The sequence below is a fragment of the Estrella lausannensis genome, assembly GCF_900000175.1.
GTDB lineage: Bacteria > Chlamydiota > Chlamydiia > Chlamydiales > Criblamydiaceae > Estrella > Estrella lausannensis.
On the sequence record NZ_CWGJ01000012.1, the window covers coordinates 230,687 to 288,357 of the forward strand.

The 57,671-nt window shown below is 48.0% G+C and carries 49 protein-coding genes and 1 tRNA gene (2 of these 50 running past the window's edge); 28 read left to right on the forward strand and 22 right to left on the reverse strand.

Annotated elements, in window-relative coordinates:
• Positions 1–1,279, forward strand: partial view of a hypothetical protein gene (locus tag ELAC_RS06010; RefSeq protein ID WP_143406454.1) — the 3' portion only. It extends 800 nt beyond the left edge of the window; only the last 1,279 of its 2,079 coding nucleotides appear in the window; the start codon falls outside the window, past its left edge; its stop codon occupies positions 1,277–1,279.
• Here the strand turns inward: ELAC_RS06010 and ELAC_RS06015 are convergent.
• Positions 1,276–2,667: a sodium-dependent transporter gene (locus tag ELAC_RS06015; protein ID WP_098038381.1), complete on the reverse strand. Its 1,392-nt coding sequence runs from the start codon at positions 2,665–2,667 to the stop codon at positions 1,276–1,278. The two genes, ELAC_RS06010 and ELAC_RS06015, sit on opposite strands and share 4 nt — an antisense overlap.
• Positions 2,668–3,098: 431 nt before the next feature.
• Here ELAC_RS06015 and ELAC_RS06020 point away from each other — a divergent pair, with 431 nt between their 5' ends.
• Genes ELAC_RS06020 through ELAC_RS06025 form a run of 3 tightly spaced genes read left to right on the forward strand, consistent with a single transcriptional unit; the run spans position 3,099 to position 5,363 of the window.
• Positions 3,099–4,784 carry a SulP family inorganic anion transporter gene (locus ELAC_RS06020; RefSeq protein WP_098038382.1) on the forward strand — a complete coding sequence of 562 codons (1,686 nt, stop codon included), beginning with the start codon at positions 3,099–3,101 and terminating at the stop codon, positions 4,782–4,784.
• A gap of 13 nt (positions 4,785–4,797) precedes the next feature.
• Entirely contained in the window at positions 4,798–4,920 is a 123-nt protein-coding gene (locus tag ELAC_RS11995) for a hypothetical protein (RefSeq protein ID WP_275425085.1), read from the forward strand.
• Positions 4,917–5,363, forward strand: a complete 447-nt coding sequence (locus ELAC_RS06025; RefSeq protein WP_098038383.1) for a YkgJ family cysteine cluster protein — start codon at positions 4,917–4,919, stop codon at positions 5,361–5,363. The genes ELAC_RS11995 and ELAC_RS06025 overlap by 4 nt, the downstream gene beginning before the upstream one ends.
• A gap of 7 nt (positions 5,364–5,370) precedes the next feature.
• On the opposite strand, the gene ELAC_RS06030 is transcribed toward ELAC_RS06025, so the two are convergent.
• On the reverse strand, positions 5,371–6,174 hold the full coding sequence (locus tag ELAC_RS06030) for an F-box protein (RefSeq protein WP_098038384.1): 804 nt from the start codon (positions 6,172–6,174) through the stop codon (positions 5,371–5,373).
• A 282-nt stretch (positions 6,175–6,456) separates the two neighbouring features.
• Between ELAC_RS06030 and ELAC_RS06035 the strand changes: the two genes are divergently transcribed.
• On the forward strand, positions 6,457–7,245 hold the full coding sequence (locus ELAC_RS06035) for an Mrp/NBP35 family ATP-binding protein (protein WP_098038385.1): 789 nt from the start codon (positions 6,457–6,459) through the stop codon (positions 7,243–7,245).
• On the forward strand, positions 7,242–9,014 hold the full coding sequence (locus ELAC_RS06040) for a phospho-sugar mutase (RefSeq protein WP_098038386.1): 1,773 nt from the start codon (positions 7,242–7,244) through the stop codon (positions 9,012–9,014). The genes ELAC_RS06035 and ELAC_RS06040 overlap by 4 nt, the downstream gene beginning before the upstream one ends.
• Positions 9,015–9,237: 223 nt before the next feature.
• Here the strand turns inward: ELAC_RS06040 and ELAC_RS06045 are convergent, their stop codons facing one another.
• The 3 genes from ELAC_RS06045 to ELAC_RS06055 form a co-directional block, all read right to left on the reverse strand.
• Positions 9,238–9,825 (reverse strand): hypothetical protein, encoded by a 588-nt coding sequence (locus tag ELAC_RS06045; RefSeq protein WP_098038387.1) that lies wholly within the window; start codon positions 9,823–9,825, stop codon positions 9,238–9,240.
• A gap of 324 nt (positions 9,826–10,149) precedes the next feature.
• On the reverse strand, positions 10,150–10,959 hold the full coding sequence (locus ELAC_RS06050) for an SDR family NAD(P)-dependent oxidoreductase (protein WP_098038388.1): 810 nt from the start codon (positions 10,957–10,959) through the stop codon (positions 10,150–10,152).
• Entirely contained in the window at positions 10,956–13,118 is a 2,163-nt protein-coding gene (locus tag ELAC_RS06055; RefSeq protein ID WP_098038389.1) for an HD family phosphohydrolase, read from the reverse strand. The genes ELAC_RS06050 and ELAC_RS06055 overlap by 4 nt, the downstream gene beginning before the upstream one ends.
• Positions 13,119–13,512: 394 nt before the next feature.
• On the opposite strand from ELAC_RS06055, the gene galE reads away from it, so the two are divergent.
• Positions 13,513–14,490 carry a UDP-glucose 4-epimerase GalE gene (galE, locus tag ELAC_RS06060; protein ID WP_098038390.1) on the forward strand — a complete coding sequence of 326 codons (978 nt, stop codon included), beginning with the start codon at positions 13,513–13,515 and terminating at the stop codon, positions 14,488–14,490.
• Here galE and ELAC_RS06065 read toward each other — a convergent pair.
• Positions 14,487–15,581, reverse strand: coding sequence for a hypothetical protein (locus ELAC_RS06065; RefSeq protein WP_143406455.1), 1,095 nt, complete (start codon positions 15,579–15,581; stop codon positions 14,487–14,489). The genes galE and ELAC_RS06065 overlap by 4 nt on opposite strands.
• A 737-nt stretch (positions 15,582–16,318) precedes the next feature.
• On the opposite strand from ELAC_RS06065, the gene ELAC_RS06070 reads away from it, so the two are divergent.
• The 3 genes from ELAC_RS06070 to ELAC_RS06080 all read left to right on the forward strand — a co-directional run bounded on the left by ELAC_RS06070 (position 16,319) and on the right by ELAC_RS06080 (position 18,933).
• Positions 16,319–16,621, forward strand: coding sequence for a hypothetical protein (locus ELAC_RS06070; RefSeq protein WP_098038392.1), 303 nt, complete (start codon positions 16,319–16,321; stop codon positions 16,619–16,621).
• A 133-nt stretch (positions 16,622–16,754) separates the two neighbouring features.
• Complete coding sequence (gene dnaX / locus ELAC_RS06075) at positions 16,755–18,419, forward strand: DNA polymerase III subunit gamma/tau (RefSeq protein ID WP_098038393.1); 1,665 nt, start codon at positions 16,755–16,757, stop codon at positions 18,417–18,419.
• Positions 18,420–18,612: 193 nt separating this feature from the next.
• Positions 18,613–18,933 carry a YbaB/EbfC family nucleoid-associated protein gene (locus tag ELAC_RS06080; RefSeq protein WP_098038394.1) on the forward strand — a complete coding sequence of 107 codons (321 nt, stop codon included), beginning with the start codon at positions 18,613–18,615 and terminating at the stop codon, positions 18,931–18,933.
• A gap of 72 nt (positions 18,934–19,005) precedes the next feature.
• Here ELAC_RS06080 and ptsP read toward each other — a convergent pair whose 3' ends face one another.
• The 5 genes from ptsP to ELAC_RS06105 all read right to left on the reverse strand — a co-directional run bounded on the left by ptsP (position 19,006) and on the right by ELAC_RS06105 (position 24,365).
• Entirely contained in the window at positions 19,006–20,781 is a 1,776-nt protein-coding gene (ptsP, locus tag ELAC_RS06085; protein ID WP_098038395.1) for a phosphoenolpyruvate--protein phosphotransferase, read from the reverse strand.
• Positions 20,778–21,056 carry an HPr family phosphocarrier protein gene (locus ELAC_RS06090; protein WP_098038396.1) on the reverse strand — a complete coding sequence of 93 codons (279 nt, stop codon included), beginning with the start codon at positions 21,054–21,056 and terminating at the stop codon, positions 20,778–20,780. The genes ptsP and ELAC_RS06090 overlap by 4 nt, the downstream gene beginning before the upstream one ends.
• The gene (gene hprK, locus ELAC_RS06095) at positions 21,022–22,029 is read right to left on the reverse strand and encodes an HPr(Ser) kinase/phosphatase (protein ID WP_098038397.1); all 1,008 of its coding nucleotides are present in this window, start codon (positions 22,027–22,029) and stop codon (positions 21,022–21,024) included. The genes ELAC_RS06090 and hprK overlap by 35 nt, the downstream gene beginning before the upstream one ends.
• Positions 22,030–22,252: 223 nt before the next feature.
• Entirely contained in the window at positions 22,253–23,071 is an 819-nt protein-coding gene (locus ELAC_RS06100) for an SMI1/KNR4 family protein (RefSeq protein ID WP_143406457.1), read from the reverse strand.
• Positions 23,072–23,411: 340 nt separating this feature from the next.
• A complete protein-coding gene (locus ELAC_RS06105; protein WP_098038399.1) occupies positions 23,412–24,365 on the reverse strand; it encodes a hypothetical protein in 954 nt (317 codons plus the stop codon).
• A gap of 196 nt (positions 24,366–24,561) precedes the next feature.
• On the opposite strand from ELAC_RS06105, the gene ELAC_RS06110 reads away from it, so the two are divergent.
• The 7 genes from ELAC_RS06110 to ELAC_RS06140 all read left to right on the forward strand — a co-directional run bounded on the left by ELAC_RS06110 (position 24,562) and on the right by ELAC_RS06140 (position 32,472).
• A complete protein-coding gene (locus tag ELAC_RS06110) occupies positions 24,562–25,155 on the forward strand; it encodes a hypothetical protein (RefSeq protein ID WP_098038400.1) in 594 nt (197 codons plus the stop codon).
• 85 nt (positions 25,156–25,240) lie between these two features.
• Positions 25,241–26,827, forward strand: a complete 1,587-nt coding sequence (locus ELAC_RS06115) for a ComEC/Rec2 family competence protein (RefSeq protein ID WP_098038401.1) — start codon at positions 25,241–25,243, stop codon at positions 26,825–26,827.
• Positions 26,828–27,133: 306 nt separating this feature from the next.
• Positions 27,134–27,207 (forward strand) — tRNA-His (locus ELAC_RS06120).
• A gap of 24 nt (positions 27,208–27,231) precedes the next feature.
• Positions 27,232–28,017 carry an undecaprenyl-diphosphate phosphatase gene (locus tag ELAC_RS06125; protein ID WP_098038402.1) on the forward strand — a complete coding sequence of 262 codons (786 nt, stop codon included), beginning with the start codon at positions 27,232–27,234 and terminating at the stop codon, positions 28,015–28,017.
• 388 nt (positions 28,018–28,405) lie between these two features.
• Positions 28,406–29,506 (forward strand): biliverdin-producing heme oxygenase, encoded by a 1,101-nt coding sequence (locus ELAC_RS06130; RefSeq protein ID WP_158227820.1) that lies wholly within the window; start codon positions 28,406–28,408, stop codon positions 29,504–29,506.
• Between the two features lie 252 nt (positions 29,507–29,758).
• Positions 29,759–32,221, forward strand: coding sequence for an FtsK/SpoIIIE family DNA translocase (locus ELAC_RS06135; RefSeq protein ID WP_239414400.1), 2,463 nt, complete (start codon positions 29,759–29,761; stop codon positions 32,219–32,221).
• A 5-nt stretch (positions 32,222–32,226) separates the two neighbouring features.
• A complete protein-coding gene (locus ELAC_RS06140) occupies positions 32,227–32,472 on the forward strand; it encodes a hypothetical protein (RefSeq protein WP_098038404.1) in 246 nt (81 codons plus the stop codon).
• Positions 32,473–32,553: 81 nt separating this feature from the next.
• Here the strand turns inward: ELAC_RS06140 and ELAC_RS06145 are convergent, their stop codons facing one another.
• A complete protein-coding gene (locus tag ELAC_RS06145) occupies positions 32,554–32,880 on the reverse strand; it encodes a hypothetical protein (RefSeq protein WP_098038405.1) in 327 nt (108 codons plus the stop codon).
• Between the two features lie 479 nt (positions 32,881–33,359).
• Here ELAC_RS06145 and ELAC_RS06150 point away from each other — a divergent pair, with 479 nt between their 5' ends.
• Complete coding sequence (locus ELAC_RS06150) at positions 33,360–34,166, forward strand: MBL fold metallo-hydrolase (protein WP_098038406.1); 807 nt, start codon at positions 33,360–33,362, stop codon at positions 34,164–34,166.
• 211 nt (positions 34,167–34,377) lie between these two features.
• On the opposite strand, the gene dnaJ is transcribed toward ELAC_RS06150, so the two are convergent.
• On the reverse strand, positions 34,378–35,517 hold the full coding sequence (gene dnaJ, locus ELAC_RS06155; RefSeq protein WP_098038407.1) for a molecular chaperone DnaJ: 1,140 nt from the start codon (positions 35,515–35,517) through the stop codon (positions 34,378–34,380).
• A gap of 99 nt (positions 35,518–35,616) precedes the next feature.
• On the reverse strand, positions 35,617–35,796 hold the full coding sequence (gene rpsU, locus ELAC_RS06160; protein WP_098038408.1) for a 30S ribosomal protein S21: 180 nt from the start codon (positions 35,794–35,796) through the stop codon (positions 35,617–35,619).
• A gap of 616 nt (positions 35,797–36,412) precedes the next feature.
• Here rpsU and ELAC_RS06170 point away from each other — a divergent pair.
• Positions 36,413–37,618, forward strand: a complete 1,206-nt coding sequence (locus ELAC_RS06170) for a hypothetical protein (RefSeq protein WP_143406458.1) — start codon at positions 36,413–36,415, stop codon at positions 37,616–37,618.
• A gap of 193 nt (positions 37,619–37,811) precedes the next feature.
• On the opposite strand, the gene tsaB is transcribed toward ELAC_RS06170, so the two are convergent.
• From tsaB to ELAC_RS06185, 3 genes are all read right to left on the reverse strand, one after another.
• Positions 37,812–38,465 (reverse strand): tRNA (adenosine(37)-N6)-threonylcarbamoyltransferase complex dimerization subunit type 1 TsaB, encoded by a 654-nt coding sequence (gene tsaB / locus ELAC_RS06175; RefSeq protein ID WP_098038411.1) that lies wholly within the window; start codon positions 38,463–38,465, stop codon positions 37,812–37,814.
• A gap of 17 nt (positions 38,466–38,482) precedes the next feature.
• Complete coding sequence (locus ELAC_RS06180; protein ID WP_098038412.1) at positions 38,483–39,682, reverse strand: TIGR02452 family protein; 1,200 nt, start codon at positions 39,680–39,682, stop codon at positions 38,483–38,485.
• Between the two features lie 95 nt (positions 39,683–39,777).
• On the reverse strand, positions 39,778–43,083 hold the full coding sequence (locus ELAC_RS06185; RefSeq protein WP_098038413.1) for a hypothetical protein: 3,306 nt from the start codon (positions 43,081–43,083) through the stop codon (positions 39,778–39,780).
• A 1,116-nt stretch (positions 43,084–44,199) separates the two neighbouring features.
• On the opposite strand from ELAC_RS06185, the gene lon reads away from it, so the two are divergent.
• Genes lon through ELAC_RS06200 form a run of 3 tightly spaced genes read left to right on the forward strand, consistent with a single transcriptional unit; the run spans position 44,200 to position 48,349 of the window.
• A complete protein-coding gene (gene lon, locus ELAC_RS06190; RefSeq protein ID WP_420810328.1) occupies positions 44,200–46,635 on the forward strand; it encodes an endopeptidase La in 2,436 nt (811 codons plus the stop codon).
• Positions 46,635–47,174 (forward strand): adenylyltransferase/cytidyltransferase family protein, encoded by a 540-nt coding sequence (locus ELAC_RS06195; RefSeq protein WP_098038415.1) that lies wholly within the window; start codon positions 46,635–46,637, stop codon positions 47,172–47,174. Before lon ends, ELAC_RS06195 begins: the two co-directional genes overlap by 1 nt.
• An 11-nt stretch (positions 47,175–47,185) precedes the next feature.
• Positions 47,186–48,349: a rhomboid family intramembrane serine protease gene (locus ELAC_RS06200; protein ID WP_098038416.1), complete on the forward strand. Its 1,164-nt coding sequence runs from the start codon at positions 47,186–47,188 to the stop codon at positions 48,347–48,349.
• Here ELAC_RS06200 and ELAC_RS12060 read toward each other — a convergent pair.
• Positions 48,314–48,463 (reverse strand): NUDIX domain-containing protein, encoded by a 150-nt coding sequence (locus ELAC_RS12060; protein ID WP_420810327.1) that lies wholly within the window; start codon positions 48,461–48,463, stop codon positions 48,314–48,316. The two genes, ELAC_RS06200 and ELAC_RS12060, sit on opposite strands and share 36 nt — an antisense overlap.
• On the opposite strand from ELAC_RS12060, the gene ELAC_RS11875 reads away from it, so the two are divergent.
• Positions 48,425–48,604, forward strand: coding sequence for a hypothetical protein (locus ELAC_RS11875; RefSeq protein WP_239414406.1), 180 nt, complete (start codon positions 48,425–48,427; stop codon positions 48,602–48,604). The genes ELAC_RS12060 and ELAC_RS11875 overlap by 39 nt on opposite strands.
• On the opposite strand, the gene ELAC_RS06210 is transcribed toward ELAC_RS11875, so the two are convergent.
• The 4 genes from ELAC_RS06210 to ELAC_RS12000 form a co-directional block, all read right to left on the reverse strand.
• Positions 48,591–49,955 carry a sodium:solute symporter family protein gene (locus ELAC_RS06210; RefSeq protein ID WP_098038418.1) on the reverse strand — a complete coding sequence of 455 codons (1,365 nt, stop codon included), beginning with the start codon at positions 49,953–49,955 and terminating at the stop codon, positions 48,591–48,593. The two genes, ELAC_RS11875 and ELAC_RS06210, sit on opposite strands and share 14 nt — an antisense overlap.
• 1 nt (position 49,956) lies before the next feature.
• Positions 49,957–50,838 (reverse strand): hypothetical protein, encoded by an 882-nt coding sequence (locus ELAC_RS06215; RefSeq protein WP_098038419.1) that lies wholly within the window; start codon positions 50,836–50,838, stop codon positions 49,957–49,959.
• A gap of 1 nt (position 50,839) precedes the next feature.
• A complete protein-coding gene (locus ELAC_RS06220) occupies positions 50,840–51,514 on the reverse strand; it encodes an aspartate/glutamate racemase family protein (RefSeq protein WP_098038420.1) in 675 nt (224 codons plus the stop codon).
• Between the two features lie 150 nt (positions 51,515–51,664).
• Positions 51,665–51,787: a hypothetical protein gene (locus tag ELAC_RS12000; protein ID WP_275425086.1), complete on the reverse strand. Its 123-nt coding sequence runs from the start codon at positions 51,785–51,787 to the stop codon at positions 51,665–51,667.
• Between the two features lie 410 nt (positions 51,788–52,197).
• On the opposite strand from ELAC_RS12000, the gene ELAC_RS06225 reads away from it, so the two are divergent.
• The 5 genes from ELAC_RS06225 to ELAC_RS06245 form a co-directional block, all read left to right on the forward strand.
• Positions 52,198–53,130, forward strand: coding sequence for a ribonuclease Z (locus tag ELAC_RS06225; RefSeq protein WP_098038421.1), 933 nt, complete (start codon positions 52,198–52,200; stop codon positions 53,128–53,130).
• A 523-nt stretch (positions 53,131–53,653) separates the two neighbouring features.
• Positions 53,654–54,754 (forward strand): hypothetical protein, encoded by a 1,101-nt coding sequence (locus ELAC_RS06230; protein WP_098038422.1) that lies wholly within the window; start codon positions 53,654–53,656, stop codon positions 54,752–54,754.
• A gap of 203 nt (positions 54,755–54,957) precedes the next feature.
• A complete protein-coding gene (locus ELAC_RS06235; protein ID WP_098038423.1) occupies positions 54,958–56,058 on the forward strand; it encodes a hypothetical protein in 1,101 nt (366 codons plus the stop codon).
• Positions 56,059–56,161: 103 nt separating this feature from the next.
• Positions 56,162–57,151 (forward strand): tyrosine recombinase XerC, encoded by a 990-nt coding sequence (locus tag ELAC_RS06240; protein ID WP_420810329.1) that lies wholly within the window; start codon positions 56,162–56,164, stop codon positions 57,149–57,151.
• A gap of 112 nt (positions 57,152–57,263) precedes the next feature.
• On the forward strand, positions 57,264–57,671 hold the 5' portion of the coding sequence (locus tag ELAC_RS06245) for an ABC-F family ATP-binding cassette domain-containing protein (protein ID WP_098038425.1). It continues 1,185 nt past the right edge of the window; the window shows 408 of its 1,593 coding nt (coding positions 1–408); its start codon is at positions 57,264–57,266; the stop codon falls past the right edge of the window.

A 57,671-nucleotide genomic window follows, 5' to 3' on the forward strand; every position in this document is an offset into this window, starting at 1 on the left:
AGAAGAATTAATCCAGGAGTACAACGGGATCATCAACCAGGCGCTTATTGAAGCGGAGATCAAACTCAAGAGAAGGCATCGCGGCGGAGCCCTCGAAAGAGTAGTGCTTCAAAATCTGGGGTATCAGATCAGCGGTGATTACGACAATCTTGATATTGCCAAGGAAGCGATGACAACCATCTACCAAAGGCTGTCCAAAAAGGGGGAAATCACAAAGCCGACAGCGGAATTCCGCGACAACTTAACACATTTGGCGACAATGATGCGCTATCGGCTGGCAGGAGTCCCTGAAAACCTCTGCATGGCCGCGCACGGAGTTATAGAAAGAATTAAAGGTCTGGACTGCACCTTGGCCGATCTGATGGTCACCCCTTTTAAGGAGCTGAAAGACAACAGGAAAAATATTCTTGAGCGGCTGCAAAACAAACTCCCTAAGGCTTATGCAAGGACAGAGGTGAGAAAGCAGCTTCTGCTTACGCTGACAAAAAACAGCCGTCGCAATCAATTTATCAACGGATTGAAGCCCCTCTTCGATTCAAACCTGGATCCAGATCAATTGCAAAGAGAGCTGGAAAAAAGGTGTGAAGCCTTTGTCGAATCTGTGAAATTGCATCCAGACGTGGATGAAAATGCTATCGAATCCGCTCTCAGGCCTAACCTGGAATTCTACCGTCTCTTTCTTAAGCCAGGTGTTAATGTAGTGGAATACAGCCAAGGAGAAGACGGCCTGGGTACAGTTCTGGGAACGGGCGTTTGCATGATGATGTGCTACGAGCTTGACAAAGAGCTCATCAGGGCCCCTGAGACCCCATTCGAAACACTGCGATTGAATCAAATCGACCCGCAGGTGCGGTACAACCATGCCATGTACAAACTGCATTTTATTCAGCAGCCCATCAATTCTTCCGAAATCCCTGAGCCTGTCTTGAAGAAAAACAACTTACACCAAACACAATTTATGAGGCCTTGCGGTGCGACTTTAGAAGACATCGAACGGATGTTTTCAAAAATCGAGCAGCATGCGGAAGAGTTGCATAAATCCAATCCATCCCTAGAGATCGGCTTTGAGTATAAAGACGGCGGGCACGCAGTTTTCATCCGATTTGACAAAGATCTGGGACGCTACATCTTTCGGGATCCCAATTACCTGACCGCCGAATACATGACGAACGATCATGCGAAAGGGATTTCCTGGCTCAAAGAGATCCTGAGCGTACTCCTTTTAAAGCTATATCCGACGACAACAGTGTTCGCCGCGACGAATATTGCGCCTCTCTAAAAATAGCTGCGGATGAAGGCCGCTGCCTGCTCAACGTCGACAACACCGCTTTTCTGAAGAAGAATCAAGGTGATACCGAGCGGACAGACATAGCGGATAAAAAAATGCCAAGGTGCAAAAATCCAGGTAAGCTTAGTCCCTTTCAAAAATTCCTCCCGGACAAATTCCTTATCCAAGGCCCAGCCTGAGTAAATTGAAATCAGCAGCCCCCCTATCGGGAGCATCCATACGGACACAAGATCATCGATCGTCTGGAAAAATGTTTTACCATAGATCAATCCCCAGTTTGCAAACAGTGTGTCCGAACCAGAAAGGGCACTCGGAATGCCGAACACAAAACAGGCAACACCGACCGTCAGTACTGCTTTTTTCCTGGTCCATCCATAAAGGTCCATCAAGTTGGCCGAAACAACCTCGACGAGAGCGATCGAGGAGGTCAGTGCTGTGAAGACGAAGAGGGTAAAGAATGCAGTCGAAATGATAATTGCTCCAGGAAGTTTAGAGAAGAGCAGGGGAAGAGTTTTGAAAACAAGTCCCGGACCTCCCTGAGGAGTTGTTCCAAAAGTGAATATAATCGGGAAGATGGTGATCGCGGCGAGAAGTGAAACACAGGTGATGGAAATACCTATAATTCCGCCGTTCATGGGAACATCTTCGTTCTGCTTCATGTAACTTCCGTAAGTCAACATGATGCCCTGCCCCAGGCTAAGTGTGAAGAAAGATAAGCCAAGGGCCTCAAGAGCCCCCGAGAAATTGAATTTACTCATATCCGGGTAGAAGATAAAACGCAGCGCTTCGCCAAAACCGTCCAGTGTAACGCTGTAGAGGCAAAGCCCCAGCATCAACACAAAAAGCCCCGAGGTCATGATGCGGCTCCAGTATTCAAGTCCGTGTCTGACGCCGGGATAGACGACGGCCACTGTCAGCGCCGTGAAGACAAAATGCCAAAACACGGTGATATCGGACGAGTGAGAGAGTGTGTTAAACATCGCTTCTATTTCAACAGAGCTCTTACCCTCATAAACCTGGTTAAGCGACATCAGCACATAATTGAGGCCCCAGCCGGCAATAACGCTGTAGTATGACATGATTAAAAAGGAGGCGGCAACACCCAGCCATCCCGCGATCTTCCACTCATGCCGGGTCGGCAAAGCCTCAAAAATTCCGACAGCGCCCCTCTGAGCTTTCCTTCCCAGAATAAGTTCTGCGACAAACACCGGCATACCGATCAGAAAGATGCAGGCAATGTACATGAGGACAAAAAGGCCGCCGCCGTTTTGTCCGGTCACATAAGGAAATTTCCACAACGTCCCGAGGCCGATGGCTGATCCTGCCGCTGCAAGAAGAAATCCGACTCTAGAACTCCAGTGCTCTCTCTGTTTATGCATATGTCCCTTTCAGTTTGGCGGCAAAGTTGCCTTTGTACGTAAAGTGTCTCGAAATCGGGGATTTTGGCAAAGGGAAAGCTCTCTAAAAAATTGAAAGTTTGCAAATCCCCTTCCATTTCTACTCTATGGAGGACTTATTATCTACCAATCCAGAGGCTTTCTCAAAGCCCTCATGCCAAGTTTTGATAGGCTTTCGGCATGTACGCTTCGAAAAAATTTTCAGCATATTAATCCACTATGGAGATTTTTTTTCGAAGCTTATAACTAAATTCAGCAGCAAAGCATACCGGTTTAATTTTTAAGACAGGCTCTAAAACAACTCCCTTTGAAAAAAAGCGACATTTTAGGGTATACATGGTGTAGACAGTCGCTTACGATTAGGCTAAAGTCTTGACGCGTGCCCCCTTTCCCCTCATACCAAGTGTTTAGATATGCACTCTTCTTATCAACCCAAACTACTGGCAGTCTTTAAAGAAGGCTACACCAAAGAAATGCTGGCTAAGGATATTGTAGCCGGAATTATTGTCGGCATCATCGCATTGCCGATGGCCATCGCTTTTGCGATCGCGAGCGGCGCCCGTCCGGAAGAGGGCCTTATCACAGCAGTCGTGGCCGGAATTCTTGCCGGAGCGCTCTCCGGTTCAAGATATCAAATCAGCGGACCGACCGGCGCTTTTGTCATCTTGGTCTTTGAAACCATCCAAAAATTCGGCTATCAAGGGCTTTTAATCGCAACGCTCATCGCCGGAATCATACTGATCCTGATGGGGCTTTTCCGCTTCGGCAAAGCAATGATGTTCGTGCCCTATCCGGTCATTATCGGATTTACGGCCGGCATCGCACTTTTTATCTTTACCTCGCAGTTGCACGATCTGTTGGGCCTGTCGACAGAAAATCCGCCGCCGCCAGGTTGCCTTGCCAAATGGGGGCTCTACGCCTGCAGCCTCCAGCAAGTAAACTTGTGGTCTTTGCTGATTGGATGCCTCTCTATCCTCTGCATGGCCCTCACTCCAAAATTCATCAAAAATCTGCCCGGTCCCCTCGTCGCAATTACACTGGCAACGCTGATCGCCTACTTTTTTTCCCTGCCGGTAGATACTATAGGCACTCGATTCGGTGAGATTCATGCCGCCTTACCCACCTTTTCTTTCCCCGAATTCTCCTTTATGGATTTGCCGCGCTATATCAAGCCAGCCATAGGAATTGCGCTGCTGGCGGGAATTGAATCTTTGCTCTCAGCCTCCGTCGCCGATGGCATGACAGGGCGCAGGCACAGGTCCAACGCCGAGCTTATCTCACAAGGTGTGGCCAATATCGGATCGGCTCTTGCCGGAGGACTTCCCGCTACAGGCGCGATCGCCAGAACCGCCGCCAACATCCGTTCGGGAGCGGCAAGCCCGCTGGCAGCGGTTTTTCACTCGATTTCCCTTCTGCTGATGCTCTATTTCATCAGCGACTTGGTTGCCCTGATCCCCATGCCTGCACTGGCAGGGATTTTAATTGTTGTGGCCTATAACATGAGCGAATGGAGGCTCTTTGCTAAGCTGCTGCGCAGCCCGAAAGAAGATATCGCCATTTTACTCACCACCTTCGCCCTCACTATCTTTGTCGACCTGATTGTAGCGATCGAGGCGGGCATCATTTTAGCCGCCATGATCTTCTTAACCCGCATGGCAAGCTCGTCTACGACTTTTGATATCAAAGCTGCGTTTAACGAGGAGGAAAAGCAAGAGGACATCATGGCCCTCAGGCAACTTCATATCCCTAAGGGGACTGAGATTTATGAAATCTTAGGTCCGCTCTTTTTTGCGGCCGCCGAAAAATTCAAAACAGCTCTCTCCCGAATCAGCACAAGGCCAAAAGTCCTCATTTTACGCATGCGTTCTGTCCCCCATGTCGACGCTTCGGGAATGCGCGTCCTGGAGGATATCTACGAGAAGACAAAAAAAGAGGGAACTGTCTTGGTGCTGTCAGGTATCAAGAAAGATGTTCGCCGTTCACTGGATCATGCCGGCCTTTTGAAGCTGCTCGGTGAAGATAATGTGCAGCCTGATATCAATCACGCCTTGCAAAGAGCGGCTGCAATCTGCCAAGATCAGAAGAACCTCCAATTTTAAATCAAGGTGTGTTATGCTGTATCCGATTTTTGCAAACCTTTTCGTTGAAGCCGGAATCGTGGGGATGTTCACCCTCGTGTTTCTTATCCTCTTTGTCGTTGCCGGCATTCGACAGAAATTGAAAGATTCGGAATGAAAAAGACAAACAAACTCACCATCGCCGAGAAAAAAAAACCTTGGTATCAAGAGGGCCTTCAGTTTAAATGCACTGGCTGCGGCAAATGCTGCACAGGTGCACCCGGTGCCGTCTGGCTAAAGAACAAAGAAATCGATAGCATTTCCGCCTATCTGAAGATCTCGAAAGAGGATTTCTTACGACGCTATACCCGAATCATCGACGGCAGAATCTCCCTGATAGAAAAAGAGCGCTTCGATTGCATCTTCTTAGAAGGAAAGTTTTGCTCCGTATACCCCGTAAGACCCGTCCAATGCCAGACCTTCCCTTTCTGGCCCTCTCTTCTTGAGTCCAAGGAGAATTGGGATGCGGCCAAGTCCTCCTGCGAGGGAATATCCCATGAGGCTCCGGTCATCGACATTGAGATCATCGAGAAGGAGAAGGCGCGCTATCTTGAGCCCTAAATTCTCTCTATCCGCGCTCCACTAAGAGAATTGGAGTCATATCAGCGACAACACCCTGAATTTCCGACTCTCTATCCTGGTTGAAATCCCTCTCCTGCCGTGACGCAGAGCGCACAAATTTCACGACCCCATCGCTATCTTTGTAGTAATATGCATAGGCCCCATTGCCAAAATATCGTTTGAGATAGTGCCTCTTTTCAAAATAGCCGACTGCCCGGTGAAAGAACGCTTCCCGCACAGCCTGAGGTGTTCCAAAGATCGTCTCCTCTCCTCGCCACACAATTCGTTTCCGCGCAAGATCGATGACTCCCAGATCAAGCACGACCGTATAGCGTATGAATTCTCTGACGTTAGCACACCCATCGGGGATACTAATCTCATGGCTGCTTGCCAGCTCCGCCCATAGCACTGTGTTTCTTTGGCACTCATCAAATCGCTTGTTCACCGATGCCAGACGGCCCACGGTCGGAATTTCACATCGGGACATGATATTCCTTAAAACATCATCGGGCATCTCACTAAACGGTTCAAAAGGGAAAGCCACCTTTCGCGCCTCGTACCCGCGAAAGATCTCCCGCCCGAGATTTCGAACTTCTTTTAGGAGGAAGGCCGTCAAAAGCGACAGCGCTGCCAGAGCGATCAACGCGACGCTTTTAATGGCCCTCTCAAGAAAACTCAAGGGGCGGTGATAGAAATGGCACCGATAGGATCTGCCCTCGATCTCCATAGGTTGAGTGCGCCCCGTAGGGTTCAACCCCGGCGGCGGAAGAAAAACTTCTCCGGGTTTTAAAATGGTCAGTGTCTTACTCATGCCTTATCCTGGTACTTGATTCCGTTTTTGAAAAGAGTGCGACCGAGAGGCTTCGAATCGACACAGGTTATTAATGTTTAATACCCTACAGCATTTCGATCCGTTCATTCTTTCCCATAAAGGAACAAACTGCGTTTTGATTGGCTACAGTATAGTGTATTCAAGGAAAAATACCGAAAGCGTTTCGAGATTTATGCTGGCCGAAAGGAAAGATTTTGAGATCGCTTCAGTATAAAACCGATTTCAGTATACTTGGAAAATCAAAACTGACTCAAAACCCCTATGAAAAAGAGAAAATTAGCACAAACAACCCTTCTGGTGGGCTCAGGCAAAGGGGGAGTTGGAAAATCCACTGTCTCCGTCAATCTGGCGGTCGCGCTGGCATCTCTCGGAGCCAAAGTCGGTCTTTTGGACGCCGATCTTTATGGCCCCTCTCTCCCCATTATGCTAGGACTAAGAAGGCTGTCTCCCCATACGGAAATTACCGCTGAGGGGAAAGAGCTGATCCATCCCTTTTATAAGTTTGGGATTAAAGCGCTTTCGATCGGCTTTTTTGTCGAGGAAGCACGCTCTGTTTTGTTCAGAGGTCCGCTTCTCCACGGCACATTAGAAAAAATGATCCGTGATGTCGAATGGGGAGACCTCGATATCCTCCTGATTGATCTCCCTCCGGGAACCGGGGATATCCCGCTCTCTTTGTCCTCCCTGCTTGAAATTGATGGAAGCCTGATTGTGACGACTCCTCAGGAAGTTGCAGTTCTCGATGCCCTGAAGGCTATCAACGCTTTCTATTCCCTTTCCATCCCTGTCCTTGGCGTAATAGAAAATATGGCCGGTTTCACCCCGCCTGGATCGGCAGAGACATTTCATATTTTCGGCCAGGGAAAAGCTAAGGAGCTAGCCGACAAATTCTCTATACCTCTGATCGGCTCCATTCCCCTCAACCTAAAGATTCGGGAGGGAGGCGATGAAGGATCGCCCTCTGCCTGCCTTCACTCCGATACGCAATCTTCAGAAAGCTTCCACAGTCTGGCCCATGCCGTTCAACAATTACTCCAGGAGGCACCTTGAACACTCTTCTTTCATCGATCACTGATGCTAAAGCGAAAGAGAATATCGCTCTTTGGCTCGAAGGCACGTTCTCCGATCAGGATAAGCTGGCTGTAAGAGACCTGATCAGATCCTCTCCGAAGGAAGCCATCGATGCCTTTTACAAAAAGTTGGAGTTCGGCACCGGCGGTATCCGCGGAATCATGGGCCTTGGCACGAACAGGATGAACCGATTCACCATTGCGGCGGCGTCTCAAGCTCTTGCAGACTACCTGAAAGAGCAAAATCCCATGAAAAAAAGAAGCGTCATGATCGGCTACGACAACCGTATAAACTCCCGGGAGTTCGCCGAAGAGGCGGCAAGGACATTTGCGGGCAACGGCATCCGGACTTTACTCATCAAGCACCTACGACCCACCCCTTACATATCCTTTGGCATGCGCATGAAGGGGTGCGACGCTGCCTGCATGATTACAGCTTCGCATAATCCAAAGGAGTACAACGGCTTTAAAGTGTACTGGGACGATGGCGGCCAGGTTCTTCCTCCCCATGACTTAGGCATCATAAGAGCCTTCGAACGGATCCGGGATCCCTCGTTCATCGAGCAGACGGAAAGCCTCAATCATCCATTGATTGTAGAGGAAGAAGAAGAGATCGATAGAATGTACCTAGAGACGTTGAAGTCTCTTCAGTGCCAACCGAAAATCAATGAAGAGTATGGTGATCGCTTAAAGATCATATATACCAGCCTTCACGGCACCGGGATCACTCTGATGCCTGAACTCATGAGTGCGTTTGGATTTTCGAATATCACCCTTGTCAAAGAGCAGTGTGTTCCGGACGGATCCTTTGCCGAAGCTCCTTCCCCCAACCCGGAGGAGAGAGCGGCCCTCAAAAAGGGCATTGAATTGATGATGAAGCAAAACGGCGATATCTTGATTGCTACCGATCCCGATGCGGACAGAGTCGGTGCGGCTGTTAATCATCAAGGTGAGCCCCATATCCTGACCGGAAATCAAATTGCCGCACTGCTTTCCCATCACGTGTTCCACTCCTTAAAAAAGTCCAACAAGCTGCCCCCAAAATCTGCCTGCATCAAATCGATTGTAACCACTGAGCTCATGCGAAAGATCGCCAACCACTATAATGTGCAGTGCTTCGATATCCTTCCCGGTTTCAAATATGTGGCCGAAAAAATCCGCGAATGGGAAAAAGGGGGCTTTCCCCATCAATTCATTCTTGCTGCTGAAGAGTCCTACGGCTACCTCTTCAGAACTGAGACAAGGGACAAAGATGCGCTTCTGTCCGCCTCGCTACTTTGCGAAGCAGCCCTAACAGCTAAGTTGGAAGGAAAAACATTAATTGACATTCTCAAAGAGCTCTATAAGGAATTTGGCGTTTTCTTAGAAAAGCAGATGACTTTGAATTTCCCCGAGACAAAAGCCGGACGTGAAGCGCTAGCCCTCGCCATGGAAAAGATATTGACGACTCCCCCCACCTCTCTACTTGGCAAGCGAGTCATTTCCACTGGCGATCTTAAAAGCGGTGTCATGAAGAATCTTTTAGACGGAAAAGAGAGCCCTATCGATCTGCCCAAAACAGATATGGTCATTTTAAAATTTGAGAAGGGCTTGACCGTGATGATCCGCCCATCGGGAACAGAGCCAAAAATTAAAATCTATCTGATGATAGAAAAGGGGCCTGATCAGGAGGTGGAAAAGGCTCTACAAGAGGCAGAGAGTGAAGCCGCTCAGGCATCCCAAGAGATCGCGACACTGCTGAAAAGCTAACCTAAAAAAAGTGTCTCAAAATTGGGATTTGGAATCTTAAGATAGCATTCCAATGCCACACTTTGAGACACATTCAGTATAGTTCCTCTTTCACGCAAAAAATAGCCCTCATCTTCGTCTTGCTAGAGCATTGGCTCGTCTCTTCGATAATTAAGGGTGTTCTCTTGAAGATCATTGAGGCGATTTTCACTTCATCGCTAAAGACGAGGAGGGAAGCCAACTCTCACTTCGTTCTTTTCCTTGGAGCCCCCTCTTGCGGCTTCAATTCCGGAGATACTTGCCGCTCTCTTCTATATTCGTGAGCCCATAGCAGGATCGTATCTCCGGCTATGCCGGAACCATCCATAGACCCAACAATTTCATCATCTTGCAAGCCCAATTCGGCAAGATCGCCCACTGTCTCTTTATATTCGCTGTCTTGCCGGGATCTTAGTTGGGTCGAATTTTGGGGCTCAAGACGCAATGACAGCTGGCGTCCTTCAGTCCCCATGAGGACACTCTTGCTGCCATCAGCCTTTTTAAAATCCAGCTTCGGCAGTGTGCTGCGTCGGATATGATACATATGCTTTCTGCCCTTTAAAACCGATTTTTGAATTTCAACTGCAAAAGGGAAGGCCAATCCCGCTCCCATAGTGGGCACGGCAATCAGGATCAGTAAGAAGAGATCGATGATCCGTTCGACAAGGGAGCTTTGGCGGGAAGAGAGGGTAATGACGGAAACCTTTTTACCATTCCAGTCCACAGATTCAAGAGCGACGATCTTATAATTTAAATGTTTAGGCAGATCTTTGAAATCAATGACGGAAGCCATAAAACCCTTAAAAATAAATAGCAGAAAATTAATAGGCTATATTTTACGAAAAATCATCGTTAATTTCAAATAACAAAACTATTTCAATCCACCTGCCTTTTACACCGAAAGTAACCCACCCATCCAGCTTTTGAAACTGTTTCGCTAGCGATGAAGGCGGCTTCTATACCGAAGGGTCTCAAAATTTGGTGTTGAGACTGTGAAAAACATGGGGATTGAATGCGGGAGCGTTAACTCATATTTTTAATCATGAGAAACTTAATACCCCTCACCCCGAAACTTCTCAAAGCACTGATGCCAAATTTTGACAGGCTTTCGGTATAATTATCGCCCGATTGTCTGAGGAGTGATGGTCTTCAGCTTGGCCATAATCAATCGATGCACCAGGCTTCTTGGCAACAGACGGGACAGAAAAAGCAGCGCCCGGTATTTCCAGTCAAATACATCCAACGGCTTTCGGGACAAGATCTGCTTCCACATACGTGCGGCAGCGTAGCCGACTTCCATATCGAGAAATGAAGAAGTGTCTCCAGTAACCTCACCTCCTGAAGCTGTTTTTCTAAATCCCGTCTTCACAACTCCAGGACAAGAGCAGAGAACACGGATTCCAGCTTCTCTGACTTCGGCGTCAGCAGCAAGAGAAAAAGAGGTGCAGAAAGCTTTGGAGGCTGCATAAGTATTCATCCAGGGCATGGAAAAAAAGGAGGCTGTCGACGAGACATTGAGAATGACACCTTCAAGGCTATTTTGCTTAAGCGTATTCACTCCCTCCACTGTCAATTCGACCACGGCTTTTACGAGAATGTCGATCATTGACAGCTGCTCTTTGGCCCCAAAAGCGTAAAGAGGCCCGTATAAGCCAAATCCGGCATTATTGACGATCAAGTCGGGCTTAAATTCACGGATTTTTAAAACTAACTGCCTTCGGTCCTCTTCGTTAAGAAGATCCAAAGTACAAACCGACACCGCAACGCTCTTGGAGAGCTCTCCCTGAATACGCTTCAGCTCTTCGCTATTTCGTCCTGTCAGAAGAAGTGGAATCTGCTTTGATGCCATGAGATAGGCAAGCTCACGGCCTATGCCGGAAGTCGCTCCTGTAATCAGGGCCAGACGGAAAGGCTCTCTCCGGCTCATGCGTTGATATCCGGAATCGGTTTATCCTCCCGGACGGGATATTTGATACGGGTGTGGGTGAAAGCGCAGAGAGTCTTGACTAGGGTCTTCTTGACTTGCGCAAGCTCTTCAAACGTGATGAGACTCTCATCGAATTGTCCGTCATCGGCCTTGTCTTTGATAAGACGTGTGGCAAGCAGGTCCAAGTTCTTCTCATCCACAGTATCCAATGAGCGTGAGGCAGCTTCAATAGAATCGGAGAGCATAATGATAACCGATTCTTTGCTCCGTGGTTTGGGGCCAAAATAGCGAAATTGCCTCTCATCAACCTGTTTGGCATCTCCCGCCATTTTCTCGAGCTGCTTTTTGTAGAAATAATAGACAAGCGTTGTGCCATGATGCTCTTTGATGATGTCGATGAACTGCTCGGGAAGACCTGCCTTCCTGCCCATGGCGACCCCTTCGCTCACGTGCGCGATAATGACCTGTGCTGACTCCAGCGGGGTCAACAGCTGATGGATGTTCATTCCCGGAAGCTGGTTTTCGGTAAAATATTGAGGGGTGACCATCTTCCCTATATCATGGTAAAGGGTCGCTGCCCTGCAGAAAAGCCCGTTAGCCCCGATGGAAAGAGCTGCCGTTTCGGCCAAATTACCCACCACCACTGAGTGCTGGTAAGTGCCTGGTGCCTCTATGCTCAGCCTTCTAAGCAAGTCGTTGTTCGGATCCATATACTCCATCAGCGCCACGTCGGTCATAATCTTGAAGAGCGACTCAAAGAGTGGAAGCAGCCCGACGACCATAATTGCCGTCAACGTCATGAAGAAGGCTGCGCTGATGACATCGGCAGCCATGCTGAAGCTAAAGCCTCCCGTCTGATAGAAATTAACTGCGAAAGCAACGACAACGCAAGAGATGAATGCCTTAAAACAGACAGAGAAAATTTCCTTCCTCTGCTTTATAGACTGGGTGCACAGAATGGCGACGATTGCGGCGACGATATTCATCAGCATCAACCCCTGCCTGTCCACTGCGAGAGTCATCGTGAGGATGACAACCAAAAATCCACTGACATAGGTGGCGATGCCCGGATTTAGCAAACTACTGATCATAATCGCCGCAAAGGGGACGAAAATGGGATAGCGTATTACCTCAATCCACCGTGTCATGGACGAAAGCAGGAAATGCTCCGTCAGTTTTGAGAGGAAAAGAGTGAGCAGAACGATGCTGACAAGTAAAAACAGCTTCCGGTTGGAGGTCAGGATAGACCGATGGTTAAGTTTTAAGTAAACGACAGAGACAACAGTGAGTAGAAGCGTCATCAGAGCGCTTCCGGTGATGGTAAAAGGATGGAGCAGATTGTGCTTTTTCCTTAAGGAGTCCTTCATCGCGAGGAGCATGGCGATGTGACGGAGAGTGACCTTATCCCCCTGGTCGATAATTCTGTTTCCGGCGCTCACATGGGTTATCTTCTGCGGCACTGCATCCATGATCTTCTTACGAAGCCTTCTCTGATCCGGAATATCGTCTTCAAACACCCACTCTTTATCGCTTAACGAGTTGAGCGCAATGCTCATCGCCAGCGGGTTGCCTCCCCCCTGAACTTCTTTGAGCAGTGATATCGCCCGCCAGATCTGTTTGGGGATCTTGATCTTTTCCTTCAGATCCTGGGGAGTGTATACAAGATACAAATCGGTGGAAAAGCCAGCAGCCTTCATGCTTTTCAAAGTCCTCGGATCAGTAAATCTGACCTGCTTGAGCACATATTCGAGGTTGTCGAGGCTTTTGGAAATCTCCTCAAATGGAACGCTTCCCATTTGATCCCGCCAGGTCTGGTCATGCGTCAGGAAGTCTTCAAACTCGGCTCTTCTCTTGTGAATTTCCTTTTCGGAAATCTGATATATTTTTCCAATATCCCTCACCGATTCTTGCTTTGAAATGATCGTTGCCTCTTCATCGGCAAAGTCAAAATCAACCTGAGCGACAATGTAGCTAGGAGCTATTTCGTTCAGCTCCAAAAAGTCCACTTTAACGTCGCGAATATGGAGGAACAGAAAAAGCCCACCCATAAAGAGGGTGGTGATAAGCACCCTCAGGCCAAAGCTCTTATCAAAAAAACCTTGCTCTTTAGAAAACTTTAGCTCGGTGTGATAGGTCTGCGAAGGTTCCAGCTCCGACATAGGATTCCTGGTTAGGATTGATGTTTCCATTCACCGGCAGCTGTCGACTAGCGGTGAAATAATCGGTAAAAGCCATCAATTATACCGAATCCACCATCCTATCATATTTGATTTATAGTGGTAAAAGTTTATTAGGCTTACGAGACCGCCCCTTGCATATCATCCGCTATGAAAGCCAGGATTAAACCCAATTTCAGGGCGGCAGGCACAGAACGCTCTCCTGCCGATGCCGGTCTATTTAAAGAACGCGAAAAAGCCCTTGGTAAGGCAAAACTATGACTGAGACAAACTCGCATGGGAATGAACGTTGCGCAATTAACTCACGAGAAGATATAAAGAAGGGGTTCTGTCCTTCCCCCATCAGGGTGGACAGCCATTTTAATCAGGTCGGACCATGGCAGTTCTAATCACCGGAGGAGCCGGTTTTATCGGTTCTTACGTCAACCGGTTATTAACAAAAAACGGATATTATTGTGTCGTCTTAGACGATCTCTCCCACGGTGATCCCCGCTCCGTGATCGACTCTCCCTTCTTTAAGGGAGACATCAGCGATAAAGAGTTGATTGCCAAAATCGTTACAAAATTCAATATTCAATCTGCTATGCATTTCGCTGCTCACATCAATGTGAGGGAATCTGTCGATAATCCGTCTAAATATTACGCCAATAACGTCTGCAAAACACTGGCGCTTTTGACTCACCTCAAAGATCTCTCCGTCAAAAAAATTGTTTTTTCTTCCAGCGCGGCCGTTTATGGCATTCCTCAAGAGGAGCGCATCACCGAATCCCATCCCCTCGCGCCGATTAATCCTTATGGAGAATCCAAACTCATCTGTGAGAAAATCCTAAAAGATTTTTCCAAGGCATACGATTTCAGATACATCAGCCTACGTTATTTCAATGCTGCCGGAGGTGATCCTGAAGGGGTGATCAAAATTCATATGCGCGATCAGTCCAACTTAATTCCAAGAGCTCTCTCTGCTCTCCTGGACGGCAACGGAGAGATTCCGGTGTTCGGAACCGACTGGCCGACAAAGGACGGCTCGGGAGTGCGTGACTACATCCACATTCACGACCTCGCCTCGGCCCATATGCTGGCGCTTGCAAAGCTGCAAGAAGGTTGTCCATCGGCGATCTACAATCTGGGAAACGGTTCGGGCTATAGCGTACTGGAAGTGCTCTCTTCGGTAGAGAAGATCACCGGCAAGACGTTAAACCGCAAGTTCCTTGAAAGAAGAGAGGGAGATCCCCCTGTTCTTGTGGCCGACGCGACAAAAGCTAAACGAGAGCTTCAATGGGCTCCCGTCTACTTGTCGATTGACAAAATGGTGCAAGACGCGTGGTCTGCTCTTTCTTTTGAAGCGTCCTTTTAGACTAGCTTTAAGTCAAGGAGCCTCGTCAATCCAGCGTCAGGATGCATGTAGACGTCATCTCTAACCACCTGATATTTAAATCCCTGCCTTGTAATCCAATAGGCAACTTCCGTCAAGGAATCACGACCCGATCTGTAGTGCCCGCTAAGATTTTCAAATCGGTACACACCCCCGTCCTGAAGTGACATTATGCCCGCTGCCCTGACTGCTGCTCCCTGGGCAAGAGAAGAGTGCTGCGTACGGCCTCGCTTACCACTCCGGTGCTTGGTCGCTATCATTAACCTTCCCTTTGCATCCACGACAAAAATATGCTTGGCTTTAACATTTAGCGGCTCTTGCTGCTCCCCTCTTGTAATCTGCTGGTTGAAAATGTGAGCCATTTTATTTTGCACTAAGAACTTTTCAGGAAGATATTGAGTCGTGTCCTCAGTAATTTTCAGTCGTTTTGCGATTTCTTGCCGGTTCACAAACGTCTCAAAGGTCAGATTGAGATCAGAACCCCGCGCTTTCAAAAACTGTTTATGAACCTTTAGCACCGTGTCGGTAGGATAAAAATGAACATCTTTTCCTTGAAATCTGATTTTTGGTGCTTCAATTTCCTGATAGTCGGCGGCAAGTGGCACGAGATAGGGCTCCTCACCCGGTGTCAAAGGGAAATGAGGCTGCTTCATTTCCTCTTCGATGCTTACCGGCTCCTCCTCTTCCCCGAGCTCTTCGAGCATGATGGTAGAAAAGGGGCGCTCTCTCCCGACAAACGGAAGCCGCTGATCGTCATTGACCCCGATAATTTTGCGGCCCATCTCGTCTGGCGACGAGCTGAGCTTCCCTCGTTTCGGAGCCTCTAAGCCCCGGGCAACGCCTCCTGTTGAAACTTCTTCGAATTGTCCCTCTCCTTTCCATTCTGGCTGCTGCTCTGTCAGAGGCTTGAAGAAAACAGACACCTCTTCGCTCTGCTGAAATAAAGCATCGCGCGGAACCGTCATCTCCCGCCCCACCAACCCGGCAGGAAGAACCGGATCCTGTGATTGCAAGTGCAGATTTTGCGGGTAGCTGGGCAAAAAACCAGGGATAGCGGCGGTTACCGAATGCATCTTTTCAAGATAGGTACTTTTTAAAACGGATTCTCTCAAGGGCACAATAGGCGGTGGATACAGTCCGGCATTACTGCTAAAATCAACAACTCGATTTAAACTAAACATCTACAAAACCCACTAAAGTTATTTACTATTAATCATTAAACACCTATTGATTATAAAATGATTTATTTAAATACAGTTAAATAAATCATTAAGAAATGATTAAGCACTATGACACCCCTTTCATCTCTTCATACCCATGAAAGGTGCGAGGCAGACGCTCCGCCCACGAAAAGTGCGAAAATTGACTACTCCGACTCGATTGAATTTAACCCTGAACCAGAATCGCAGACTGGTAACGACAGAGAACGGCTAGCGGAGTCACGGACAGTGCCTCCCCCCCCCTCTGCAGCGGAATCGGCAGTGAATGCTACACGTCCAGGCACCCGGCTTGCAGCCAAGAGCTGATTCCTATCGAAATCACCAGCAGACTTTTCACCCATACCCCCCTTCTCAAGAAAAAAATGGAGGAAAGAAGCTAGCGCTCCCACACCTTCATTGGGGAACTCGTCCTGCAGGGAAAAGGGGATATAAAGAGAAAAATGTTCTTATTCCACCGCCGAAGAGCTTAAAACGGCAAAGGGCCCATTTTAAATCAGGGCAGAATTTTGAGGGGCTGGAACGGGACGTCGGGCAAACCATTAAAACCCACACGCTATATTTTTGTTTTGTCCCATTCAAACAACTTTCTAATGGTGCAAAAGTTTACCACACCCGTAGGACGGATTCAACACCCTTCCCTTTCCGGAGGGCGACCTGTAAAATGCGCTGGCTGGCTCACGTTCGATGAGCTAGGGGAGCTCAAAGAGATATCCAATTTCACCGGCCACTACTGGATCCAAAGAGAGGCGGTCAACAACCTGCTCCGATTCCTTCAGAACAACGAGGTTAATCTCTCCAAGGTGGAAATCGTTTTCTCTGAGAGCGGAAAGGCAAAGAACTTCAAACGCTACACTTTGGATGAGTGGCTGAACAATGATTGCTTGACGCAGTGAAGAGGATCGACCAAAAGTGTGCCAAACCAAAATTTTCAAGTCACTTTGGGCATAGGCGGTTTTTGCCTTTAACGATTTGGTGCGGGCGGGTAAAATAGCTGCATTACAGAGTTTAAGAAACGGCGTCCAAGCTATGAGCGAATACCAAGTCATCTCCAGAAAATACCGGCCGCAAAAGTTTGCTGATGTCATCGGGCAAGATCCGATAGTCACGACTTTGAAAAATGCAATCCGACAAAACCGGATTGCCCATGCGTACCTGTTCTCAGGATCCCGGGGCACCGGTAAAACTACTCTCGCACGCCTTTTTGCCAAAGCCCTCAACTGTCCGAACTTAAGCCCTGATCAGGAGCCTTGCGGAGTTTGTCAAACATGCCGGGAGATCGCATTGGGAACTTCTCTGGACGTCATGGAGATCGACGGAGCTTCTAACCGGGGCATCGACGATATCCGCAAAATCAACGAGAACGTCGGCTATGCGACGGCGGCGGCACGCTACAAGATTTACATCATCGACGAAGTCCACATGCTGACCAAGGAGGCCTTCAACGCCCTCCTCAAGACGCTCGAAGAGCCGCCACCCAAAGTCAAATTCTTCTTTGCCACAACAGAGCCTCATAAGGTTCTCCCCACGATCATCAGCCGCTGCCAGCGCTTCAGCCTTCAGAGGTTCTCTTCGCAAAAAATTAAGGAGAAACTGGTCTCCATCTCAAAAGATCTTCAGATCCAGATCGATGACGATGCTCTCGATATCATTGCTAAAAGGTCGGAGGGCGGATTGCGCGACGCGGAATCGCTGCTCGATCAGATTATTTCTTTCCACGAAGGGTCGATCGACCGCAAAGCGGTTGCTGACGTGCTTGGCATTATGCCGAAAGATGTTCTTTTCGATCTGGACAGAGCCGGAAAAGAGGGGCGCTTTGTCAAAGCGTATGAGATTGTCCACACTCTCTTCTCAGAAGGAAAAGATCTACAGCACTTCGTCGAAATGCTGACAGAGCACTACAGAAACCTGCTTTTACTCAAACTGTCGCCTGAAACCCCAGGACTGCTGGAGATCGAGGCTTCGATGGAAAAAAACTACCTCGAAGCAACAGCCCTCTACTCCAAAGAGCAGCTGCTCGACATCCTCGACTACCTGTTCAAGCACCAGCAGATGGCCAGGGAAGCTCCCTCTCTTAAAGTAGCCTTGGAAGCGCTACTGATCCGGATCATGAGGACGCATAAGTCCTTACCGATCGAGACCTTAGTCAAAAGGCTGATCGAGCTGGAAGAGAGTGTCAAATCCAGAGCAATCCCCGAAACTCAAAAACCGGAGGAACTGCGACCCCTTCCTGAGGCACAAACTCCCGCCAACTCCCCAAAGGATTCGGAAGCACCGGTAGCCCCCACCACACAAACTTCGTCATTCAAAGACGAAATGAGTGCCCCCCTTAAAACGGTCTCGCGCGAGCAAAATAGGGCCAATGTAGCCGAAACAGAGCCGCCAAAAGAGAGGCCGGAGCCGCAAGAGTGCGCTGCGCCCCCTCCTCCTCCCTTGCCCGAGCAGGAGCTGCAAGAGACACCGAAGGAAAGGGAGCAGCAAATAACAGAGCCTACCCGGGCCTACGAAGTCGACATGATCGCCAGCTTGGATGAGAAGGCTATGCCGGAGGCGCTAAACGAAGGCGTAAAAGGTATGACGGGGCCTGCCAGCTCTGACAGAATGCCGGTATCGGCCAAAGATGCCAACCATCTAGACACACTTCTTCAGTTTGCTTCCGTGGAGCTCGAAGGCCGCCTTAAAAGAACGCACTAAGAGACCGCCCGCAAACTGGGATCGTATGATTTGTTTGCTCCATAGGGTTATATGGTTCGAAAAAAATTTCAGCATATCAATCCAATAGGATGATTTTTTTCGAAACTCATAACTCTGTGGAGCTGCAAAGGATAATGATTTGATTTTGTGGGCAGTCTCTAACATAATTCAAACAGACAACTAAGAGAGTTTTATGGGTACAGGATTTGCCAAAAGAAAAAAACAAGCCAAGATGATGCAGGAGCAATTCAAGCTCATGCAAGAAAAAATGAAAGATATCGAAGTAACAGGCCAAGCCGCCAACGGACTTGTCAGCATCACCATGAACGGTGACGGAGATGTCACAAAAGTAAGAATCAAGCCCGAGTGCGTCGATAAAGAGGACGTTGAAGGCCTTGAGGATCTAATCCGCGTCGCTTTCCATGATGCCAAAGAGAAAGTGAAAAAAGAGTCCAGCCAAGGTATGCCCTCGCTTCCGGAAGGAATGGAAGGAATGCCCGGATTTGGCTTCTAAGGGGAAATGACGAGGCTAAATTGTTATGAAACGGCTCCCCTCCCTTGGGGAGCCCAGTACACCGAACGCATCTCACATGCTGCTGGAAATGAAATGGAGATCTTCAGGGACACTGTTCTTATACTCTTCCGTCAAAAGATCGGATATCTCTTCTGCTGTAGATAAAGACAGCGCCTTCTCAGCCAGTTTGCAAGCATCGATAATGCTGGTGCTTCGTATGGCATTTTTAATGACAGGAATATAGCGGCTGGCAAGCGAAAGCTCCTGAATGCCGAGTCCGATCAAAAGAGAGGTAAACCGCGGATCTGCGGCGATCTCACCACAAACGGAAACAGGAATCCCCTTAAGATTTGCCTCAGCGACGACCAGCTTAATCAGCCGGATAACGCCCGGATGGGTTGGGGTGTAGTAGCCTTGCATATCGTGATTGGCCCTGTCCACTGCCAGAGAGTACTGCACAAGATCGTTTGTCCCGATCGAAAGGAAATCGCATTCTTTAGCAATTAAGTCAGCGATGATAGCAGCCGAAGGCACCTCGATCATGCAACCAATCCTTACCCTGTCAGCCCTCTGCACCCCTTTCAGATCGAGCTCTTTCTTAGTCTCTTCTATCAGCAGCTTAGCTTCTTTAATTTCATTCAGGGAAGATACCATTGGGAAAAGAATGCTAACCTCCCCATAGAGAGCGGCTCGCAAGATGGCCCTGAGCTGAGCTTTAAAAATCTCACGCTCCCGGAGTAAAAACCTCAAAGCGCGGCAGCCGAGAAAAGGATTGCCTTTTTGCAAAGTGGGCAGGTCTTGTATGGACTTGTCACCACCAACATCGAATGTCCTGATGACGATAGGAAGCCCTCTCATCTTCTGAACGATATCGCGATAGATCTCGAATTGCCGATCCTCGGTCGGAAACTCCTTCTTTGGCAAGAAGATGTATTCAGAGCGGAAAAGGCCGACCCCTAGAGGTCCGTGCTCATGCAAAGAATCGACATCGCTTGCCATCTCCAAGTTAGCGCTCAAACGGATCTTATAGCCATCAAAAGTCTCGGCCGAGAGGGTGGGTTTTTCGATCAGTTTGGAGAAGCGGAGGCTGATGTCGGACGAAAGTGCCTTGTAGCTGTTAATTGTCTCGTCGGTTGGGTTCACAATCACGACGCCCTTTCTGGCATCAACGATCAAAAAATCGACATCGGCATGCAAAGCCTTTAGGTCGATATTGGCGATGAACGGGATACCTCTTGCCTTGGCCACGATGGCCGCATGGGATGTGGAACTACCTTTTCCTGTGAGTAAAGCCAGCACCTTCCCCTTTTTGGCCTCGGCAGCTTCGATGGCTGAAAGCTCGGAAGAGACGATGATCGAATCTTTGGGAATCTCAGCGAGGCTGAAACGGATGCTACGCCGCAAATAAAGAATAATCCTTCGCGAGATGTCCTGGATGTCTTTGAAGCGCTCGCGAAAAAAGGGCTCCTTCAAGGAGTGGAATCTGTCCTGGTAGCGCTGGATGACCTTTTTAAAAGCAGCCTCCGCGTTTTTCTTAGAGGATCTGATTTCCTCTTCCATGGTGTGCGTGAAAAGAGGGTCTTGAGTGATATGAAGCTGAGCCTCAATAATTTCAGCCCCCTCCTGAATCAGTTCGTCCTTGAGTTTTTTCTGAAGCACACGGATCTCATCGCGGCAGAGGCGGAGAGCTTCATGATATCTTTCAATCTCCTGTTCAATATCCTCTTCCGAAACTACAAATTCGGGAACCTTATCATCTTTCCAGCAGAAGAAATAGGGCTTACCTATCGCTATGCCGGGCGATATTGAGGTGCCGAAAAGGGTGATTTCCGTCGCCAGTTTGGTCATGTCGCTACAGCTTCTCCAAATTGATCTTCAAAAGCTTTCAAAAGCATCTCCATAACTTGCGGGGCATCCTCTCCATCACAGGTGATCGTAATGCTTGAGTTCTTTTTGGCTGCGAGCATTAAGATGCTCAGAATACTCTTGGCATTCACCGTCTCATTTTTGCATGTAAAGTGCACGTAGCTTTTTGCATTCTGCAACATTTTTACGATCACTGTGGCAGGTCTTGTGTGCAGGCCCATTTTATTTTTTACTTTTACTTTTTGAACGATTTTCATCCTTGTCTACCTTTATATTAGGATCTGCCCTTAGCTTCCTTTTCTGGTTTTTAGAGGCGATTGTCTCCAGAAGTTTGATGTTGAATTCTCTGGCAGAGTTGTAACCCATTTGCTTCAGGCGGTGATTTAAAGCGATAGTCTCGAGCAATAGAACAACATCCCTGCCGGGCTTCACCGGAAGGACATGGAACGGCACGTTAATTCCCAGAAAGTTACAACTCTTCTCATCTGTGCCAACCCTGTCGTAAAAATGGGTCTCGTCCCACACTTCCAGCATCACCACCAGATCAATGCTTTTACTGTCGCGGACGCAAACAGCTCCGTAGAGGTGCGCCACGTTAATGATTCCGATTCCCCTGATCTCCATATGGTGCCTCGTCAACTCGGCACCGAAGCCCTCCAGGTAAGTTCCTTCCCTCTTTTTAATCTTAACGACATCATCGCTGATCAGACGGTGTCCTCTTTCGATCAGGCCAAGAGCGGCTTCACTTTTGCCGACAGAGGAGTCTCCCTGAATGAGAACGCCAACACCGAACACCTCCACTAAAGTGCCATGACAGCTTGTGCTGGGAGCGAACTCTTCAGTTAAGATCAGCATGAGTTTGCTCAAAAGATTCATGGTACTCATGTTGGTCCTGAAAAGAGGAATGTCGTATTTCTGGCACACCGTTGTCAGCTCTTTGGGAGGTCGGTAGCGTCGCGCGATAATAACAGCCGGGATTGGCAGCGAGAGAATTGCTTCGAGACGCTCTATTCTTGTTTTGGAATCAATGGATCTTAAATATTCAATTTCGACCCGGCCAAAGACATGGATACGTTTGCTGGCATGACTTTTGATGTAACCGGCCAGCGAAAGACCGGGACGCTGGGCTTCAGGAACCTGAATCTGCTTCCTCAACCCCTTCTCTCCGGAAATGAGCTCCAGATTGAGGCGCTCTTTATGGCATGTGTATAAATCTCGTACCAAGTACATAAGGGGTCTTCAAGCCTTACTGCTGTTTCGCGTCACCTTCAACTCCCCCTTATCATCAAGTTCAAAGCTAGGTAGAAGGCAGCCGGTTTATTGACATATGCCAAATCGTGAGACCTTTTCGGCATGAATAAAATAGATTATTTGACAGACAAATTCAAGCGATTTCTCAAATAAAATAGAGAAATAACACAAAACAACTAAACAAAAAATCTATAAAGAAAAACTACTCCACTTTCTCGAGATAAAATTTCAGCCAGTTGTAAAAATTGGGAAAGGAAAGGCACTCCCCCGATTCTTGATCATTAATCGAATCGATCATATCGGAAACTGTTTTGGTGTTCATCGAGCAATAGACATTTCCCATTTCCTGCTCGGGATACCAATCCTTATGAAAACACTGAAAAAAGGGCATGCCAAAAGATGTATAAAATGGAATGAGGTGCTGCGGATTGACCGGGATCTGCTTAGCGGTAGCCAGATGGTCGTTCTCCCCAAAAAATGCCTGGAAGGAATCGTAGGACTCTTTAAGTTTTTCCACACGGGTTATGCCCGTCGTATCAGTCGTTTTATAAAATCCGTTGTGGATCTGCGTGAAGGCGATATAATCTTGAGGAAAAATGCAATCGGGAAAAAAACTTTTTAAAAGGACAAGCTTCTCTTCCGGCAGAGGCGGAAGACCGCGAAAAAAGCCCAAATTACCGGCAAGACTGTAGACAATCTGCGCTTCGAAGGGAGCCTCAAACGTTTTCTGGGTTAGAAAAACCCCCACCTCGTCCACATCTTTGAAAAACTTCTCGAGAAATGCGCAAAACTGAGGGAACGGGCTCATTTTACTCTCCCAAAACTGCTCGGTGAATTCAAGCCGCTCCTCTCTCTTTAGACAGGAGAGCTCCCACCATCCCCTTGGCATGTCCGGGCATAGTGATTTCACTTCATTCCATTTGATATTGGGACCTTCATGCAGAGCTAAGACGCGATGGTAATTTCCTGAAGGATATTCTTCAGAAAACTCGTGGAAGTACTCCTTGAAGTGTTGATCCATAACTGTCCTGACCCGCTCAGCTACCTTAAAGACCGGCATATTGCCTTTACAGAAACGACGAAAAAGCGCACCGGCCGCATCGATCTTCTTATTCCACAACCTTATAAAAAATGAAAGAGCTTAGATACTGTCCACAAACTGAAATCGTAGGATTTGTTTACCGAACCGGGCTATACCAAAAGTGTCTCAAAAATTGGATTTGGCAAAGAGAAAGCTCTCCCGCCAAATTTTAATACGCTTTCGGGGAGACTCGCTCCTCCTCCCTCACGGGATCCGGAGAGCTTATCCCCCACATCTTAAGACATTTCGGCACACTTTTGAGGTCACGCCCGTCGCTTGCCTACTCCCAGCTGATCAAGGGAAATGCATCATGAGCGTCTTCGCTCTCTAAAGACAAACTTCTCTGCATCGTGCAGCTGTCGTTCTTCAAGTTGGAGCATCCCCTGTCGCCGCAAGTAGCATGATAGATTCTGAACTCAGGGATTCCCCAGTCAATCAAGATTTCCCTCACGGTCTCCCCTAGATCTTCGGTAACCTCCAAAGGACCTCTCGAGTTGTCGTAGTAAACTGAAAAGTCTTTGTTTTTTACGAACGTCATCGTATGGCCATAATACTCTCGTTTAGCGTTGTTTGCCGGGCTAAGCATGCGTACTACATAGGTCCCCTCGGGAAGTTGATCGATCACTCCCTTGAGATCAAACCCGTTCTCAAGCTGACGCATGGTGACGGTTCCCATAACAGGGGTCAGATGCATCCCGTGGTAGTTAGCCAAAGATTGTATCTTTTGCTGCTTGATTTCCTCTTCAGATTGGGGGGTGTCCGCTTTCACTTCGATCGTATTGTAAGCAGCCTGCCTTGAGACAAAGGTCTTGTTATTCTTCGCATAAAAAGGCTGAAAATTAATAACGCATTCCCTGCGCTCTTCAGCTGACCTTTTCTTGCTGCAAACAGTGATATACCGCGCGAGAAAATCGAGAGCCATCGCTGAGCAGGTTCCGCCATTGTCGAAAGGGATCAGCTTGGTTTTATTGAAAGAGATCAAAGGACGCTGCTTTGATTTAAGAAGATTGTACACTTTTTTTGACTGCGACTCGATTTGCTCGCTGTTCGGACAAGTTCCCTCGCGATAAAAAAGGTATTGATTGCCAAAAAGATCCCTTTTCTGTGGGGGCGCAGTTTCATCGTTTACCCGCTCTATATACCGAGCTTTCGCTTCAGCAATCTCAGGGGGGATCCCCTCATCAATCTCGTCAGCCGGAAGCGAAGCGGAAAAACAGAACGCAGTAAAGATCAATAACGAACATCTTTTTAAATTAAAACAAAACATCACCAACCACCTATTAACTAACAAAAAAAACATTACGACAAAACAAAATTAATCAATCACTAGCAATCAATTAACAAACCAGCAAGTATAAGTCGTCTTGATTGACACCTATCAAAGATTATGTTAACATTCCGTAAAGAAAAAACAGATCCGGCAGAACCCCATGAACATTGAGCATCTCAGACCTGATCGAGTCACGCTGGATTTCAATGGGGTATCGAAGCCCCCGCAGAGGATTGACGTCGATATCATCCTGATTGAGGTCGCTCCGGAGGGATATCAATTTCCCAAGGCCTACCAGTGCCCCATCCCATCAGGTTTTAACGAATCATTCGAAGGGCATATCAAAAAAAACTTCTCGAAACAGGCAACCGGCTTTCTTTTCCTTGGTGATGTCGAGCAGTTCAACAGAAGCGGCAAAATGCTGTTGCTTTGTGACGGCACCTTTGTCAACTACCAGCACCTGATCGTTGTCGCCACCCACGGCACATCAAGACAATCTTCAATCAAAGAGCAGGAAGAGTCCTTCTATAAAGCTCTCCAAAGTTTATCTGAAGCGATCCGCGTGAGAGATAAAATCGGTGTTAAAGACATTCTTCCCGATCCATCCCAGGAGAGCGTGCGCAAGTTGACGACAATGACTTTAAAAAGCGGGAGCTCTCCAGAGGAAACCGAGACCTTGGCAGCAATCCAAAGCGGCGGCAATCCCGGAGCTTTGCGCGAAACGCAAAATCGTCTATTTGAACTCCACCCTTAAGCGGCTGCCCACAAGCTGAAATCGTATGATTTGTTTGCCAAATTTGGATTTTGACAAAGAGGAAGCTCTTTGGGACGGAATTTAAATGGCGATTTCATTCCGGCAGCAATTGACCTCATTGCGTGACACCCTCAATCCCTTCGTAAAAACCCTTGAAACCTACCACTCGTTTTCCATCCGGTGGAGCCAATTTTTTCAAAAAGCCCCCCTGTTGCTACTCAGTATCGGCTTTTTGCTTGGAATCGCACTCGCCACCGAGAAGCGGATAGTCCTCGGAGTTGTCGCAAGCTTGCTTCTTGTCCTCTCTCTCAAAAGCAAAAATTCATGGGCGCTTGTCCTTTTTTTCAGTCTCGGCATTCTATACGCCGCGGCTCTTGTAAAAGTGCCTCCAAAAGGTTCTTCAGCGCTTTCCGGCACAGCGCTGTTTCACCCTGATTCCATCTCCCCCATAAAGCAATCAGGTAAGGATGCCCTAGCCTTCAAGGGAACCATCCAATATTTTGCAGGTTCTGATGGAGTGATCCTAGCAAAAAACATCCCCTCAGCATTTTCCATCAAAGACTTCCAGGGCCCTCTACCTTCTTCAGACAGTGCCTGGACGATCAAAGGTGTTCTTCAAGAAGGCAAAGGCAGGCTTTGGAAGTTTAAACCCACCTCTCCGGTATTTTGGAAGGAAGAGCCCAAAACATTCAGTTGGAACAAAATGAGGGAAGGGTGGAAATTTCAATTGAAGAGTTATATTCAAAAGAACATCCCGGGAGAAAAAAATCAAAATCTCATCGCCGGTATGGTGACGGGCTCATTTTCAGACCAAGAAATTACGCAAGGGTTCCAGCGCTTCGGATTGCAGCACATCCTGGCGATATCCGGATTTCACTTTAGCCTGTTCGCTCTCATTGCCACAATGCTTCTTAAACCCTTCTTCAAAGGGAAGATACTACTGATCCTTCTCACACTATCGGTGACATCCTATTTCATTTTCTTAGGACCGACCCCTTCGGTTCAAAGAGCATGGGTCATGATTGTGCTGAGTCAGGCGGCATCTGTTTTCGAAAGGCGCATCTCCCCTTTCAATGCCCTGGGAGCCGCTCTCTTTCTCACTCTCCTCTACGATCCATTAAGCTTGCAAAGCCCTGGATTCATCTTAAGTTTCGCCATCACACTCTCCATACTGGCGTTTACTCCCTTGAGCACTAACCTGCTTGATGCCCTATTTCCTCAAAGAACCTTTGAGGAAGCTTCTCAAATGAGCGGCGTTGATAAAATGGGCTTCATCGCTTTCAACGCCCTGAAGAAGATGACAGCCCTCAACCTCGCCGTCCACGCTGCAGCCCTTCCGCTTACTTTAGCGCTCTTTGGTTCGTTCCCTCTCCTAAGCATCTTATTCAATCTTTTCTTTCCCACTCTCGCCGGTTTTGTCATCTTCCTCTTTATTTTAAGCGCTCTTCTTTACACCCTCTTCGAACCGATCGGAACCGCTCTCTTCGCCCTCACCTCCAAGGCATCGAACTTACTGCTCAGTTTCGCCCTGGACATGCCCGCCTCCTGGAACATCCAATTGTCGTTTTCCTTAGCGGCGGACTGGGCCATCGCGCTCTCTTTTCTTCTCTTAATTCTGGCGGTGGCCGCCGGTCAAAAAGTGGAAGAAACGGGTGAGAGAGCGGTGTTTTAGTCAATGTGAACAGCCTTACATCAACACCCCTTGCGGCTGAATTAACCTACAGCCTTAAAAACAATCACAATCCGGGATTGATACACTTTTTTTGAAGCTTATACCCAGAAAGCATCACAAAATTCGAGACATCTCGCTGTATGTTTCTAATGCTAGATAGTTTGCGATCGCCGGACCTCTCAGGGTTTCGACAGGAGAATAGCACGTGCAGAGTACCGGATCGACGCCCATCGAAAAAAACACAGCCCGCACATGCTTTAGCATTGACCAAAATTGTGGCATTAGGATAAAAATGATGCATGTTTGGCGACAGTAGCTCAGTCGGTTAGAGCACCGGATTGTGGATCCGGGGGTCGAGGGTTCGAGCCCCTTCTGTCGCCCACTTTTTACCAAGGTGAATCCCCTTGAATTACCTTCAAGCGATCATTTTAGGAATCGTACAAGGACTCACCGAATTTTTCCCCGTCAGCTCCTCTGGACACCTGGAACTCTTCCAGCTATTTTTCGGACTTGAAAACCCCAAAAACTTCATTTTTTTCGATCTCATTTGCCATCTAGGAACGCTACTGGCCATCTTTGTTGCATTCAAAGAGGAAATCAAACGCATCCTCTTTCAGGATAAAGCGGCGATAAAAGCGATCATGATAGCTCTTCTACCCCTCTTTCCTCTGCTCCTGATCCTGAAAGAAGTCAAAGCCCTCTTTGATAAACCTGAGCTGCTCGGATTCACCTTCATGATCACAAGCGTACTGCTATTCATCTCCATGCGCTTTAAAGAAAAACAGAAAGAAACAGCACCCAAGAGACAGTTCTCCTATAAAGCCCCTCTTTTCATCGGTCTTTTTCAGGCGTTCGCCATCCTGCCGGGGGTTTCTCGTAGCGGCTCAACGATCGCCGCAGCTAAGATGGTCGGATGGACGGCAGAAGAAGCAATCCGCTTTTCATTCCTTTTGGCCATCCCCACAATATTGGGCGGAGCTTTGGTGGAAACACTCTCCTTGGTCAAAGAGGGAACCTTGCTAACCGCTGGATACTCCATGGCAGGCCCCTGCCTGGCGGGCTTTATCACTTCATTCGTCGTTGGACTCTTTGCTCTCAAAACCCTGATCACCCTTGGACTCAGGGCAATCCACTTCTTCGCTTGGTATTGCCTTCTCCTGTCGTGTTTCTGCCTTCTATATTTTCTCTAGACCCTCTATTCAACTCCCCTGTATACCGAAAGTATCTCAAAACTTGGGATTTTGGCTTTGAGAAAGCCTCGGGATTGAAAGGATACAAAGTCATCTCATATTTCTAATATTAGGTGGCTTACGATCATTCAATCGCGAGAGTTTTCTCTTTGCCAAAAACCAAATTTTGAGACACTTTCGGTATATACCGATAGAGTCGCACAATTTAAGGATTTACCTCCAAAAACACCCAATTGCGAGACATTTGCGGCAAATTACAAAGGCAATGGAGGTCTTGAGCCCTTAAGGCTTCGACCCAAAAAAACATTGCCAGCAACACCAGGGCCTTCGTCAATTCATAAGTGAATCATTGATGACGAGGCCTAACGAACGAACATCTAGGAGCTCCATGATGGCATCCCCTGTATCGGCCTCGGCATTTGGCCGCACAGCCGTTGATCTACTTCCTCCCACCACTCCCTCCCCTCTAAAGATTGAGGAGGAAGAATCCTTGGCGACCGATTACACGCTTACTTTACCGCCTTCAGAGTACTTAGAAAAACAAACCAGTATGACTATGGATGCTGAGCGGATTAAGCGAAAAACGGAGGAGGAGGCAAATAACCGCTTATGGAATCGGCTACACGCCGGAATCAGGGATGTTCACGAAAGAGCCAGAACGAACCCTTTTCTTTTAAATCTGATCCAGGGACAGATGACTTGCTCCAAAGCTTACGTCGTCTACCTTTGCAATCTTTACTGCCTGCACGCCGCCCTCGAACAGGCGCAGCAGACTATTGAAGATAAATGGGGCGAAGGCTTCTTTGTCTACCGGGAGCTGTTTCGGTCGAAGAAGATATTGGCCGACATTAAAGTGTGGTCTGTCTTCAATGAAACCGCTCACCTTTTTGCCGATAAAAATCCAGAGAGCCCCGAGTTTGTTCGCAACATAGAACCCTACATCCAGGAGAGCACTCTGAAGCTTGCTCGCTCCCTGAAAGAAGATGCCCTAAGCGACTTACCGAGAACCTTTGGCTGCATGTACGCCCTGTATGGAACCATCATGTCAGGAGGGCAGTTTGTCAAAAAAGGAGTCAAAATAAGCTTCCTTGAACGTTTACAGTGGCAAATCGAAGAATATCAAGAGGAAATAAAAAATCCTTCTACCGCTCAAGATACATCGTCAGATTCCCTTGCCTACAGAGAAAAGGAATATTCCCTTGCTAAAACCAACATGATTCAAGCCGCTTTAACCTCTTCCGCACTTAAGGAAAAGATGGCGGAAGAGAGTGTTGCTCTTTTTTCATTCGACAAGGACGGTTTCAACATCCCCCTCTTTAAAAGAGAGTGGCACCAGTCACTTAGCGACCTGCCGGAGAAACTTCAATTAAAAGAGGAGGCGCTTAAACTATTTGAGGCGCAACTGATTGAGTGTGCCGGTGAGGCAATCGGAACTGTGCTCGATACGATTGCAGCACTGGAAGAAAAATTAAGGAAAGGGGTAATTTAAAAGATGCCTCATGATTAAAATCTTTAAAAAAATTACTGAAAGTTATTTTGAAGAGTTCTAATCTTTAGATTACACCTATACCGAGAGCATCTCAAAACTTGGCATCGAGGCTTTGAAAGAGCCGCGAGACCGGATGTTACAAGCCACCTCATCTATATTATTAGCGGCTTGGAGCCATCCGCCCCTAGCGCTTTTCCCTTGCCAAAAGAATCATTTGAGGCGCTTTCGGTACAAATGAAATAAGGGATTGCCATGCGCGGAAAAACCGCCAAAACTCAGCGTTCAGCAAAAAAAAAGCCCCCCAAAAAAGAGCGTGATCCGGTCATCACAGGTCTTTTAGTTTTCACCTGCAGCCTCGCTCTAATGATCTCCATCATCAGCGCCTCATTCCACTCCCCTCCCGGCCACCTGATGGGATCTTTAGGTCTTTTCCTGGGCAGATCCGCCATTGCTCTCTTCGGAGTGTCCAGCTATGCCGTCGCTATGTTTTGCCTCTGGGCGGGATGGCGCCTGCTGTTTTTAAAACCCATGAATAATTTAGTGAGAAAAATACTATACATCTCTCTTTTTGTTTTTTCTTCCAATTTACTTCTCTCCCTACTGGAAGACAGGGCTCCAATCGCTGCGCGGGAAATCGAGAGACTTCTCTTTCCCGGCTACCTCGAACGCGGCGGACACCCCCACCTGGGAGGCACTCCGTTCTTTTACATCTATAAGGACCTGCCTGTAGTCAACTTGTCCAAAATGCTAAGCTCTTACGGCATCGCCCTTTTCTCGATTGCGCTTATCCTGACAAGCTTTTGCCTACTCTTCAAAATCTCTCCTTCCGCTGTTGTGGACAAATTAAAAGGGCTATTGCCAGAGAGGCGGGAGCCCCCTCCTGATTCTTCCGCTGCTTCCACTCCTCTGGATCCTATCGACAAAGTCGAAGAGTTAAAGGTAGACGAGCCGCGTCTTGTCAAAATCAAGACAAGCCCCTTCGCCACGAATCAAGAAAAGGACTCGCAGCGGGAGATGGAGACCTTGATGATTAAACCGCAGCTCAACCTGACCGAACGCCCCTCCCTCTCAAGAAAGAACATTGACGAGTTCCCTGTGACAGTTCCGTCTCTCTTCTCCAAACCGGCGAAGATAGAGGAGACTCCTACGGAGACAAGTGAGCCCAAACCTAAGGGACCTGCCAAATCCTCCTTGAGACAGGCAAGCAGTGGTGAGCTAAACCCGGAAGCGATGTTAAATCTGGATCGATACACCCTGCCACCCGTCTCGCTGCTTACCCCGGCCGTAAAAAACGACACCAGCAGCCTTAAAAAAGACTTAAGAAGGCAAGCGGAAGTCCTGGAAGAGACACTGCAAAGCTTTGGCATTGAAGCTAAAGTCGGTCAAATCAACTGCGGGCCCACGATCAACTCATTTGAAGTCCATCCTGCCATAGGAGTCAAGGTTCAACGCATAAAAACCTTGGAAAATGACATTGCCTTGAACATGGAGGCTAAATCGATCCGTATCATAGCGCCGATACCCGGCAAAGCAGCGGTCGGAATCGAGATACCCAACCCAAGTCCCCAGGAAGTAGGCTTCAAAGATATGCTGCAGGCATATCAACAAGGAGGCAAAAAATTCAGCATCCCCATCCTCCTCGGAAAATCGGTTGCCGGAGAATGGGTGGTCAGCGACTTGGCCAAGATGCCGCATTTGATCATCGCCGGAGCCACCGGTTCGGGTAAATCGGTTTGCATCAACACAATCGTCATGTCGATTTTGATGACAGCACGCCCGGATGAAATTAAGATGATCATGGTCGATCCCAAGAAGGTGGAGCTGACCGGTTACACCAAATTGCCCCATATGCTCTCACCGGTAATCAACGAGCCGTTCGGAGCCTGCCAGGCACTGAAGTGGCTTGTCAAGGAGATGGAACGCCGCTATGAAATTTTAAAACACTTGGGATTAAGGAATATTCAGTCGTTCAACCAGCGAGTACCTGATGAAGCCCAGGAGTCTTCCCTGAGCATTGAAATTCCCAAAAAACTACCCTATATTGTCGGTATCATCGATGAACTTGCCGATTTGATGATGGCCGCAGAGCAAGATATTGAAACGCCGATCGCAAGAATCGCACAGATGGCAAGAGCCGTCGGCATCCATCTTATCTTGGCAACGCAAAGGCCATCAAGGGAAGTCATTACCGGCCTCATCAAAGCCAACTTCCCCACGCGCATCGCGTTCAAGGTCGCAAGCCGTGTCAACAGTCAGATCATTTTAGACGAGGTGGGTGCCGAATCCCTTTTAGGCAATGGCGATATGCTATTTTTGCCCCCGGGCACCTCGCACTTGAGCCGCGCTCAGGGAGCCTATGTCAGGGATGAGGATATTGCTAAAGTTGTTCAGTACATCTGCGATCAGGCGCCGCCCCAATATGCAATAGCCTCTTTTGACAACAGCATTGATACCGACAACGGCGTGGATGACGACACGGGGGGGGACGAACTTTTCCGGCAGGCGAAAGAAATTGTCATAAAAACAGGAAACGCTTCAACAACTTTCTTGCAACGAAAGCTTAAGATAGGGTATGCAAGAGCGGCAAGTCTCATGGATGAGATGGAGTCGCGGGGCATAGTAGGGCCTCAAGAGGGCAGCAAACCGCGAAAAGTGCTTGCAAAAGGCGCGCTGGCATTGGCAGAAGAGCCTGGCGTAAATGACATAGATCAGTAGAGAAGATGAACGACACAACAGAACGTTTAGAGAAAAAACAGATTGAAAAAGCCAAGAGGCTACGATACCTCGGGTGGTTATTCTTTGTGATTTCCATGCTTTCTGCCGTCATGGCCTACTCTGCTGATTTTGAATCAGTGCGCGACTACATCCCTTTAAGCCCCACTGAGCAAGAAGGCTATTTCATGATGTCCATCGTCATGGGAGTGCTTGGCATGTTCTGCTTCAAGTCAACCACGCATCCGCAATAATTCCCCATCTTAGTGATCACTCCCCTAGTCAAGGACCAAATTCTTAGATGATTTCTGCATAACAAGCAGAACACCCCTACATCACGATGGGTATCCATGATCTAAATGGATGATCCCTTTAAGCCTTTTGACGTTTTTGATGAAGACACGATTTGCCTCTTCGAACCGAAGCAACTTCTCTTTGATTCCAAGGCTCAGCGCGTCCTCTCCGGTATTCAATCCCCTGGCAGAGGGAGCGCCAAGAATGCGGTTGATCTCTTCCAAAATAGCATTTTGCCTATCCTGTAGAGCCTCTAATTCCGTAAAGGAGATATCATGCCGTGTCATCTGAGCCAGCGCTTCTGCAACTTGGACTAAATCATCTGTCAAACGATCCAATCTTCTCAGTGCATCTTCTCGCGATTCCATCAATGACACGCCTTACCCGGAAATAAAATTAAACAGAGGTCTTCACTCTTGCCTGACTCTATACCGATACTATCTCAAAATTTGGGATTTTGAGACACTTTCAGTATAAACAGTCTATTAAACGACTGAGGCGCCACACTTCTTCCATATGCCATTTTGATAGATTCCTTTCCACTGTTAAGAGACGGCCCGTAACCTGAAATCGTATGATGGGTTGCCGAGTTAGGTTATAAGCTTATAACCCTAGTGGGCCATCTCTTATAAAAGCCTCTGACAACACACCACAAAATTGAGGATATGCAAATCAATTTCCGCATTTGCGAGAAGCTATCGCCTGCCTGGAGCGGAATCAAAAAATTCCTCTTCTTCATATTTAAAGGGCATCTGTGTTAAAACTTGGTGCGATGAAGCTTTATGACTGCCACTCGGGTTATAAGCTTCCGGCCTTTCGTCAACAGAAGAAGAAGTACAAGGAAATAATGAACGGTTTCTGCCCTCTCGCCTCCGGTTCTAAAGGGAACTGCATCTTTTTGGGAACCAAGGAAGCAAAAATATTGATCGATGCCGGAATAAGCACGAGGGCAACGCGCAACAAACTTGCCTCCATCGGCGTTTCAATAGAGGAAATCGACGCAATCTTGATAACGCACGATCACGGCGACCATATCCAGGGCCTGAAGGTAATGGCTTTTGATATGGGGATTCCCGTACTGGCAAACCACGAGACGGCCAAAGGGATTGCCGCATATTTTGAAGAGTGCCCTAAATTTAAGATTTTCACTACCGGTGAGACTTTTGAATTCAGGGATCTTGAAATTCATCCCTTCACCATTCCTCACGACACCTTAGATCCTGTCGGATTCTCCATGCGCTATGAGGCGTTGAAACTCGGCTTCTGTACCGATCTTGGTTTTGTGACATCGCTAGTGAGGGAGCAGCTGAAAGACACCGACTACCTCTACGTCGAGGCCAACCATGACCCCGAACTGGTCCACGCCTCAGCGCGTCCCCCTGTGTACAAGCAGCGTGTTCTCGGCAAAACCGGACACCTCTCCAACCTAGCCTGCGCGGAGCTTTTGCATTACATATCCCACCCGGGACTGAAAAAAGTGATTTTGGGACACCTCTCAAGTGAGTGCAACACTAAGGAGCGCGCTCTCGAGACTATAAGAAACTACTTAGGTAAGCACTCCATCGACTTGAACCTTTCCGTTGCACTGCAAGATACCGTCTCAGAGCCTGTGTACTTTGAACTGGGTGCAGAAATACCTCTTCAGCATTGTTGATTCGCTAGGTATCACAAGCTTCGACACGGCTTTCCGGAAGCCACAAAAAAACAGAAAGTTTGTAATCGCCCCATTATTTCTACTGCTGGTGACCAGCAATCCTTCTTGGAGAGTCTTCCCAAATATTGATAAAATTTCTGAATAAACGAGCAAAAAAAAATAGTATGATTTGATCGGATCAAATCATACTACTTCTATTCGGAGGATCTTTTTAAGCAAAAATATCTTTAATCTTGTCCAAAAAGCCTTTTTTTTTAGGCATGTTGGCAGGACGCTCCAGAGTAGAAAACTCTTCAAGCAACTCTTTTTGCCTTTTGTTCAGGTTTGTCGGCGTCTCGACAAATATCCTCACCAGCAAATCGCCTTTCCCTTGGCCATGGACATTCTGGAAGCCTTCGCCTTTAACCCGAAACACTTTTCCGTTTTGTGTGCCGGCGGGAATTGTGATGCGGCAGGTCTGCTGTGTTAACGTGGGAACATCTTTTTTACATCCAAGTGCAGCTTCTGTGAAACTGATTGGCAGATCCAGTGTGACATCATCGCCTTCCCTCTTGAAGATCTCGTTCTCCTCAACATGAATGAAGACATAAAGATCTCCCGGAGGTCCGCCTCCCACTCCTGCGTCACCGTAGCCATGCATCTTAAGTCGCATGCCCGAGTCTACTCCAGGAGGGATATTGACTTTGACCCTCTGCTTTTCTTTATTGACACCTTCTCCGTGACACTTCTCGCAAGGATCCGTAATCGCTTTTCCTTCTCCATGACACTTGGGACAAGTCATGGACATACTGAAAAAGCCCCTTTGCTCGAGGATGACACCTTGGCCTGCGCAGCGATCGCAACGGGAAATTCCCTGTTTGGATTTTGCGCCGGACCCTCCACAGGTCTCGCAAGAAACGTAGTTGGAAACAAGCAGTTCCTTTTCTACACCCTTGGCAGCCTCTTCAAATGTGATCGTGAGATTGACGCGCTTGCTGGCTCCCTGGCGTCTTTGGTTTGAAGAAAAGCCCTTTCCACCACCTCCAAAAAGGCTTTCAAAAACGTTATCGCTGCCGCCGAATGCGCCCATGAATGTTCTCAGGGCTTCTTCCATTGACGAAAACCCTTGCCCTGCTCCCGGGCCCCGGGCATGCGCTTGCACCCCTTCTTTCCCGTAGCGATCGTAGAGTTTTCTTTTATTTTCGTCAGAGAGAACTTCGTACGCTTCCGAAATCTCTTTGAATTTTTTTTCAGCTTCCTTGTCGCCCGGATTCTTATCGGGATGGTATCTTAGAGCCTGTTTCCGATAAGCCTTTTTTATTTCAGCCGCGGTCGCTTCCTTGGATACTTCGAGGATGTCGTAATAATCCATATTTCACCTCAAATTAATTCCTTCGCCTTGAGGCCGATGGGCACAAAAAGCTAAATTCGATTGCCCCTTGGCAAATTAAAATAGAATAAGCGGAGAGTGTTAGCGAGTGCGCTTGTACTTCAATGCAGCTTTCGACTTGGCGCGCTTTTTGATGGAAGGCTTTGAGTAAAAGCGATGAGCTTTTACAGCTTTCATAATACCTTCTTTATCGAGTCTTTTCTTGAGGGTTCGCAGTGCTTTATCGATCGGTTCGCCGGGTCTGACTTTAACGATTGTCATGAAGAGTTCTATCCTAAAGTTTATTTGTTTGTGGAAATTTCAGGCTTTGCAGCCACCGAAGCTGCTGAGCCAAAAGTCTGAATCCATTCCTGTGAAAGGACAAAAAAAGCATACATCACTTTTGCTTATTAGGCAAGAAGGAACTGACAGGGGAAACGGGAAGCTGTCGGGGTCGCTTTTAAAGAGGGTACAGGGTGCTCTCAGGGCAAATTGATGAAGGACAGGCGCCTTGCACCCTCCCCTTTTTTCGGAGCCGCGCCCCTCCGGAGAAAACCGTTCATCCGCGCCCAAAACAGAGGAAAGCACTGTACCTAAAACAGTCTCAAAATTTCAGCCGATGACTTCTGTTTGGAGACAACCTCCACATTGATATTGACTAAATCTCAAATTTCGAGACTCTTTCATTACACGGTTTGTAAAGTAGAAATTTAATTAACAACAAACAATTTAATTTAGATTTTTTATGTACCAAATAAACAAATGGGTTACATATGATTTAACGATCACTTAACAAATAAATTAAAAAACAATTTATCTTTTCAAAAATCTCACCGGACAGAACAATATTAAGCTTTTTGTCCTCGCGACATTCAATCACACAAAAGGAAGATCGAATATGGCGTTCAATCCATTAACTACCAATACCTACCCACAAGACCCATGCATACCCGAGAGAGATACACCACAACCCGCTCCTTTTTCCGCCCGAGCCGAAAGGCGACCCCTGTCCAAAAGAACAGGGAGGTTGCAGCATAAAGCCTCTGTAACGGTAGTGGAGACACCAAGCGAAAGCGAGAAGAGGACAGCAAAAGCGGCAAGCCTGGACAAACCCAGTGAAAAGAAGAGAGAAAAAAGGCCGAGGCGCTTTGAAACCATAAATAAACCTTCAGAAGCTAGATTGACAGATCTCGCTGCCGTAATGTCTACGACCGCTGAGATCCTCCCAAGTTCTCAACGCGAAATAAATCCGGCAGAAGGAGCAGAAGACAGCTTCTTTTCCGCTATGCAGCAGGCATTGTCAGTCAAGAGTTTCCTGATGACGCAGCGAAGTGAGCCGATTCAGGCGCACCCGATGGCCAGAAATCCTGTCCAGTTTAAGAGAGCCCTCATCATCAACATCCCCAATGAAGATATGTCGGCCTCTATAAAAAACCTGATGTTCAATGGCGAGTATTATCCCATCGAACAGATCGGCACCGGCACCTATCATAATGTCTATCAGTTCATCACCGATAAAAAATTGGAGATCAACGGAGTTGAAATTCCGATGGGCGAAGTAGTCGTTAAAGCCCTGAAAGGGAACCTCGGACCGAAAACTGAAGTGACCGAATACAAAAACGACCTGAAAGCGATGCTTGACGCTGAAAATGCCGGAGTCCCCATACCCCGAGTATTTGTCAGGCCAGACCAGGTTCAAGATCCTATAGATCCCAAAAACGGATTTTGGATCATCGAAAAGATGGCAGATCCAGTTTCTGCTGATGAGCACGACGCTTTCGAGTTCGCAAGGGCCTGGCTGCTGCGTTCCGTGGTGGAGAACAAAGAGTTAATCAACGATCTTTACGCCAGGAATCTGATGAGGAATAAAGAAGGTGAAATCAAAGTTGTCGATTGCGGTGTTTCTGAAGTCAACGAAAAGGATGCATGGGATTGTGATTTCACCATAAATTTGGCAAGCTATCTTTATCACTGGTCTTTGAATGGAGATCCGCTGAAACTATCCATCCTGATGGAAGGGTATCCGGCACATTTGCAGAAGGCTATTCTGGAAAAAATCCAAGAGCGGAAGCTAAGCGCGGCAACTTCCCAATTGACCCACTGATGCAGAGTGATCCTACCCAATGAAAGAAGCTTGAGTGGAGGGTGGGGCTCTTTCGGGCCCCACTTCTGAGCGCATTTGGTACGCAGTACGACCCAGGCCTGCACCTAAATTGAAAATTCAGACGGCGTATGGCCTGCTGTGCAATAAAAAAAACCAATCTCCGCCATCTGGAGACGCCTTCTATATCATTCGCCTATACCGATTCCCTAAGATAGAGAAGCTTTAAATCGTCTGCTTCAGTCACTTGCCCCTGCTTAAATTTCAAGAGGGCCGATTGAATCAACCCTTCGGCCAGTACGAAGGCCTCCTCAAAATGTGCATTGGAATGCAAACCTTTCTCCTGCCATTTTTTTTGCAGGAGGTGTGCGTGGGGAGAGACAATCAGAGTTTCCTCAGAAATTACTTCAGCGAGCTTTTCCAAGGTCAGTACCTGGGGCGTTCCCACATAATGAATTTCTCCCCCTTTCACTTCACCGAAAAGCACGTAAGCTCCCGCTATTTTAGCATCAAAAGCAGCGATGAAAGATCCGTTCTTTAAAGTTTTTGGCCTGACTCCTTCTAAGGATGAGACAGCGACCAAGGGGACATTGCCTGCAAACGAAAGCGTTTTAGCAACCATAGCCCCTACCCTCACGCCTGTATAAGAGCCGGGGCCGATGCCAATAGCGATAAAAGCCAACTCCTTGACAGACACTTCCGCGGCGAGCAACCCCTTTTCCATTTCCGATAGCAGGAAACGGCTGTGCTGAAATCCTCTCGGCATGCCGGAGTGAAATAAAATTTCGGACTCAGAAAAGAGGGCGCAGATGCCATCCTCAGTCGCAGTCTCTATTAGAAGCGCTTTCATGCTAACACTGGCAATATTTAGTTAAGTCTTTCACACATTTCACGGAATGCCGCCACATTGGCTGCATCACTTTGTCTTTGCTGAAGGATAGCAAAAGTTACTGTTTCAAAGCGTCCTTTGAACTCCCGTTCGTTGAACACTTCTTCAAACAGGGCAGAGATAAGCTTCGGAGGATTTTGAAAGGCTCCGCACCCAAGGGCGCCTAAAACAAGATCCTTATGACCTTTCTCAAATAATTTCCGCAGCATGTTCCGTATTCTCTGCTTCGTTTGGTCTACAAAAGCCTGATGCTTGACGAGGTGCTTGTCAGTATATACCACCTGTGCCGATAGCCTCAGCTTGACACGATCATGGGAGCTCCTTCTGAGATCAAAAGCCGCGACAGCGATCAGAGCGATGTCGACAGGCTCTTTCATAAAAGCATATCCCTTCGTTTCGTCCTCCCTGAAAACCTGCACATGCGGGGAATAGATTCCTCCCTCTGCAATCTTCGCCTTTCCCGCTTGAGGGTGGCGCGTAATCGCCATGTAGTTGCTGCGCCTGGCGAGAGCCTCTTCCTGAGCCGGACACCCCTCCTCAACTCCGCCTCCCCTTATATAGGCATTCGCCATGTTAATTCCAGCGGGATTGCTTCCGGCCTTTTTAAGCTTGACGAGGACATTGAAAGTGTCATCATTCTCGACGGAAAAACGCGTGGCCAGGATGGAAGCTTTGGGAAGAAGGGGATCCATTTCGCCGTATACCTCGGTCTGATCGAGCATGGGCTGGCTGTCTATCTCGACTACTTTGCCTTCAAGGATATACCCTCGCTCATAAGCCTCTTTGGTCTGCCAAAAAATTTTCTGCCTGAAGGCGTAAGGGCTCTCATTCTCTCCGGGATTTTCGTAGTTATTTTCTTGCACCTCATATTGCGGGATACCATTGACACAGACACGCTCAAACGTAGTTTCATATCCCTTGAAAGCCGTCTTCCAATCCTCCCTGAGAGCTGAGGACAAAAGTGCAAAACCTAGAGTGATCACCGCCAAGAAGATCACTTTGGCTATCAAGAAAACCGATCGAGAAAGCGAGATCGGCACCTCTTTTGTGATATTGCGAAAAGTGCGGCCGCCGCTCGAAGCTGTTACTGAAATTTCTGATGGCGACAGGGCTAAAGGGGCTGTCGGAAAAATAGAGCGCTGAACGTAATTTGTGCAGGGAAATTCGGCCGATTGCATGGTTGGTCACCAAAAAGATTGATAAAGCCAGATATTATGGATCGTAAACTCTTTTTATTCAATATCAAATGGTCTACCGCTGCAGGGACAAGCTCTTAGAGAGAGTCCTCGAACCGAACCGAGCACCCTTTAAAAATGACTTCAAAAACTTGCGCCAGATGCTCCGCTTTTTTTTCAAAACCGCGAACTCCACTCAAAATTCTTTCGAGACGATCGAAAAAAATCGGACGCTTCCTCACCATTAAAGCTCTCGCAAACACAACCATGAAAAACTTTCTTCTAAACTCCCGATCCTGATTTTTGCCTGAAACCAGGGCGACTAAAGCTAAGAGAAGCGCATAAGAGACGATGGCGCGATCAATAGCATCCTTGCAGCTGATGTTGAACGACACCACTCCGAGCTCCATAATCAACAAAAGCGTTAACATACTCTGGACTGTATCAATAAAGAGAATCCTCTCCTCCTTCTCCAGAAGACCTTCTCCCATGAATAAATATTGATGGACAGCTTCGATCATCTCGATCGTTCTTTCTCGCACATCGGGAACTTTTTTTAAGAGATTGGCCGAAAAGGAGTTGCCAGTAACCGTTTTGGGTAAATCAAATAGCTGCTTGACAAAGGCATCCTTAAACAATGCCGCTGAGCACATCCCGGCAAACTCCCCGGTCTGATAGTAAAATGGGGAGTTTTTAGAAAGCACTAAGACATAGAGCGCATCAGGAACTTTTTGTTCGGCGAAGCTGTTAATCGCGTCGATGCGATCTGTCTCCACCTCTCCCAATATTCTCCAGGCGGGGATCTGATTTTGATTCAAAACGAACAGATGACTCTTCCCTGTAGCCTGATAGATAGCCATGCAGGCTTGGAACTCAGGATTTAGGACCGCGTAAGAAAACGCGCCCTCAATTGTCGGGCTGCCAAAGGCCAGAGCTTTGACGGCGACATCCACTCCATCCACCTTAAACTGTAATTTTCCCAGCAGTTGCGGCAAATTACCCTGACGTATCGGATCAAAGTCGACATTCCAGCGTCCGCGCGCCGAACTGGCCAACTGATGAATCGGGGGTCTTTTCGCTCCGACAGGCACTGCGTTCAGACACTTCCAAATCTCTTCATATCCCTCCACCATCGAGGCAGAAGTCCCTTTGGGGAGATTTGTTCCTTCCTGACCGAGAAGAGCCGCCCCCCAGCTGACGAACTTATCCAGCATTGCGAGTGCTGGTTGATCCAGATTCATTTCGGTCATGAGCGTCTCAGCCACTTTAAGGTAAGGGCTAATCTCCCCTTTTGCAAAAATTTGGTCATCGGTCAACTTTGAGCGCAATCCCAGAAGAAATGTTTCCGAAAAGCTAGTGCGCAAGGCATCCAGCTGCTGCCGAGTGATACTCCTTGTCTGAATCGACAGAGAGTCTTTAGCGAAAAATCCGCTTTTGTCATGAAGTCCGAGCAGCTGGCATTTATTCTTCAGTTGCCGCAAAAGCTCAAGATAGCGTTGGCACTTCCAGTCGATATCTTCAGCCCTTTCTGACTGATAGATGACATCCCAGGCCAGCTCGCTATAGGATCGTATCTTTTTCGGAACCGACAAAACGATGGGAGACTTTTTTCTCTGCACCAGTCCCCTTAATTTGCCGTCTAAAAGATCGATCAGGCAAAACCATCCCTCCGGGTTCCCCTTCCACCCAATTTCTAACATCTTCTCTTTTATCAGCAAAAGTCCGGCCACCGATCTCTCAAAAAAGATCTCCAGATCCCTAAATAGGGCACGTGATGAAGAGAAGCCGCCCTGCAGATTGCCGATCACCTCTCTGAATTTGCCGAACGCTGCGATCCCCTCCCTCACTATATGTGTTGCCTCAACGACAAAAAGGGCTTCCGAGTCGCGATCAGACCTTTTTGAAAGCTCATTTTGTGTATCGCTCAAGTTGTAAAATTGCTGTAGGAGCTCTCCGGCAGAGAGTTGATTTTCCGCATTCACCAACGACAGCCACTTCAAAAACCCTGCCATCTTCCCCAGCCGGCCAATGATCTCATTCTCGGCAAAAGGGGCGGCTACCCGATCCAGACTTTGAAGCAGGTGGCAGCTTAAGGGGACAACGACTATGTGGGACGAAGGATAGACATCGCTATCATTCAAAGATGTCTCGGCACCGGAGGGTAAAAGAAGAATATCCTCTCTGAAGTCTGAGCGAAGGGAGAGCTCATAAGAGCAATTTTTACCTTCGATCACGAGAGCGCTCTCGACTCTTGTCATCATTCCATTCAAACCACTTTGCAGCACTGCCTCAACTCGTTTCACCACAATCGAGGCACGCTCTCCCTTCTTCAAAAGCCGCTCCTCAAGCCAGGCTCCAAATGCGTTGACCCTTTTCTGAGAAGGCTGTCGGCTTAAGCACGAGAGGATCAGCCAAGCGATTTTCGCGGCAATGAAAGCGGCTTGATCATAAGAGTGGCCAAAAAGAGAGGTGGCAGCTTCTATGGCCGAACCATCCAATTTCATTTTGTCGTGGATCTTAGCAGTCAAATCATTTTGAATTAATTCGGGATCAAACGGATAGATGTTCTGGAGATTTAAAAAAAAGCCTTTCTCTTTTTCTTGCAGCATCAGACTGACCTGCTCTCCAATCTTGCTTAAGAAACTATCTAACGTTTCATAGCGTTCACTGTAGCAAGCTCCGGATAGCGAGGTCTCGTGAAATTTGACAGTGACACTTCCCTCCTCAAGATAATCGTGGATAAACTGCTCTATTGCCACGGCAACAGTCTGCTCTAAATCGCTTTGCAGATTCTTTGCGGACTTAAGCACCCAGGGTTCCGATCTTGAATCCTCATGAGCGGGCAGCACGACCGAGATTCCTTTTATTGCAGCGAATTCCTCTTCGGTTATCCTTCTGTGGAGAAGCAGTGAGGAGATCAGGCGGCATAATTCGGCACCGTCTTTGTCCGAAGCGTAATAATAAAGTGCCGGACAACTCTCCTTAATCAATTGACAAATGAGCAAAACAGGCAAAGGTTCGGCCACAACACAATTCCTTACTAGGTCGATCTCTGCCGACTGCATGCTGATTCGATCTTTCCATGTATCAAAATAACCCCAAGCTTCCAAGAGAGCTTTTTGAAATTCGCTCTTATGCCGCTCCAGCATCTCCTTTTCATGAGGCTCAAGACCCTGAATTTCTGACCGGCTAATCAAGATGGCGGCAAGCGATCTCTCGTTGGCGAGTGTGCGGGCGGTGATTTTCCTTAAAGTTTGAACTTCCCCTCCCGGGCGTCCTTTAAAAGTGCGAGAGGCGACCGTGGCCGCAGGGCCTATCAATATTTCTCTCTCATTGTCCGGCGGCAGCTGTTCATCAGCACCTTGCAGCCCATTTCGACCCTTCAACTCATCAACACTAAACATCACCACTCACCGGAAATTGTCAGTTCGCTTCATTATCAAATTAGAGACCCGTGCGCCTCGATTGACAGCACGGTCTCCAAACGATGGATGAAAAATTATTTTTGAAGCAATGGCGCATCTGCTTATAGGCAAACATCGCCCCTGCTAACTCACATCAGCCTGTACCGGATGCATCTCAAAATTTGGTTTCTGGCAAAGAGAAAGCTCCTCAGGTTGGAGAGCCTTCTCTTTGATCAAGCAAACCAAGACAATTTCAGCACATAAATAAAGACTTATAAATCACTCACTTAATTTTTCTATTAAGCAAACAAAGCGCGTTATACCGAAAGTATCTCAAAACTTGGCATGGGGGCTTTGAGAAAGCCTCGGGATTGAATGATCGTAAGCCACCTCATATTTCTAATATTAGGTGGCTTACGATCATTCAATCCCGAGGCTTTCTCAAAGCCCCCATGCCAAGTTTTGAGATACTTTCGGTATAAAGCGCTTTATAAGTTAAGCTTCAATACAAACTCTTACAGACTGCCTGCATAATCGATAAAATCCGAATCTCCCGGTACGTCCTAAATATCACCCTGCTGTTGAATCTATTATTGCGTTTCATATAAAATCGACGAGCTTGCCTTACTGAAGCCCCCTACCCAAGCGAACTTCGAAAATCGGGGTTTTGAACCGAAATGAATCCAAAATTCGGGATTTTGGCAAAGAGAAAACTTCTATCAGAAAGTTCGCTGCGTAGTGAGGTCAGTCGGCAGGTGTGAAAGCGAATAACGTCAGCCCCTATTACCGGTTCGAAGAGACTGGGAAATAAAGGGTGCCACTATGCCGAAAGCGTCTCAAGATCTGGAATTTTGAGACAATTTCAGTATAAATAAATCTATTTTATACCCGACATTTACAATCGAATAAATGCGGTATTCAATAGCTTTTGGCGTCTCTCGGGGCTTTGAAGTTACAACTTAATTTAAGTGTGGTATGGTGAAGGGGGCGTTAAAATCGGCGCTTCCGGATCGGAATAGTAAATGTGCGCAACCGATTTCGAATAATAGCGGAGTTACTGGATTGGACGAAGAAAGAGAAAGCAAAGACTTTGAGACGGAAATCGAAAATGCTGTTATCAGCTCTCTCGACGAGGGAAAGGCTAAAGCTGCCAAGCAGCCGGCTCCCCCCGAAGAGTTGGATATTTTCCCTATCGTAAAACGTCCCTTCTTTCCGGGAATGGCAGCGCCTGTGGTTGTCGACCCGGGCCCCTATTTTGACGTTATAAAAAAAATTGCCAAATCGGATCACAAATGCATCGGTCTTGTGCTGACAACGCAAGAAGATGCCGATATCTACACTGCAACCTTCAAGGATCTCTACCCCATCGGCGTCGTCGCAAGAGTCCTTCGCGTCATTCCCATGGAGCAAGGAGGAGCTCAAGTCATCCTCAACATGGAAAAGCGCTTCGAGATCAAAACGGCTTCCAAAGAATCCAGGCCGTTAAAAGCGGTTGTCAAATTCCACGATGAGCCGAAAGAAATCTCAAAAGAGCTGAAAGCTTACTCAATCAGCATCATCTCCACCATCAAAGAGCTGCTTAAGCTAAACCCGCTTTTCAAAGAGGAACTGCAGATATTCTTAAGCCACTCCGATTTCACCGAGCCCGGTAAGCTGGCCGACTTTGCCGTCGCTTTGACGACAGCTTCCAGGGAAGAGCTACAGGATGTACTCTCCACATTCGACATCGGCAGCCGTGTGGACAAAGCGCTGAATCTGCTTAAAAACGAACTCGACTTAAGCCTTCTGCAAAACAACATCAACCAGAAAATCGAATCCACCATCTCTAAAAGCCAGAAAGATTTCTTTTTACGCGAACAGCTAAAGACAATCAAAAAAGAGCTGGGCATCGAACGAGATGACAAATCTCTCGACCGCGAAAAGTTCGAGCAACGACTCAAGGGTAAGCATGTCCCCCCCGATGTCAAAACAGTCATTCAAGATGAGATGGACAAGCTAAGCGTTCTCGATGTGCAGTCAGCGGAATACGCCATCTGCCGGGGATATCTTGACTGGCTGACGATCACGCCTTGGGGTGTTCACAGCAAAGAAAGCCATGACCTGAAATCAGCGAGCAAAATCCTGGCCGAAGATCACTATGGCTTGGAAGACATCAAGGAGAGGATCCTGGAGTTTATCGGTGTTGGCAAACTGACAGGCGGGGTCAAGGGGAGCATCATCTGTCTCGCCGGGCCTCCGGGAGTCGGCAAGACCAGCATCGGCCGCAGCATCGCCAGAGCGCTAAACAGAAAGTTTTATCGCTTCTCCGTCGGCGGCATGCGCGATGAAGCCGAAATCAAAGGCCACAGAAGAACCTACATTGGAGCCATGCCGGGCAAGCTCATCCAGGCACTTAAATACACCCAGACGATGAACCCGGTCATCATGCTCGATGAAGTGGACAAGATGGGTTCCAGCTATCAGGGCGATCCTGCTTCGGCGCTGCTTGAGGTTTTAGATCCGGAGCAGAACAAAGAGTTTCTGGACCACTACCTTGATGTGCGCTGCGACCTGTCCAATGTTCTTTTCATCGTGACAGCCAACATATTGGACACCATCCCCCCCCCTCTGCTTGACAGGATGGAAGTCTTGAGGCTTTCGGGATATATCCTCGAAGAAAAAATCGAGATCGCAAAACGCTATTTGGTGCCAAGAAACAGAAAAGCGATGGGACTGAAAGCTAAAGACATCAACTTTTCTAACGATGCCCTCAAAAAGATTATCAACGGCTATGCCTTGGAAGCCGGCGTACGTAACCTGGAAAACCAAATCAAAAAAGTTCTCAGAAAAGTTGCCGTCCGCATAGTTCAGGAAGAAGAGAAGGTAACGAGCGTCAAGAAAAAGGGCGGCAAAAAGCAAAAACCCAAAGAGATCCAACACAGGCTCACAAGTAAAAATGTCAGCGATTTTTTGGGTAAACCCATCCACTTGAGCGACCGTTTTTACGAGCAAACACCCGTCGGAGTTTGCACAGGCCTTGCCTGGACGTCAATGGGCGGTGCGACGCTTTATGTCGAAGCGATCAAAGTCACCGGAGAAAAGACGGAGATGAAGCTGACCGGACAGGCCGGACAGGTCATGAAGGAATCCTCGGAAATTGCATGGAGCTACCTCCATAGCGCCCTGCATAAGTATGCGCCTTCCTACACCTTCTTCGCCAAAGCCCAGGTGCACATGCATATCCCGGAAGGGGCTACTCCCAAAGACGGCCCATCGGCCGGTATTACGATGGTGACAGCTCTTTTATCCCTGCTCACAGAAACTCCGGTTCTAGAAGACTTGGGGATGACGGGAGAGCTGACCCTGACAGGCCGGGTACTGCCGATTGGCGGCGTGCGCGAAAAACTAGTCGCAGCCAAGAGGGCGGGCCTTAAGACAATCATCTTTCCAAAAGACAACACCCGCGATATTGAAGAGCTTGCCGACTACATCAAAGAAGGGATGGATATCCGCTTTGTAGATCACTACGACGAGGTATTCAAAATCGCCTTTCCGGATAAGGCGGAGGAGTGATGAACTTAAGGGACCCGAGGGTTTATATTCCCGAGGAGAATTTGCCGACGTGGGAGCAGGCGTCCCAGGGTATCATCATCCCACGAGAAAAAGTGGAAGAGGTCGCCCTGAACTTGCGCCGGAGCGGTAAAACAATCGTCACGCTGAACGGATCGTTTGACCTGATGCACGCCGGCCACCTCTATATGATCCACCGCGCCTCGCTTCTTGCTGATTGCCTGATACTTGCACTTAACACTGACAGGTCAATCCAGAATTATAAGAGCAAAGACAGACCCATAGTTCCTTTGAAATGGCGGCTCCAAATGGCGGCCGCTCTCCGTTTCGTCTCTTACGTTACCTCATTTGATGAGCCCGACCCGCGTGCGATCTTGGAGTTAATCAAACCCGATATCCACGTCAATGGCGCGGAATGGGGACAAAACTGCATTGAAAGGGAAGTTGTAGAACGAAACGGTGGAAAGCTGCATATTGTCGAAAGGATCGAAGGACTCTCCACAACGGAACTGATTGCAAAAATTCAAACTCTCACCAGCTGATAGGGAACCTGATGCGACTGATCGGAAGATTCAAAGATCGAAGGGTAGCACTAACCTTCTCCAACTATCTCTTTTTCCAGGCAATCGAAAACGAGATCGACCCTTCGAGAGATGAAGAGCCAGCGGACACTGATGTCGAATCCACAGTCTGGGTAGTCGATGAAGACCAGTTCGATACAGCCCTCCATTGGTACAACCTTTTCCAGTCAGATCCGGAGAATCCCCTGTTTAAAAGATCGGCGCCACCATCATTTATCCCCGAATTAGAAGAAGAGGAAGAGGAAGAAGAACCTCTCCCTGCTAAAGAATCGGGAAAGAAGCCAAAGCAAGAGCAGTTTTTCATCACCTATCTAATACTCCTGATCTGTTCTATGCTCTTTTTAGCGAGCGGTGTTGGCACTCCCCCTCTCCAAAAAATCCCGAAAAATGTCCCACTCACACCGGTATTGATGCCGAACGTGGAGAAAACTCTTCTTTTCGACTATCCCCTGGCCTGGGAATACATTGACAGGCTGGTGGAAAACTACGGCGTCAAATCGCTTGAAGACCCCCAAAGCCTACCCAATGAAGGAAAGCTGCTCCTCTATCAATTCTACAACACCCCTTACTGGCAGGGTTATTATGATGAGATGCTGGCCGCACTCTCCTCAGAGGTAAAACAAGACTCTCAATCCAAAAACGCCCCCCTATTTGAAAAAATACGCGAGGGCGAAGTGTGGCGACTCTTTACACCCTGCCTTCTCCACTTTGACCTCTTCCACATCTTCTTCAATATGATGTGGCTGATCGTACTGGGCCGGCAGATGGAAACAAAAATCGGAGGAGTGCGTTACACCCTCTTCATTGTTTTGACAGCCATTTTTTCTAACACCGCTCAGTATCTGATGAGCGGACCGAGCTTCCTCGGCTTTTCCGGTGTCGTCATGGCGATGATCGGATTCATCTACATGAGGCAGAGGCTGGCGATGTGGGAGGGTTACCAGCTGACCCGCTCGACGCTGCTTTTTGTGGCACTCTTCATCGGATCTATCCTGGGACTGCAGATCTTCTCTTTTATCTTAGAAATCACAGGAGTCAGCAGCTTTTCACCGCCGATCGCCAACACAGCACATATTGGCGGCGCCGTTGCGGGAGCGGCTCTAGGAACGCTCTCCTTTTTCGCACGAAAAAATTAAAACAACTTCTCCCTGCGAAAACCCGGTCTCTTCCCTGATTTCACGAAAAGCTGCCTGATAAGCCATCTCTCCTTCATGCACTCCCTCCGATACCATCTGCCAGGTATCGGTCACGTATTTACTGATCCTGCGGATGAGGAGGCAGCGTTTGTCATCGTCACCTTGAGGGGCGACAAACCCGCTGATGCAAAGAGGAGAGATGAAAGAATTCTCATGCCAATCGATTTAGATCAAAATAAAGCTAACTATCAATAACATAGTTCTCCTTAGTTTTAAGCCTCGCATAAGCCCACCCCAGAAAGAAGCCGAAGAGGGAAAGAATAACGCTCATGATCTCGCGTGGAAATTCTACGGGGTAGAACCGGAAGAGCACAAATCCAGCAGCTCCGAAGCAAATCGCCAGGAGAGATGCCTGCCTGGCACTGCCAAGCTGAAAGAGCGCAAAAACAACCGGGACAAAAAGGCAGCTGACCGACAGCTCATAACTTTGAATCAGCACATCGACGATGTTGTTGAATGCAAAAGCAAAGTAGATTGCGATCAGTGAAATGAGTGCCGTGAGCCAGCCCGCCCGCTTCATCCCGTCATCTCCCTTTGACAAATCGAGCGAGAAATCGCTTCCTATGTTTGATGCGATTGCATTCAAAAGCGAGGTTGCCGTGGAGATAATGGCCGCCAAAATAGCACAACCGGCAAAGGCTGCGATATAGGGCGTTGTCGTCATTTCGATCACACTCATCAAGATGCTTCCTCCAGGAGTCGATTCGACCCCCTTAATGCGCGCCAACACTCCGAGGAGAACCGGGACAGTGCAAACTGCCATAGTGCCAGCACCTGCCAGTAAGGAGGCACAGGAGACAACTTCAGGAGACTTTCCGGCAAAACAGCGCTGCCCCATATCCTGCTCGATCAGCATAAACATGAGAGGCATCAGCAACCATCCCGTCGCTTTGGACGCAAGGGAAAAATCCAAAAACTCGCCTGCAGTCAAGAGACCTTGAGTGCCGCCGGAAGATAATGTCCATCCAAAGAGGAGGGCAAAAACGAGCGAAAAGAAAGCCGCCTGCACAAGATCTGTAGAGATCACAGCCTTTAACCCGCCGCGGGCCGTGTAGAGAATGACGATTCCCCAGAAAAGGATAAAGAGAGGGACGCTCTTCACTCCCAGGCTGACCATGAACTTGCTCGAGGCGATGATCTGCGCGACGAGCACCATGAACAGGGAGACAATCGAAAGGAGAGAGGCTGCCTTTCTTTGCACCGATGAGCCGTACACTTTCTCAAACACTTCAGCGACCGTACTCACATTGAGAGTCGCTAACCTTCTTCCAAAACCAACCCCTAAAAGCACAAGGCCAAGGGAGGAGCCGAGGGGATAAAAAAGGACCGGCCAGCCGTACTGATAGGCCTCTTCAGCCGCCCCCAGAACAACGCCGCCTCCTACTTGGGTGGCCAAAAATGTCATCGCCAAGGGGAAGAGGCTCACCTTTCTGTTTGCCAAAAAGTACTCTTCCTTTCCTTTCGGAGCTTTTGAAGAAAATCTCCCCACAATCCAGTAAAGAACCTGCAGTGTAAAAAGCAGAATGAGAAAGAATGTTGTGTCCATCTTACACCTCCTCATTCTCTGTAGAGCATTTTCCCTCACCTCTAAGGTATCGGGACATCTCCCCCGGCCGGACATAGTCGCCGCTCCGAGTCAAGTAGGGCCTGCTATCTTCTCCATTCTGATACTTAAAGAAGAGGAAGGAGACTCGGATAGTTAAAGATTCGACCTCTTCACCCAAATCCTTTTTAAGCCATTTGGGAAGGTCTTCCGAAAAGTTCCGGTAATATTTCCCTTCCCCTCCCGGAAGAACAAAGGCGGCGTTGACTAAAGAGCACCCCTCTTGAATAGCTTTTAGGGCAAGCCGGCGAACGAGGTAATACCCCTCTACATATTGCATGCAGGAATAGGCTTTTTTAAGATCCATGCTTTTGATCGCATCCAGCAAGGACTCCCCATTGCCATAGAAAGCGTCTATGGTGATTCCTAAAGGTGCAAACCTTTCCGAAATTCGCATCAATTGCGTGTTGCTGGCAAGGCAGCCGCTCACCTCCCGATAGAGCTCTTCTCTCTTTCTTGCTTCTTTGCAAAACTGAAAGAAGGATGCCGAAGAGAGGGACTTAATCGATGCCGCGCTGACACGCGCTATCTCTGCAGTCAGCTCCGTCTCCTCTGTCATTTCAGAGACAGCTCTTCTAAAGCTCCACTCTTCCAGTGAGTAGAGGCAGAGGGTGATATCCCTCTTCTCTTCTAGCAGAGGCCGGATGATTCTATCTGTCATGAAAGCAGCCCCCGCTTTCGGCAACCCTTCAGGGCCCACATACCAGCAATAGATGGTGGCCGGGCCGCTTATTTTGGCCACTTCAGCCACCACCTTCTCTGCTGTCATCGTATTATTGGGACGCAAATCCACTTTAATGCTTCCCTGTACTGCACTGATACTCATATTACTTCTCCTTATTATTAAAACTTTTCTCTATAACTTCTTGTGCTACGATCTCCAGAGGATCGATGATTTCACCCTCAAACCCGACAAGCCCCTCCTTGATCAGAGACAGCTCTGTACATCCGAGAACGAGGGGCAAATCAGGCCGTTCCACCGCCTCGACTATGCGCTTCAGCTCTCTCTTACAGAGGTCTAAATCCTCCCGTCTCAAAACTCGATCGATCAGAAGGTCGATTTCTCTTTGCACTTCCTTTCCGGGATAGACACTGGGAAAACAAGCGCCATGCACATTTTTTTTAACGGATGTTGATGTTGAGAGAACCATCGCCCTCCTGCCCCTTACCCGCTCCCGAGTCATGAGCGGCATGTGGATGATGGAGGCTCTCATTTCAGGCGACAAAAACGCGTGGACGGTGTTGCAGGCAATCGCGAGCACCTCCGCTCCTGTGCGTTTTAGGGTATCTAGAGCTCTTGTGAGTTCCCCTTTCAGGATCTCTTCCTGAACTGTGTCGGTCAGCATTTCCGAGAAGGGGAAACTAAACAGCGTCACCTGTGGAAAATCTCTGTCGCGTTGGCATTGATATAGGCTGGACGCAAGCGCGAGCACGCGCTCGGTGAGCAACACCCCCGCCATGGGGCCGGCTCCGCCTACGATACCGATATTCTTCGGTTTCATGGCAAAATCCTTGCATTGGCCGGGGTGGCAAAAGCTCCCCGGAAAATAATGATAAAAAATGGATTGCGGAAAAGAGCCTTCAGGCTTTTATGGAAAAGCCAAAAACTTCTTTAGCGCGAACAAATAAATGTGTTTAGTCAGGAAAAAAAATTATTGAGCTGAATGCTCGTGATGATGGGAAGGATGGATGGAAGAAACGAGAGCAGCAAAGAGGGTGAGCGGCGGCTTGCACTTGGAGCGCCTTATATTAAATTCAAACTGCGTGGTATTCATATAAAACCTTTGGTTTATAACGAGCCTCATGGGGCATTGGAACTATTTTAGACAATATAGAACTTGAAAACAAGTAATTATGCTGAAAGTGTTTCAAAATCTGGTTTTTGGCAAAGAGAAAACTCCCCAAGATTGAACGGTTGCATGTCACCTAATATTAGCAATATGAGGCAACTTGTAACCTTTCGATTCCGAGGCTTTCGCAGAGCCCGGATGCTAAATTTTGAGACACGTTCGGTATAAGCTCCTTCGAGGCGGACTCCTTCTTTATTTTTCAATAGAAAATCAATCGCCTCTCCACTAGAATGTTATCTTTTTTAGAGAACTTTGCTAGGTGCACGCGCTGTTTGCTCCACATGTAAAACAGTAAAAGTTTCAGCCGTGCGCCACTCAATTTTGGGAATTTTTCAATGAGCGTTAGAGACCTTGTCATCTTGGGAACATCGAGCCAGCAGCCAACGCGCTTCCGCAACCACGGCGCTTACCTCATTCGCTGGAATGATGAAGGCTTCCTCTTTGACCCGGGCGAGGGTACCCAGCGACAATTCATCTTTGCCAATATCGCCCCTCCTGTTGTCACGCGCATTTTTGTTTCCCACTTCCATGGCGACCATTGCCTCGGGCTTGGCTCCATCCTGATGCGCCTCAACCTGGACCAGGTCACACACCCCATCCACTGCTATTACCCCGCTTCAGGCAAAAAGTTCTTCGACCGCCTGCGCTACGGCACAATCTACCACGAGCATATCCATGTGGTAGAACACCCCGTCTACAAGGAAGGTATCGTCGAAGAGGGAGATAACTTCAGTATCGAGGCCGTCTTCTTAGACCACGGTGTCGACAATATCGGCTGGCGCATCACTGAAAAAGACCAGCGCAAGTTCGACAACGCCAAGTTGAAGGGCTTCGGCATTCAGGGCCCGCTTGTCAGAAAGTTGATCGAAGAGGGAAGCATAGACGCCGATGGCAGGAAAGTGAATATCGATGAAGTCAGCTGGATCCGCAAAGGGGACAGCATCGCTGTCGTGATCGACACCAAGATGTGCGCTGAAGCGATAGAAATATCGAAAGACGCTCTCATCCTCCTCTGCGAGAGTACCTATCTGGAAACGGAGAGGGATCTGGCCGAGCGCAACAACCACCTTACCGCCAAGCAGGCCGCGGAAATCGCCAAAAAAGCCAATGTCAAAAAATTAGTGCTCACGCACTACTCGGCCCGCTACCTTGATGAAAAAGTCTTCGAGACAGAGGCGAGGGAGGTGTTTCCTAACACCGTTGCCGCCAAGGATATGATGTATATCCCCTTTCCAAAAAATCCACCCGAAAAGAAAAGCGGAAGTTGAAGCGGCGCTTCTCCTTGATTTGCTGTTAATCGCAATTTCCGCACTCCACCTCAAAAACCACACATCTTATTTTTAAATCACTGCCGGCACAGTGTTGCAGAAAAGGTCTCACCACTTCACCGCATAGTAAAACTCGTCATCGCGATAGCCTCTGCCTTGTTGATAGGGCGTTTAGCACTGATCACGAAAACCACGCGGGACTTCTACTCCCATGCCTGGGAAGCTTGTATGCGAGTTTCCGCGAACTTTCAGCTACCTTGCTCGGGAAAATGCGACTGGCCGGTCTGAATAGTGGAGCTTTTGACTTTGAAAGATGAAAACCCTCTTCCCCTGGAGCCTATAGATTTCAGTGCACGAGTGGATCTAGTCGATTTTGAATTGATTAGCATCCCAAGAGTTCCCACACCACCTCCAGCACTATTTAAGCAGCAAATCCACCAAAAGACATGTAGTTTGAATATCGTTGACTTTAATGTTTAAATAATTCAGTATTTTAGCCAATTAACAAACAAAAACAGGGTTTATGAAAGAATTAATACTTAGTAGAACTGCCGCAGCGGACTATATTTCCAGCCACCACCTGCAAGAGACAGCGCCGAAAAAAGAAACGGAAATCAACGGAAAAAAATACACTCAGCACAGTTTAGAAGAAAAGGTTTCACCGCTTCACCGCGTAATAAAACTCGTCATCGCGGTGGCCTGTACCCTAGTGACACTAGGTTTTGCGCTGCTCACAAAAACTGTACGTGATTTGTACTCTAAGGCCTTAAAGGGTCCAGCTGTAGTTCTGATCTATTCTCCAACCCCTGCCCTGGAAGCTTATATGCGGGTTCTCGGACGAAAACCCGGCTACATTGGTACCGAAGATGAAACGACTCGCTGGCCTGAATACTGGGCGCATATGACCTTGGAAAACGGGGATCCTCTTCCTTTAGATCCCACAGATTTCGTTCTTACAGTGCAACTCTTTGATCACCTCAAGCCGCTGCCTGGAGGACTGGAGCGCGACATTTTCCTTCCCTACCAACTCCTCAGACAAGTCAACTCAGGAGAGACATTAAACCTTCTCTACAAAGGGGAGTTGATAGAGCTTGAAGCGAAACAACTCACCGATGAGGGAACTGAAATTTTCGAGGAGTCTGTAAAAGGAATGAGGGCCTTGTTCTTACAAGATGAGAGAACCGGCCTAGAGACAATCTCGCACTTCTCGAGAACGCAGCCGAATCCGCTCTTCTTCTACACACTCAATGGAGGGGGATCTGTCCTGGCGCTTGATTTGTCCAACCCAGAATCCATCCATCCGACAAAGAAAGACCAGCAAGTTCTTCAACAGCTTGAGGGCGCACATCCCTCCATTCAGAACTGCTATGCTGGAGTAGATGAAGAGGGTAATTTCATTATCCGAGCTGATGTGCCGGGGGCTGAACAAGTCGAGATTTTGGTTAACTCGAAATTTATCGTCATTTCGCACAACTGCGGTTTTTTTGGCGCAAAGGTTAATAAAGTGCGCTGGGATATCATGACGGGACTGAAAAACAAAACAGTGACGCAAATCGAAGAGGCTCTACTCAGCGCTCAATTTAGTTATCAAGGGGGAATCGTAATACTGGTGACAAGGATTTAACTTTTCTCCCTCCTAGGGCTGCCTTTTTCCACCGGTTAAGGAGCAGCCCCTCACCCCCTACTAATCACCCCCGACATAAAAATATTCGACTCAAACGAGAGTGAGTCCTTTACTGTATTCGCTTACTGAATTGACTCTATTCCACATATGCTGCATCATTGCCGCCTTTCTCATTTTCTATATCTTAAAACAAAAGAAAGCACATGCCAAAACTCTTCTTGAACACGCAAGAATCAAAACTCTACACATGCACCAACCATTTAGAAATGAGCACCCCTCCAAAACAGGTGCGGCATCATGGAAGGCGCTACACACAACTCTCTCTCGCCAAAAACCTTACCATTCTCACCAGGTTAGCCAAGATGGTGACGGCTATGGCACTGACTGTCCTTACACTTTTCGCGGGCCTTATTTTCAAGAGCATCAGAGCCCTTTGGTCTGAGGCCCTGTCCGGCAGAGAAAACTTCATTATCTACACCGATGCTGTCGCAGACTATAAAGCCCGAATGCAAGCGCTTCCGGTTCCTGTAGGATATATCGGCACCGAAGGCGAAAGAACGAAGCGTCCCAAATATTGGAATCACCTCAGGCTTGAAACCGGAGAGCCTCTGCCTGTTGAACCTGAAGAGTACGCAGCCAAAGTACGGCTTTGCTTTACGCAAAGGTGTCCGCCGCCGAAGTTGCCAAAGAACTTGGTTCTGCCTTGCGTCCTTTTGAAGACTCTGCGTTCAGGTGAAGGGCTGCGTCTTCTCTACAAAAAGAAATTGATAGAGCTTGAAGCATCCCATAGCCGAAGATACCAAGCAAAACGATTCGAAGAGCAGATACGGGAGAATATCGAAGCCTTTGAGCAAAGTGATCGCGCCGGGCTGGACAAGACTTCGGTCTTCTCTCTTGAGTGGAAAAACCCCCTCTTCTACTACACCTTGCAAGGCGGAGGCGCTGCCTACACCATTTCCTACGAGGCAGGCAGCTTCCAGATACGGGAAAAGCGATCACAACTACTGAAAGAGCTCTCTCCCGAACTGCATTTAACAGAGTATCAGTGCCGCTTGACACCCGAGTGTGGAATCTCTGTGCTGTCGATCCCCTTCTCCGGCGATATTGAAGATTGCGACATCATTCTCAATTCCAAATTTCTCCTATTTGTCACCTCCAACTTTTACGGATTGACAATCCGAAAACTGCGATGGGATATCGCTCCACGGCTTCAGGGAAAAACCCTCAGCCAGATGAAGCAGCTTTTGCAACTCGCTCACACCACCCGCCGCCCCGGTTCATTAGAAATTAGCCTTCCATGCTAGGCCCCGGCGGCAAAGTGCGATTTGTCAATATTTGATCTGGAAAGAATCCCATGAAGTCCCTACGATAGAAAATAAAGCTCTTTAAAGACGCTCTAGTCTTATGTTGATCAAAACCTGTTATGATTTCCTACAGCACCTGACAGTTGCCAAGAATGCGTCTCCGCATACGATCCGCAACTACTCGATCGACCTCAACTGCTTCGTTAACTATTTGCAGGATGATCTCCTGGGCCTGACGGAGAAGGAAGGGCGTATCGAAAAAATATCCCACGATGAGCCCTACTCAATGCGTGCCGCGCTAAACGATCACCTCGCACCTTTCTCCATCGTAGACAAACGAGCGATCAGAGGATTTTTAGCATCCCTAAAAAGAGGAGCCGCCTCTGAAAAAACAATCGTGAGACGCCTCTCTTCTCTGCGCTCTCTTCTGCGTTTTGCCATGCAACGCAAAGTCATTTCCGAAAACCCCGCCGAAGAGATCGAAACGCCCAAAATCGAGAAGAAAATTCCCGTATCACTCTCCTATGATCAGGTAAAAAAACTGTTTAATCAACCTGACATTTCGACACTTCTTGGCTTTCGTGACAGGGTGATCATGGAGTTATTTTACAGCTCAGGTCTCCGCGTCAGTGAACTTGTGTCGTTGAACCGCAAGGATTTTGACCACGCGAGCCTGATTGTCAAACTGAAAGGAAAGGGAAGAAAAGAGCGCTTTGTGCCGATCACCAAAAACGCCTCCGACTGGATCAGCTCTTACCTCAATCACCCTGAGCGCCATATCGATAAGGACGGCCACCTCAAAGAACAAGACCATGAAGCCATCTTTTTGAACCGCCTAGGCACGAGGCTCACCACGCGCTCGGTTGATCGTAACTTCGACCGCTACCTGGAGCAAAGCGGACTTGCCGCCAACGTAACCCCCCACACGATTCGCCACACGATTGCTACCCACTGGCTAGAGAATGGAATGGATCTTAAAACAATTCAAGTCCTGCTAGGCCACACATCGCTTGCTACGACAACCATTTACACTCAAGTATCCCCGAAATTGAAAAAAGAAGTTTACGACAAGGCGCATCCAAGAGCTTTGTAGCCAGAATGAATAAGCGTTAGACTATCCGCTCTCTTTTCTTGAAAATTCTCTCAAATTCCGCTAGAATCAAGGGAAATTTTCTAAAATTCCCATTCAAAAGGCCAAACATCTCATGATCGTTCTCGATAAAATCTCCAAAAGCTTCGGAGCCAGAACTCTATTTGAAAACGTCACTATCGCTTTCAACGAAGGAAACCGCTACGGTCTGACCGGTCCGAACGGATCGGGCAAATCCACACTGATGAAGATCATCATGGGCGAGGAAGACCCCACCACAGGAACCATTTCCCTACCAGATAAAGTGGGCATCTTGAAGCAAGACATCGAACACTACAAAGACTATAACGTCATCGATGTGGTGATCATGGGCAACAAGAGGCTTGCGGAAGCCCTGAAGGAGCGCGACTCCCTATACGAGGTGGAGATGACCGATGAAGTCGGCATGCGCCTGGGTGAGCTGGAAGGCATTATCGGAGAAGAAAATGGCTACATGGCCGAATCGGACGCCGAAGTTCTTCTC

What these genes read in the sequence shown, in the direction of transcription:
- ELAC_RS06195 (WP_098038415.1), top strand. Translation starts at nt 46,635, where the DNA reads ATGAACTTAAGGGACCCGAGGGTTTATATTCCCGAGGAGAATTTGCCG.
- ELAC_RS06055 (WP_098038389.1), bottom strand. Translation starts at nt 13,118, where the DNA reads ATGTCGGAGCTGGAACCTTCGCAGACCTATCACACCGAGCTAAAGTTT.
- ELAC_RS06215 (WP_098038419.1), bottom strand. Translation starts at nt 50,838, where the DNA reads ATGAGTATCAGTGCAGTACAGGGAAGCATTAAAGTGGATTTGCGTCCC.
- ptsP (WP_098038395.1), bottom strand. Translation starts at nt 20,781, where the DNA reads ATGACCAAACTGGCGACGGAAATCACCCTTTTCGGCACCTCAATATCG.
- ELAC_RS06135 (WP_239414400.1), top strand. Translation starts at nt 29,759, where the DNA reads ATGCGCGGAAAAACCGCCAAAACTCAGCGTTCAGCAAAAAAAAAGCCC.
- ELAC_RS06170 (WP_143406458.1), top strand. Translation starts at nt 36,413, where the DNA reads ATGGCGTTCAATCCATTAACTACCAATACCTACCCACAAGACCCATGC.
- galE (WP_098038390.1), top strand. Translation starts at nt 13,513, where the DNA reads ATGGCAGTTCTAATCACCGGAGGAGCCGGTTTTATCGGTTCTTACGTC.
- ELAC_RS06100 (WP_143406457.1), bottom strand. Translation starts at nt 23,071, where the DNA reads ATGGATCAACACTTCAAGGAGTACTTCCACGAGTTTTCTGAAGAATAT.
- ELAC_RS06145 (WP_098038405.1), bottom strand. Translation starts at nt 32,880, where the DNA reads ATGGAATCGCGAGAAGATGCACTGAGAAGATTGGATCGTTTGACAGAT.
- ELAC_RS06020 (WP_098038382.1), top strand. Translation starts at nt 3,099, where the DNA reads ATGCACTCTTCTTATCAACCCAAACTACTGGCAGTCTTTAAAGAAGGC.
- ELAC_RS06080 (WP_098038394.1), top strand. Translation starts at nt 18,613, where the DNA reads ATGGGTACAGGATTTGCCAAAAGAAAAAAACAAGCCAAGATGATGCAG.
- ELAC_RS06050 (WP_098038388.1), bottom strand. Translation starts at nt 10,959, where the DNA reads ATGAGCCGGAGAGAGCCTTTCCGTCTGGCCCTGATTACAGGAGCGACT.
- dnaJ (WP_098038407.1), bottom strand. Translation starts at nt 35,517, where the DNA reads ATGGATTATTACGACATCCTCGAAGTATCCAAGGAAGCGACCGCGGCT.
- ELAC_RS06065 (WP_143406455.1), bottom strand. Translation starts at nt 15,581, where the DNA reads ATGCATTCGGTAACCGCCGCTATCCCTGGTTTTTTGCCCAGCTACCCG.
- ELAC_RS06235 (WP_098038423.1), top strand. Translation starts at nt 54,958, where the DNA reads ATGCCAAAACTCTTCTTGAACACGCAAGAATCAAAACTCTACACATGC.
- ELAC_RS06110 (WP_098038400.1), top strand. Translation starts at nt 24,562, where the DNA reads ATGAACATTGAGCATCTCAGACCTGATCGAGTCACGCTGGATTTCAAT.
- ELAC_RS06150 (WP_098038406.1), top strand. Translation starts at nt 33,360, where the DNA reads ATGAACGGTTTCTGCCCTCTCGCCTCCGGTTCTAAAGGGAACTGCATC.
- ELAC_RS06200 (WP_098038416.1), top strand. Translation starts at nt 47,186, where the DNA reads ATGCGACTGATCGGAAGATTCAAAGATCGAAGGGTAGCACTAACCTTC.
- ELAC_RS06220 (WP_098038420.1), bottom strand. Translation starts at nt 51,514, where the DNA reads ATGAAACCGAAGAATATCGGTATCGTAGGCGGAGCCGGCCCCATGGCG.
- ELAC_RS11995 (WP_275425085.1), top strand. Translation starts at nt 4,798, where the DNA reads ATGCTGTATCCGATTTTTGCAAACCTTTTCGTTGAAGCCGGAATCGTG.
- ELAC_RS06045 (WP_098038387.1), bottom strand. Translation starts at nt 9,825, where the DNA reads ATGGCTTCCGTCATTGATTTCAAAGATCTGCCTAAACATTTAAATTAT.
- ELAC_RS11875 (WP_239414406.1), top strand. Translation starts at nt 48,425, where the DNA reads ATGCACTCCCTCCGATACCATCTGCCAGGTATCGGTCACGTATTTACT.
- ELAC_RS06230 (WP_098038422.1), top strand. Translation starts at nt 53,654, where the DNA reads ATGAAAGAATTAATACTTAGTAGAACTGCCGCAGCGGACTATATTTCC.
- ELAC_RS06090 (WP_098038396.1), bottom strand. Translation starts at nt 21,056, where the DNA reads ATGAAAATCGTTCAAAAAGTAAAAGTAAAAAATAAAATGGGCCTGCAC.
- rpsU (WP_098038408.1), bottom strand. Translation starts at nt 35,796, where the DNA reads ATGACAATCGTTAAAGTCAGACCCGGCGAACCGATCGATAAAGCACTG.
- ELAC_RS06225 (WP_098038421.1), top strand. Translation starts at nt 52,198, where the DNA reads ATGAGCGTTAGAGACCTTGTCATCTTGGGAACATCGAGCCAGCAGCCA.
- ELAC_RS06130 (WP_158227820.1), top strand. Translation starts at nt 28,406, where the DNA reads ATGATGGCATCCCCTGTATCGGCCTCGGCATTTGGCCGCACAGCCGTT.
- ELAC_RS12000 (WP_275425086.1), bottom strand. Translation starts at nt 51,787, where the DNA reads ATGAATACCACGCAGTTTGAATTTAATATAAGGCGCTCCAAGTGCAAG.
- ELAC_RS06115 (WP_098038401.1), top strand. Translation starts at nt 25,241, where the DNA reads ATGGCGATTTCATTCCGGCAGCAATTGACCTCATTGCGTGACACCCTC.
- ELAC_RS06070 (WP_098038392.1), top strand. Translation starts at nt 16,319, where the DNA reads ATGGTGCAAAAGTTTACCACACCCGTAGGACGGATTCAACACCCTTCC.
- ELAC_RS06030 (WP_098038384.1), bottom strand. Translation starts at nt 6,174, where the DNA reads ATGAGTAAGACACTGACCATTTTAAAACCCGGAGAAGTTTTTCTTCCG.
- ELAC_RS06185 (WP_098038413.1), bottom strand. Translation starts at nt 43,083, where the DNA reads ATGTTTAGTGTTGATGAGTTGAAGGGTCGAAATGGGCTGCAAGGTGCT.
- hprK (WP_098038397.1), bottom strand. Translation starts at nt 22,029, where the DNA reads ATGTACTTGGTACGAGATTTATACACATGCCATAAAGAGCGCCTCAAT.
- ELAC_RS06035 (WP_098038385.1), top strand. Translation starts at nt 6,457, where the DNA reads ATGAAAAAGAGAAAATTAGCACAAACAACCCTTCTGGTGGGCTCAGGC.
- ELAC_RS06210 (WP_098038418.1), bottom strand. Translation starts at nt 49,955, where the DNA reads ATGGACACAACATTCTTTCTCATTCTGCTTTTTACACTGCAGGTTCTT.
- dnaX (WP_098038393.1), top strand. Translation starts at nt 16,755, where the DNA reads ATGAGCGAATACCAAGTCATCTCCAGAAAATACCGGCCGCAAAAGTTT.
- ELAC_RS06025 (WP_098038383.1), top strand. Translation starts at nt 4,917, where the DNA reads ATGAAAAAGACAAACAAACTCACCATCGCCGAGAAAAAAAAACCTTGG.
- tsaB (WP_098038411.1), bottom strand. Translation starts at nt 38,465, where the DNA reads ATGAAAGCGCTTCTAATAGAGACTGCGACTGAGGATGGCATCTGCGCC.
- ELAC_RS06015 (WP_098038381.1), bottom strand. Translation starts at nt 2,667, where the DNA reads ATGCATAAACAGAGAGAGCACTGGAGTTCTAGAGTCGGATTTCTTCTT.
- ELAC_RS06180 (WP_098038412.1), bottom strand. Translation starts at nt 39,682, where the DNA reads ATGCAATCGGCCGAATTTCCCTGCACAAATTACGTTCAGCGCTCTATT.
- ELAC_RS06140 (WP_098038404.1), top strand. Translation starts at nt 32,227, where the DNA reads ATGAACGACACAACAGAACGTTTAGAGAAAAAACAGATTGAAAAAGCC.